Origin of the sequence: Noviherbaspirillum phoenicis (assembly GCF_047237965.1) — a bacterium.
Lineage (GTDB): Bacteria > Pseudomonadota > Gammaproteobacteria > Burkholderiales > Burkholderiaceae_D > Noviherbaspirillum_A.
In genome coordinates, this window is sequence record NZ_JBDFLX010000001.1 from 1 (window position 1) to 57671 (window position 57671).

At 64.0% G+C, this 57671-nt stretch carries 49 protein-coding genes and 1 other RNA gene (1 of these 50 running past the window's edge); 31 read left to right on the plus strand and 19 right to left on the minus strand.

What is annotated here, in order from left to right:
* The coding region (locus ABC383_RS00005) for a hypothetical protein (protein WP_413010800.1) at positions 1-1512 on the minus strand (1512 nt) is incomplete at its 3' end.
* Between the two features lie 195 nt (positions 1513-1707).
* On the opposite strand from ABC383_RS00005, the gene ABC383_RS00010 reads away from it, so the two are divergent.
* On the plus strand, positions 1708-2061 hold the full coding sequence (locus tag ABC383_RS00010; protein WP_217343943.1) for an aminoacyl-tRNA synthetase: 354 nt from the start codon (positions 1708-1710) through the stop codon (positions 2059-2061).
* Between the two features lie 27 nt (positions 2062-2088).
* On the opposite strand, the gene ABC383_RS00015 is transcribed toward ABC383_RS00010, so the two are convergent.
* The 5 genes from ABC383_RS00015 to ABC383_RS00035 all read right to left on the minus strand — a co-directional run bounded on the left by ABC383_RS00015 (position 2089) and on the right by ABC383_RS00035 (position 5286).
* On the minus strand, positions 2089-2613 hold the full coding sequence (locus ABC383_RS00015) for a glycine zipper 2TM domain-containing protein (protein WP_413010802.1): 525 nt from the start codon (positions 2611-2613) through the stop codon (positions 2089-2091).
* 139 nt (positions 2614-2752) lie between these two features.
* Positions 2753-3028, minus strand: a complete 276-nt coding sequence (locus tag ABC383_RS00020) for a DUF5985 family protein (protein ID WP_413010804.1) — start codon at positions 3026-3028, stop codon at positions 2753-2755.
* On the minus strand, positions 3021-3278 hold the full coding sequence (locus tag ABC383_RS00025; RefSeq protein WP_413010806.1) for a DUF5985 family protein: 258 nt from the start codon (positions 3276-3278) through the stop codon (positions 3021-3023). The genes ABC383_RS00020 and ABC383_RS00025 overlap by 8 nt, the downstream gene beginning before the upstream one ends.
* A complete protein-coding gene (locus ABC383_RS00030; protein WP_413010808.1) occupies positions 3275-3667 on the minus strand; it encodes a hypothetical protein in 393 nt (130 codons plus the stop codon). The genes ABC383_RS00025 and ABC383_RS00030 overlap by 4 nt, the downstream gene beginning before the upstream one ends.
* The gene (locus ABC383_RS00035; RefSeq protein WP_413010810.1) at positions 3664-5286 is read right to left on the minus strand and encodes a response regulator; all 1623 of its coding nucleotides are present in this window, start codon (positions 5284-5286) and stop codon (positions 3664-3666) included. Before ABC383_RS00035 ends, ABC383_RS00030 begins: the two co-directional genes overlap by 4 nt.
* A 266-nt stretch (positions 5287-5552) precedes the next feature.
* Here ABC383_RS00035 and ABC383_RS00040 point away from each other — a divergent pair, with 266 nt between their 5' ends.
* The 5 genes from ABC383_RS00040 (at position 5553) to ABC383_RS00060 (ending at position 16402) form a co-directional block, all read left to right on the plus strand.
* A complete protein-coding gene (locus ABC383_RS00040) occupies positions 5553-12371 on the plus strand; it encodes a HAMP domain-containing protein (protein WP_413010812.1) in 6819 nt (2272 codons plus the stop codon).
* Positions 12356-13219 (plus strand): CheR family methyltransferase, encoded by an 864-nt coding sequence (locus tag ABC383_RS00045; protein WP_413010814.1) that lies wholly within the window; start codon positions 12356-12358, stop codon positions 13217-13219. The genes ABC383_RS00040 and ABC383_RS00045 overlap by 16 nt, the downstream gene beginning before the upstream one ends.
* Before the next feature lie 585 nt (positions 13220-13804).
* A complete protein-coding gene (locus ABC383_RS00050; protein ID WP_413010816.1) occupies positions 13805-14185 on the plus strand; it encodes a hypothetical protein in 381 nt (126 codons plus the stop codon).
* The gene (locus ABC383_RS00055; protein ID WP_413010818.1) at positions 14128-14952 is read left to right on the plus strand and encodes an SIR2 family NAD-dependent protein deacylase; all 825 of its coding nucleotides are present in this window, start codon (positions 14128-14130) and stop codon (positions 14950-14952) included. The genes ABC383_RS00050 and ABC383_RS00055 overlap by 58 nt, the downstream gene beginning before the upstream one ends.
* 178 nt (positions 14953-15130) lie before the next feature.
* Entirely contained in the window at positions 15131-16402 is a 1272-nt protein-coding gene (locus ABC383_RS00060) for a hypothetical protein (RefSeq protein ID WP_413010820.1), read from the plus strand.
* A 21-nt stretch (positions 16403-16423) separates the two neighbouring features.
* Here ABC383_RS00060 and ABC383_RS00065 read toward each other — a convergent pair whose 3' ends face one another.
* Together ABC383_RS00065 and ABC383_RS00070 are read right to left on the minus strand one after the other, a co-directional pair.
* Positions 16424-16888 carry a SixA phosphatase family protein gene (locus ABC383_RS00065; RefSeq protein WP_413010822.1) on the minus strand — a complete coding sequence of 155 codons (465 nt, stop codon included), beginning with the start codon at positions 16886-16888 and terminating at the stop codon, positions 16424-16426.
* Positions 16889-16989: 101 nt separating this feature from the next.
* Positions 16990-17592: an FMN-dependent NADH-azoreductase gene (locus tag ABC383_RS00070; RefSeq protein WP_413010824.1), complete on the minus strand. Its 603-nt coding sequence runs from the start codon at positions 17590-17592 to the stop codon at positions 16990-16992.
* A gap of 124 nt (positions 17593-17716) precedes the next feature.
* On the opposite strand from ABC383_RS00070, the gene ABC383_RS00075 reads away from it, so the two are divergent.
* The 10 genes from ABC383_RS00075 (at position 17717) to kdpE (ending at position 31079) form a co-directional block, all read left to right on the plus strand.
* Positions 17717-18688 (plus strand): LysR family transcriptional regulator, encoded by a 972-nt coding sequence (locus ABC383_RS00075; RefSeq protein WP_413010826.1) that lies wholly within the window; start codon positions 17717-17719, stop codon positions 18686-18688.
* Between the two features lie 254 nt (positions 18689-18942).
* Positions 18943-19875: an L-threonate dehydrogenase gene (ltnD, locus tag ABC383_RS00080; protein WP_413010828.1), complete on the plus strand. Its 933-nt coding sequence runs from the start codon at positions 18943-18945 to the stop codon at positions 19873-19875.
* Positions 19872-21149, plus strand: coding sequence for a 3-oxo-tetronate kinase (gene otnK / locus ABC383_RS00085; RefSeq protein ID WP_413010830.1), 1278 nt, complete (start codon positions 19872-19874; stop codon positions 21147-21149). The genes ltnD and otnK overlap by 4 nt, the downstream gene beginning before the upstream one ends.
* A complete protein-coding gene (otnC, locus tag ABC383_RS00090; protein ID WP_413010832.1) occupies positions 21146-21808 on the plus strand; it encodes a 3-oxo-tetronate 4-phosphate decarboxylase in 663 nt (220 codons plus the stop codon). Before otnK ends, otnC begins: the two co-directional genes overlap by 4 nt.
* Before the next feature lie 32 nt (positions 21809-21840).
* The gene (otnI, locus tag ABC383_RS00095) at positions 21841-22620 is read left to right on the plus strand and encodes a 2-oxo-tetronate isomerase (protein WP_413010834.1); all 780 of its coding nucleotides are present in this window, start codon (positions 21841-21843) and stop codon (positions 22618-22620) included.
* 9 nt (positions 22621-22629) lie between these two features.
* On the plus strand, positions 22630-23604 hold the full coding sequence (denD, locus tag ABC383_RS00100) for a D-erythronate dehydrogenase (RefSeq protein ID WP_413010836.1): 975 nt from the start codon (positions 22630-22632) through the stop codon (positions 23602-23604).
* Between the two features lie 313 nt (positions 23605-23917).
* Positions 23918-26599: an ExeM/NucH family extracellular endonuclease gene (locus ABC383_RS00105; RefSeq protein WP_413010838.1), complete on the plus strand. Its 2682-nt coding sequence runs from the start codon at positions 23918-23920 to the stop codon at positions 26597-26599.
* A 227-nt stretch (positions 26600-26826) separates the two neighbouring features.
* A complete protein-coding gene (locus ABC383_RS00110; protein WP_413010840.1) occupies positions 26827-28728 on the plus strand; it encodes a potassium transporter Kup in 1902 nt (633 codons plus the stop codon).
* Positions 28729-28774: 46 nt separating this feature from the next.
* Entirely contained in the window at positions 28775-30388 is a 1614-nt protein-coding gene (locus ABC383_RS00115) for a DUF4118 domain-containing protein (protein WP_413010842.1), read from the plus strand.
* Complete coding sequence (gene kdpE / locus ABC383_RS00120) at positions 30381-31079, plus strand: two-component system response regulator KdpE (protein ID WP_413010844.1); 699 nt, start codon at positions 30381-30383, stop codon at positions 31077-31079. Before ABC383_RS00115 ends, kdpE begins: the two co-directional genes overlap by 8 nt.
* Positions 31080-31220: 141 nt before the next feature.
* Here the strand turns inward: kdpE and ABC383_RS00125 are convergent, their stop codons facing one another.
* The 5 genes from ABC383_RS00125 to ABC383_RS00145 are packed head-to-tail and all read right to left on the minus strand — an operon-like array spanning position 31221 to position 37212.
* Positions 31221-31457, minus strand: a complete 237-nt coding sequence (locus ABC383_RS00125; protein ID WP_413010846.1) for a formate dehydrogenase subunit delta — start codon at positions 31455-31457, stop codon at positions 31221-31223.
* 16 nt (positions 31458-31473) lie between these two features.
* Positions 31474-32295 (minus strand): formate dehydrogenase accessory sulfurtransferase FdhD, encoded by an 822-nt coding sequence (gene fdhD, locus ABC383_RS00130; RefSeq protein WP_413010848.1) that lies wholly within the window; start codon positions 32293-32295, stop codon positions 31474-31476.
* Complete coding sequence (fdhF, locus tag ABC383_RS00135; RefSeq protein WP_413010850.1) at positions 32292-35168, minus strand: formate dehydrogenase subunit alpha; 2877 nt, start codon at positions 35166-35168, stop codon at positions 32292-32294. The genes fdhD and fdhF overlap by 4 nt, the downstream gene beginning before the upstream one ends.
* 32 nt (positions 35169-35200) lie before the next feature.
* A complete protein-coding gene (locus tag ABC383_RS00140) occupies positions 35201-36757 on the minus strand; it encodes a formate dehydrogenase beta subunit (protein ID WP_413010852.1) in 1557 nt (518 codons plus the stop codon).
* The gene (locus tag ABC383_RS00145) at positions 36754-37212 is read right to left on the minus strand and encodes a formate dehydrogenase subunit gamma (protein WP_413016194.1); all 459 of its coding nucleotides are present in this window, start codon (positions 37210-37212) and stop codon (positions 36754-36756) included. The genes ABC383_RS00140 and ABC383_RS00145 overlap by 4 nt, the downstream gene beginning before the upstream one ends.
* 208 nt (positions 37213-37420) lie before the next feature.
* Between ABC383_RS00145 and ABC383_RS00150 the strand changes: the two genes are divergently transcribed.
* The gene (locus ABC383_RS00150; RefSeq protein ID WP_413010854.1) at positions 37421-38494 is read left to right on the plus strand and encodes a substrate-binding domain-containing protein; all 1074 of its coding nucleotides are present in this window, start codon (positions 37421-37423) and stop codon (positions 38492-38494) included.
* Positions 38495-38775: 281 nt separating this feature from the next.
* Here ABC383_RS00150 and ssrA read toward each other — a convergent pair.
* From ssrA to ompA, 4 genes are all read right to left on the minus strand, one after another.
* Positions 38776-39158, minus strand: a transfer-messenger RNA (tmRNA) gene (gene ssrA / locus ABC383_RS00155).
* A 50-nt stretch (positions 39159-39208) separates the two neighbouring features.
* Complete coding sequence (locus ABC383_RS00160) at positions 39209-39889, minus strand: HAD family hydrolase (RefSeq protein ID WP_413010856.1); 681 nt, start codon at positions 39887-39889, stop codon at positions 39209-39211.
* 8 nt (positions 39890-39897) lie between these two features.
* Positions 39898-40599 carry a bifunctional 2-polyprenyl-6-hydroxyphenol methylase/3-demethylubiquinol 3-O-methyltransferase UbiG gene (ubiG, locus tag ABC383_RS00165; protein ID WP_413010858.1) on the minus strand — a complete coding sequence of 234 codons (702 nt, stop codon included), beginning with the start codon at positions 40597-40599 and terminating at the stop codon, positions 39898-39900.
* 117 nt (positions 40600-40716) lie between these two features.
* Positions 40717-41364 (minus strand): outer membrane protein OmpA, encoded by a 648-nt coding sequence (ompA, locus tag ABC383_RS00170; protein WP_194712883.1) that lies wholly within the window; start codon positions 41362-41364, stop codon positions 40717-40719.
* Between the two features lie 543 nt (positions 41365-41907).
* Between ompA and gyrA the strand changes: the two genes are divergently transcribed.
* From gyrA to cysM, 13 genes are all read left to right on the plus strand, one after another.
* Positions 41908-44553: a DNA gyrase subunit A gene (gyrA, locus tag ABC383_RS00175; protein ID WP_413010860.1), complete on the plus strand. Its 2646-nt coding sequence runs from the start codon at positions 41908-41910 to the stop codon at positions 44551-44553.
* A gap of 26 nt (positions 44554-44579) precedes the next feature.
* The gene (pheA, locus tag ABC383_RS00180) at positions 44580-45656 is read left to right on the plus strand and encodes a prephenate dehydratase (protein WP_413010862.1); all 1077 of its coding nucleotides are present in this window, start codon (positions 44580-44582) and stop codon (positions 45654-45656) included.
* 77 nt (positions 45657-45733) lie between these two features.
* Positions 45734-46843: a histidinol-phosphate transaminase gene (gene hisC / locus ABC383_RS00185; protein ID WP_413010864.1), complete on the plus strand. Its 1110-nt coding sequence runs from the start codon at positions 45734-45736 to the stop codon at positions 46841-46843.
* A 23-nt stretch (positions 46844-46866) separates the two neighbouring features.
* A complete protein-coding gene (locus ABC383_RS00190) occupies positions 46867-47778 on the plus strand; it encodes a prephenate dehydrogenase (protein WP_413010866.1) in 912 nt (303 codons plus the stop codon).
* Positions 47778-49103, plus strand: a complete 1326-nt coding sequence (gene aroA, locus ABC383_RS00195) for a 3-phosphoshikimate 1-carboxyvinyltransferase (protein ID WP_413010868.1) — start codon at positions 47778-47780, stop codon at positions 49101-49103. Before ABC383_RS00190 ends, aroA begins: the two co-directional genes overlap by 1 nt.
* Complete coding sequence (gene cmk / locus ABC383_RS00200; RefSeq protein ID WP_413010870.1) at positions 49103-49786, plus strand: (d)CMP kinase; 684 nt, start codon at positions 49103-49105, stop codon at positions 49784-49786. Before aroA ends, cmk begins: the two co-directional genes overlap by 1 nt.
* A gap of 139 nt (positions 49787-49925) precedes the next feature.
* A complete protein-coding gene (gene rpsA, locus ABC383_RS00205; RefSeq protein ID WP_194712876.1) occupies positions 49926-51644 on the plus strand; it encodes a 30S ribosomal protein S1 in 1719 nt (572 codons plus the stop codon).
* A gap of 11 nt (positions 51645-51655) precedes the next feature.
* Complete coding sequence (locus tag ABC383_RS00210; RefSeq protein ID WP_194712875.1) at positions 51656-51961, plus strand: integration host factor subunit beta; 306 nt, start codon at positions 51656-51658, stop codon at positions 51959-51961.
* A 96-nt stretch (positions 51962-52057) separates the two neighbouring features.
* Positions 52058-52357: a LapA family protein gene (locus ABC383_RS00215; protein ID WP_413010872.1), complete on the plus strand. Its 300-nt coding sequence runs from the start codon at positions 52058-52060 to the stop codon at positions 52355-52357.
* A gap of 59 nt (positions 52358-52416) precedes the next feature.
* A complete protein-coding gene (gene lapB / locus ABC383_RS00220; RefSeq protein WP_413010874.1) occupies positions 52417-53592 on the plus strand; it encodes a lipopolysaccharide assembly protein LapB in 1176 nt (391 codons plus the stop codon).
* 13 nt (positions 53593-53605) lie between these two features.
* Positions 53606-54568: a D-glycero-beta-D-manno-heptose-7-phosphate kinase gene (gene rfaE1 / locus ABC383_RS00225; RefSeq protein ID WP_413010876.1), complete on the plus strand. Its 963-nt coding sequence runs from the start codon at positions 53606-53608 to the stop codon at positions 54566-54568.
* 102 nt (positions 54569-54670) lie between these two features.
* The gene (locus ABC383_RS00230) at positions 54671-55003 is read left to right on the plus strand and encodes a ComEA family DNA-binding protein (protein WP_413010878.1); all 333 of its coding nucleotides are present in this window, start codon (positions 54671-54673) and stop codon (positions 55001-55003) included.
* A gap of 142 nt (positions 55004-55145) precedes the next feature.
* On the plus strand, positions 55146-56048 hold the full coding sequence (cysM, locus tag ABC383_RS00235) for a cysteine synthase CysM (protein ID WP_413010880.1): 903 nt from the start codon (positions 55146-55148) through the stop codon (positions 56046-56048).
* A gap of 84 nt (positions 56049-56132) precedes the next feature.
* Here the strand turns inward: cysM and ABC383_RS00240 are convergent, their stop codons facing one another.
* Both ABC383_RS00240 and ABC383_RS00245 read right to left on the minus strand, forming a co-directional pair.
* Entirely contained in the window at positions 56133-56465 is a 333-nt protein-coding gene (locus ABC383_RS00240) for a hypothetical protein (protein WP_413010882.1), read from the minus strand.
* A gap of 366 nt (positions 56466-56831) precedes the next feature.
* Complete coding sequence (locus ABC383_RS00245; protein WP_413010884.1) at positions 56832-57440, minus strand: DUF1415 domain-containing protein; 609 nt, start codon at positions 57438-57440, stop codon at positions 56832-56834.
* Positions 57441-57491: 51 nt separating this feature from the next.
* On the opposite strand from ABC383_RS00245, the gene ABC383_RS00250 reads away from it, so the two are divergent.
* Positions 57492-57671, plus strand: partial view of a YaeQ family protein gene (locus ABC383_RS00250; protein WP_413010886.1) — the 5' portion only. It continues 363 nt past the right edge of the window; only the first 180 of its 543 coding nucleotides appear in the window; the start codon lies at positions 57492-57494; its stop codon lies beyond the right edge, outside the window.

A 57671-nucleotide genomic window follows, 5' to 3' on the forward strand; every position in this document is an offset into this window, starting at 1 on the left:
CAGAAAGCATCCGTACAGTTCCTCCTTGAGCGCGCCCGGGGACGGAAGCATCTCGCGCAGGGGGCTGTATTCCTGATAGGCGCCGTTGATGCCGGCAAGCAGCTTGCCGGCCGTATCGGGAGCGACATTCTGCAGGAGCTCCATCAGTTCGCTGCACCTGGCATCGAAGCGCTGAATGTAGGCAGCCTGTGCGGAGGGATCGACCGCCGGGGGTTTCACCGGCGGGTAAGAATGGGACTTGCAAAGCGGCGCCGGGTTAAGGCATAAGGCGAACAGGTCGTAGAGCGGCTTGAGTTCTGGTTGGGCCGGGCTCAGTTGCAGGGCTGCCTGCGCGGTGGCGACGATCAGGGCGAGTGTGACGCCATCCTCGCCCCGCCTGGCGCGGTCAAGGACGATGTCGCGCATCCAGTAAATCTGCGATGTCGATGGCAGATGCGCCATGGCCTGGTAGAGGCTCTGGAAGCGGTGGATGCTGTGCCTGGGGTCGCGTTCGAATACCTGTTTCAGCATGCTTTCGACAAGGTCACCGAAAACCTCCCGGTACTCCGCGTTGCGCTTCCAGTAAAACTCGCCGTACTCCGATGGAATCATCCGCAGCAGGCTGATCGCCATCTTGTCGCCCTCTGCCACATCATCGAGAAGAACGGGCATGATCAAGGCCTTTCCCAATAGCAGTACCTGCTTTTCGACCGGCATGTCCCGCATCGGCAGGGACTGCAGGCAGCCATGCAGGCCCCATAAAAGCGCGCCCTTGTTGTGCTTCATCTGTTGGTCATCGTCGGGAAAGCCATACCTGCCCGGATAAGCCTTTTCTCTTCCGCAGAGGGCGATGCCCCACAGGGTATGGCATAGGGCCTTGGTCCTGTAGCCAGGCTGCAGCCGCATGCACATGGAGAGGAAAGCCTGCACTCGTTCCGGAAACTCCGGGCCGATATGGCCGGAGATCTCGGGTTCCAGAATGATGGCTAATTTGTACTGCGCCAGGCATGGCTGCAATGCGCCGACCCGGCTGGCCATGTCCGCGAACTGCTGTTTCGTGCCGCAAAACAGGCTAGTGTGATGGGTCTGAACAAGACTGAGCAATGCTTCTGCCTGATTCTTGCTTTCCAGGTGCTGCAGGCTGGCCAGCATCGTGCCTATATGCGGCGTGATCGCCGTACCGGGAAAGTGGTGATTCAGCGTGGCGCTCACGAGCAGAAACAGTTCCAGCCGATGCGCCGGATTGACCTGGGGCAGTTCGTACAGCGTGCCCATGCAGTCGTGAAGCGCCGCCGCCCGCGAGCCCTGGATGGCGTTCCCCAGCGTGCGATAGAGCCTGAGCGCTAGCGGCGCCATATGCGGCGTCATTCGTTGCGCGAAGGCGCGGCTCACGCAGGCAAGGCTGGTGATGGCACGGCCTTCACGCAGGGAAATATGGGTCACCACGATCCGGCGGAAGATGTCTGGCGGCATCTCTTCCAGCGGACTCGGCGTGGCAGTCCGGATGGCTGATGAGGCAGGGGAGGTGTGCATGGGCGCTCTCTGGTCAAGGACAAGCGCCATTAGTCGCGGACCCGGCCGCCTGGTTCGATATTGCCGGGCGGAGGGCTCCCGCGGCATTGACGCAGGTCGCTTGGGTTCGCGGCGCGCGGGGTGGATGCGACCGGCCGCTCCTACAATGAGAGCAATACGCATGGACAGATCCGCAGGCCGATCAAGGAGACCACGATGCTGATGAGCGATGAGGAATACTTCCGCAGCTGCGTTGCCAGGGAGCGGCAACTGGCCCATCTGCTGGGCCACAAGGTGGAAGAGTTTTACGAGGATGCCGGCACGCTGTGGGACGGCACCACCGCCATGCCGAAATGGACCCGCGACTGGGCCGCCTGCGCGCCGCTGATCGCCGAATACGAGATCGATATCCGCTTCGACCGCGAGGCCGGCGCTTCACATGCGCATTGCGTGCATGCGGGGCCGGTGTCGGTGCATCCGGACGACTATCCGGACCGCCAGCATGCGCTGATGTACGCGGTGGTCAAGGCCGTGGTGCACATGCTGGAACACCGCAAGCCGCGGCACTGAACGCTTGTTGGCTTGCGGCGTCAGGGATCAGTAGCCGTAGCGCTTGGCCACTTCGTTGCCGACATAGCCGCCGCCGATCACGCCGGCGACGGTCGCCAGTTTCTTGCCGTTGCCGCCGCCCACCTGGTTGCCCAGCACGCCGCCGAGCACGGCGCCGGCCGCAATGCCGACCGGGCTGATCTGCGGCGCAGACTGCTGGTACGAAGGCTGCTGCGGCGGAGCTGGCTGATAGGCCGGCTGGTAGGTAGGCTGCTGATACGCCGGTTGCTGGTAGCTGCCGGCCTGGGCGTAGCGCTGGGTGCTGGCGTGCTGCACGGCCGGCTTGACCACGGTCTTTTTCGCCACCGGCTGCGGCGCAGGCCGGGTTTCCGGCTCGGGCGCCACGGCCTTTTCCACCACGGGCGCGGCGCTGGCAAGCTGCTTGGCCTCGCCGTGCGAGTCGGGCAGCAGGCCGGTCATCGCGGCCACGCCCACCAGGCTCACCAGCATGACCGACGCAGCGGCGCCGGCCATCAGGGGGTGGATCTTGTTGGTGGTCTGTACTGTCTGCATCATCGCTCCTGGTCTGCACCGAAGTTCGGTATGAGCACAGATTAACGTTGAGCGAACTCAGTTGCTAGGCAGCGACTGTTTCATCTGTGAAAACTTGTAACAGGACAGCGCACGCGCTGGGCCGGCGCCGGTCCCGGTCTCAGTCGCGGCGCCGGTTCTTGTCGATGATCGCGTACAGGATCAGGCCATAGGCCAGCAGGCGCACCAGATAGTAGGCCGGCGTGTCCTCGCGCCAGGCCGGCACGGCGCCCTGCAGCAGCCGGTTGACCGCCTCGATCCAGAACGACAGGCCGAACAGCAGGAAGAAGCGGTCGCGGGTGACGCGCCAGAAGCGCAGGAAGAAGCAGCCGATCACGAACGACAGCGCCGCGATGGCGCCGATGGTCATCAGGCTGGTGCTGGTGTATTCATTCATCCGTAATCAGTCCGTAGAGCAGCGGCAGCAGCGCGACCAGCCCGGAACCCAGGCGCAGCGGGAGCAGGTCGATACTGGGAAAGAACAGCTTGTCCATCATCAGCGCGACATTCGCCAGCGTCAGGCCCGTAAAGCACAGCGCGCTCCACATCAGCAGTCGATAGCGGCTGGCGCGGTAGCCGCGCCACAGCAGCACGGCCGACAGCAGCGAAGTCAGGCCGCACAAACCATAGATGATCGTCTGGATCATGGCTTTTTCTTTCCCCACTTGAAGGCATCGGCAAATTCCTGGATCCGGGAATGGCGCCGGCTGCCTGCGTGGATCATGTTGGTGACTTCAATCAGGTTCTGGCTGTAGTAACGCTCCAGGCTGCCCACCAGCGCATCGAGTTCATCGGTGGCGGGCTGGTAGCGCCAGGCCGGCGCGGCGGCGTCGGCCTGGGGGCAGATGTGCGCCGCCGCCAGGTCGGCCAGCAGGGCGGCCGCGCGCTCGGTGGGCAGGTACAGCCGCTGCGCCAGCCGGGCGGCGTCCCAGCGCCCGGCCTCGCGACGCATCAGCAGGATCGCTTCCAGGTGCGGAATCGACGGGATCGAAAAGATGAACCGCCGGAGGTCGTCTGTCAGTACTTCCTGCTTCATCCGTTCACAACAATGTTCATGCAGGAGGCAATCGCCTCGCGCAGCCGTTCCGGCGGCACCGGCTTGACCAGGTGCAGGTCGAAGCCCGCCTGCAGCGCGCGCTGCTGGTCTTCATGCAGGCCGTAGCCGGTGAGGGCAACCAGCCTGATGTGGCAGGTTGCCGGGTTGGCGCGCATGCGGCGCGCGACTTCATAGCCATCCATGCCGGGCAGGCCGATGTCGACCAGCGCAATGTCGGGCCGGTGCGCCAGCGCCAGTTCCAGGCCTTCGGCGCCGTCGGCCGCCTGCAGCACGCGGGTGCCGAAGGAGTCGAGCAGCATGGCCATCATTTCACGGCCATCGGCATTGTCTTCCACGATCAGGGCGCTGCATTCGGCCTGCGCCGCCTGTTTTGCGCCGGCTGGCGCCAGCATGTCCGAGGGCGCCTCCACCCTTGGCAGGCGCAGCGTGAAACGGCTGCCGCAGCCAGCGCCCTCGCTATGGGCTTCGATGTTGCCGTCATGCAGCCTGACCAGCTGGCTGACCAGCGCCAGGCCGATGCCCATGCCGCCCTGCGCCCGGTCGAGCGAGCTTTCGCCCTGGACGAATACGTCGAACACATGCGGCAGCAGGTCAGGGCCGATGCCCACGCCGGTATCGCGCACTTCCAGCATGGCCTGGTGCCGCTGTGCGCCGACCAAGACATCGATCCTGCCGCCCGGCGCCGTGTATTTCAGCGCGTTGTCGAGCAGGTTGGTGATGATCTGCTCCACCCGCGTCGGGTCGGCATCGATCCAGACCGGATCGGACTGTATGTTCACTTCGTAGCCGCGGGTGCGGCCGGTGGCTGCCAGGGTTTCCATGCAGGTATGCAGCATTGCGGCCAGTTCGAACTGCTTGCGCTCGAGCAGGATCTTGCCCGACATCACCCGGCCGAGGTCGAGCAGGTCGTCGACGATGTGGCTCAGGTGCTGGCACTGGCGGCCGATGATCTGCCGCGCCCGCTGCGCCGCCTCGATGCTCACGCCTTCCAGGCCGATCAGGGTGGCCGCGCTGCTGATGGCCGACAGCGGATTGCGCAACTCGTGGCCCAGCATCGCCAGGAACTCGTCCTTGGCCTTGTTCTGCATGACCGCAGCCTCGCGTTCGCGCTTTTCCAGTTCCAGGCGCTTGTTCACGGCGGACAGTTCATGGGTGCGCTTGCGCAGTTCCGCGGTCTGGCTCTGCAGTTCCAGCGTCTTCTTCGCCATCGCCACGAACACGCCCACCTTGGCCTGCAGCATTTGCGGGATCACCGGCGTAAACAGGTAGTCGACCGCGCCTTTTTCGTAGCCCTTGAGCCGGTGCATCTCGTCGGCCAGGTAAGCGGTAATGAAGATAATGGGCACGGCTGCCGAGCGCGGGCGGGAATGGATGGCCTCCGCGGTTTCGAAGCCATCCATGCCAGGCATGTTGACGTCGAGCAGGATGACGGCGAAATCGTGCTGCAGCACCTGGCGCAATGCTTCCTCGCCCGAACGCGCGGTATGCACCTCGCAGCCGTTATCCTCCGACCAGCGCGCCAGCAGGCTGTCCAGGGCGAACAGGCTGGCCGGGTCATCGTTGACGATCAGGATCTTGGGCTTATCGGGTTTTTGCACGGGTTTGCCCTGGTGAAATGAAAATGCCTGGATAGGGAGCGGCCCTGATAGACCGGAATGGCTGAGAGTGTCGGGGGTTCATTTTGCCCGTACTGCATGAACGCGGTTTATCCCAATGCAATGAATCCTGCCGATATTGTTTCTTCTTGTTAATTACCACCGGTATTCAAACGGTCATAACAGTAAGTTTTCTTTAGGCAACAAAACAGCTTGCAAGGCTATCAGCGCCAATGGAGAATGTCAAAGTTCATTGGAGACAAACCCACATGCATGCCATTACCGATTTCCCGCACGACCTCGACCGCAAGATGTTGCTGGCCGCCCTGACGGCCCTGAAGAAAGGCGATTTCTCGGTGCGTATGCCGACCGACCTGACGGGCCTGGATGGCAAGATTGCCGATACGCTGAATGACATTATCGAGAACAGCGGTCTGATGGCGCAGGAGATCGCCAGCGTCAGCCAGACAGTGGGCCGTGAGGGACGGCTGCTGCAGCGCGCAACTGCGGCCAATGTATCGGGCGGCTGGGGCACGATCGTCAATTCGGTCAACACCCTGATCGACGACCTGGTGCGGCCGACCACGGAAATGGCGCGCGTCATCGGCGCGGTGGCCAAGGGCGACCTGTCGCAGACCATGTCGCTGGATGTGGACGGCCGGCCGCTGGAAGGCCAGTTCCTGCGCGCGGCGGCCACCGCCAACACGATGGTTGACCAGTTGAGCTCGTTTGCTTCCGAAGTGACCCGCGTGGCGCGTGAGGTAGGCACCGAGGGCAAGCTGGGCGGCCAGGCCAACGTGCCCGGCGTGGCCGGCACCTGGAAGGACCTGACCGACTCGGTCAACTCCATGGCCGGCAACCTGACCTCGCAGGTGCGTAACATCGCCGACGTGACCACGGCGGTGGCCAACGGCGACCTGTCGAAGAAGATCACGGTGGACGTGCGCGGCGAGATCCTGCAGTTGAAGGACACCATCAACACCATGGTGGACCAGCTGCGCTCCTTCGCTTCCGAGGTGACCCGGGTGGCGCGCGAGGTGGGCACCGAGGGCAAGCTGGGCGGACAGGCCTATGTGCCGGGCGTGGGCGGCACCTGGAAGGACCTGACCGATAACGTGAACTTCATGGCGTCGAACCTGACGGGCCAGGTGAGGAACATCGCCGAGGTGACCACCGCCGTGGCCAACGGCGACCTGTCGAAGAAGATCGCGGCCGATGCGCGCGGCGAGATCCTGCAGCTGAAGGAAACCATCAACGTGATGGTGGACCAGCTCAGTTCCTTTGCATCGGAAGTGACCCGCGTGGCGCGTGAGGTCGGCACCGAGGGCAAGCTGGGCGGCCAGGCGCAGGTGAAGGGCGTGGCCGGCACCTGGAAGGACCTGACCGACTCGGTCAACTCGATGGCCGGCAACCTGACGGGCCAGGTGCGTAACATCGCCGACGTGACCACCGCGGTTGCGAATGGCGACCTGTCCAAGAAGATCACTGCGGACGCGAAAGGCGAGATCCTGGAACTGAAGGACACCATCAACGTGATGGTGGACCAGCTCAGCTCCTTTGCATCCGAGGTGACGCGCGTGGCCCGTGAAGTGGGCACCGAGGGCAAGCTCGGCGGCCAGGCCAACGTGCCCGGCGTGGCGGGCACCTGGAAAGACCTGACCGACTCGGTCAACTCGATGGCGGGCAACCTGACGGGCCAGGTGCGTAACATCGCCGACGTGACCACTGCCGTTGCCAACGGCGACCTGTCGAAGAAGATCACCGCCGACGCAAAAGGCGAGATCCTGGAACTGAAGAACACGATCAACGTGATGGTGGACCAGCTCAGTTCCTTTGCTTCCGAGGTGACCCGCGTGGCGCGTGAAGTGGGTACCGAGGGCAAGCTCGGCGGACAGGCACAGGTGAAGGGCGTGGGCGGCACCTGGAAGGACCTGACCGAGAACGTGAACTTCATGGCATCGAACCTGACGGGCCAGGTGCGTAATATCGCCGAGGTGACCACGGCTGTTGCGAACGGCGACCTGTCGAAGAAGATCACGGTGGACGTGAAGGGCGAGATTCTTGAACTGAAGGACACCATCAACGTGATGGTGGATCAGCTCAGCTCGTTTGCTTCCGAAGTGACCCGCGTGGCGCGCGAGGTCGGCACTGAAGGCGAACTCGGCGGGCAGGCCAATGTGCCGGGCGTGGCGGGCACCTGGAAAGACCTGACCGACTCGGTGAACTCGATGGCCGGCAACCTGACGGGCCAGGTGCGTAACATCGCCGACGTGACCACGGCGGTTGCGAACGGCGACCTGTCCAAGAAGATCACCGCCGACGCGAAAGGCGAGATCCTGGAGCTGAAGAACACCATCAACGTGATGGTGGACCAGCTGAGTTCGTTCGCATCGGAAGTGACCCGCGTGGCGCGCGAGGTCGGCACCGAAGGCAAGCTCGGCGGTCAGGCCAACGTGCCCGGCGTGGCAGGCACCTGGAAGGACCTGACCGACAACGTGAACTCCATGGCCGGCAACCTGACGGGCCAGGTGCGTAACATCGCCGACGTGACGACTGCGGTGGCGAATGGCGACCTGTCCAAGAAGATCACCGCCGATGCCAAGGGCGAGATCCTGGAGCTGAAGGACACCATCAACGTGATGGTGGACCAGCTGCGTTCCTTCGCCTCGGAGGTGACCCGCGTGGCGCGTGAAGTGGGCACCGAAGGCGAGCTCGGCGGCCAGGCGAATGTGCCGGGCGTGGCGGGAACGTGGAAGGACCTGACCGACTCGGTCAACTCGATGGCCGGTAACCTGACGGGACAGGTGAGGAACATCGCTGACGTGACGACCGCCGTGGCGAACGGCGACCTGTCCAAGAAGATCACCGCCGATGCCAAGGGCGAGATCCTGCAGCTGAAGAATACGATCAACGTGATGGTGGACCAGCTCAGCTCGTTCGCATCCGAAGTGACCCGTGTGGCCCGTGAAGTGGGCACCGAAGGCAAGCTGGGCGGACAGGCCCAGGTGAAGGGCGTGGGCGGCACCTGGAAGGACCTGACCGACAACGTGAACTTCATGGCATCGAACCTGACGGGCCAGGTGCGGAACATCGCCGAGGTGACCACGGCTGTTGCAAACGGCGACCTGTCGAAGAAGATCACCGCAGACGTGAAGGGCGAGATCCTTGAACTGAAGGACACCATCAACGTGATGGTGGACCAGTTGAGCTCGTTTGCTTCCGAGGTGACCCGCGTGGCGCGCGAGGTGGGCACCGAGGGCAAGCTCGGCGGCCAGGCCAACGTGCCCGGCGTGGCCGGCACCTGGAAGGACCTGACCGACTCGGTCAACTCCATGGCCGGCAACCTGACCTCGCAGGTGCGTAACATCGCCGACGTGACCACGGCGGTGGCCAACGGCGACCTGTCGAAGAAGATCACGGTGGACGTGCGCGGCGAGATCCTGCAGTTGAAGGACACCATCAACACCATGGTGGACCAGCTGCGTTCCTTCGCCTCCGAAGTGACCCGGGTGGCGCGCGAAGTGGGCACCGAGGGCAGGCTGGGCGGACAGGCCAATGTGCCGGGCGCCTCCGGTACCTGGAAGGACCTGACCGACAACGTGAACTTCATGGCGTCGAACCTGACGGGCCAGGTGAGGAACATCGCCGAGGTGACCACGGCGGTGGCCAACGGCGACCTGTCGAAGAAGATCACGGTGGACGTGAAGGGCGAGATCCTGGAGCTGAAGGACACCATCAACGTGATGGTGGACCAGCTCAGTTCCTTTGCATCGGAAGTGACCCGCGTGGCGCGTGAAGTGGGCACCGAGGGCAAGCTGGGCGGCCAGGCGCAGGTCAAGGGCGTGGGCGGCACCTGGAAGGACCTGACCGAGAACGTGAACTTCATGGCGGCCAACCTGACCGCCCAGGTGCGCGGCATCGCCGGCGTGGTGACCGCGGTGGCCAACGGCGACCTGAAGAAGAAACTGACGGTGGCGGCGCAGGGCGAGATCGCGGCGCTGGCCAACACCATCAATGAAATGACCGACACCCTGGCGGTGTTCGCCGACCAGGTGACGACGGTGGCCCGCGAGGTCGGCGTGGAAGGCAAGCTGGGCGGCCAGGCCAGCGTGCCGGGCGCTTCCGGCACCTGGAAGGACCTGACCGAGAACGTCAACCAGCTCGCGGCGAACCTCACCACCCAGGTGCGCGCGATTGCCGAGGTGGCCACCGCGGTGACCCGCGGCGACCTGTCGCGCTCGATCCAGGTGGAAGCGCGCGGCGAGGTGTCGGACCTGAAGGACAACATCAACGAGATGATCCGCAACCTGAAGGAGACCACGCAGAAGAATGCCGAGCAGGACTGGCTGAAAACCAACCTGGCCCAGTTCACCCGCCTGCTGCAGGGCCAGCGCGACCTGGAAGCCGTGACCCGGCTGATCCTGTCCGAACTGGCGCCGCTGGTGTCGGCCCACCATGGCGTGTTCTACATGATGGATGCGCAGACCGAGCCGCCGCGCCTGCAGATGATTGCCAGCTATGGCTACCGTTCCAGCCGCAAGCTGCCCACGTCCTTCGGGCCGGGCGAAGGCCTGGTGGGGCAGTGCGCCATCGAGAAGCGCCGCATCTGGCTCACCAACGTGCCGCGCGACTATATCCAGATCTCGTCCGGCCTGGGCGCGGCGCCGCCGAGCAATATCGTGGTGCTGCCCATCCTGTTCGAGCAGCAGGTGAAAGCGGTGGTGGAGATCGCCTCGCTGGACCGCTTCACCGACACCCATCTGTCCTTCCTCGACCAGCTGATGGAATCGATCGGCGTGGTGCTCAACACCATCGAGGCCAACAGCCGCACCGAGTCGCTGCTGACCCAGTCGCAGCGCCTGGCGCAGGAGCTGCAGCAGACCAATATGGAGCTGGCGGAGAAGGCGCGGCTGCTGTCGGAACAGAACATCGAGGTGGAACGCAAGAACCGCGAGGTGGAGCAGGCCAAGCTGGCGCTGGAGGAGAAGGCGACCCAGCTGGCGCTGTCATCGAAGTACAAGTCCGAGTTCCTGGCCAACATGTCGCACGAGCTGCGCACGCCGTTGAACAGCCTGCTGATCCTGGCGCAGCAGCTGCGCGACAACCCGAACGGCAACCTGTCGTTGAGCGAGGTCGAATATGCCCGCACCATCCACGGCTCGGGCACCGACCTGCTGACCCTGATCAACGACATTCTCGACCTGTCCAAGATCGAGTCCGGCACGGTGACGCTGGAGATGAGCGAATTCCGCTTCCCGCAGCTGGCCAATTTCGTCGAGCGTACCTTCCGCCACATGGCCGAGGCCAAGCAGATCAGCTTCGAGATCAAGCTCGACGAGCAGCTGCCATCCTCGCTGATGACCGATACCACGCGCCTGCAGCAGATCCTGAAGAACCTGCTGTCGAACGCGTTCAAGTTCACCGCGCGCGGCCAGGTCACGCTGCATATCGGCCTGGTGGCATCGGGCTGGAGCGCCGACCATGCATTGCTGCGCACCGCCGACGCGGTGCTGGCATTCGCCGTCACCGATACCGGCGTGGGCATCCCGGCTGACAAGCTGCAGCTGATCTTCGAAGCCTTCCAGCAGGCCGACGGCAGCACCGCCCGCAAGTACGGCGGCACCGGCCTGGGCCTGTCGATCAGCCGCGAACTGTCTCGCCTGCTGGGCGGCGAGATCCGCGTCACCAGCACGGTGGGCGCGGGCAGCACCTTCACGCTCTACCTGCCTTACCACCGCAAGGGCTATACCGAGTTCAGGCAACTGCCGGCCGAGCCTGCGGACGCCAGCAGCCAGGCCAGCACGCAGGCTGCGCGCATGGCGGCGCAGCTGCTCGAGGCGGTGCAGGCGGCGGACAATCCGGCGCTGTATCTCGGCCATGAATCGGGCGACGACAGGAACACCGTCGCGCCGGGCGACGCCGCCGTGCTGATCGTGGAGGACGACATCCACTACGCCAAGCAGCTGCTCGACCTTGCCCGAGAAAAGGGCTTCAAGGGCATCGTCACCTATCACGGCGACTCGGCGCTGACGCTGGCGCGCGACTACCTGCCCACCGCCATCATGCTCGACATCGACCTGCCCGACACCGATGGCTTCACCGTGCTGGAACGCTTAAAGCGCGACCCGTCCACCCGGCATATCCCGGTGCACATCCTGTCGCACATCAACGAGCGCGAGCGCGGCCTGCGCCAGGGCGCCATTTCCTACCTGGTCAAGCCGGTGCCGGCGGAGCGGCTGGACGAGGAATTCACCCGCATCCAGCAGTTCCTGGTGCGCAGCAAGCCCAGCCTGCTGGTGGTGGAAGACGACGCTGTGCAGCGCCAGCGCATCGTCGAGCTGATCGGCGATGCAGACCTCGACATCACCGCGGTGGACTCGGGCGAAAAGGCGCTGGCGGCGCTGAAGAATGCCCGCTTCGACTGCGCGGTGCTGGACCTGACGCTGCCCGACATCGACGGCTTCTCGCTGCTCGACGCGGTCAGCCAGGACGAGGACATGCGGCGCACGCCCATCGTGATCTACACCGCGCGCGACCTGAACCGCAAGGAAGTGGCGCGGCTGCGCCGGGTAGCCAAGACCATCGTGATCAAGGACGCCCGTTCGCCCGAGCGCCTGCTGGACGAGACCGCGCTGTTCCTGCATCGCTCGCCGGCCCGGCTGCCGGAGTTCCAGCGCAAGATGCTGGAAGAGGTGCATGCGGCGCAGAGCGGCCTGGCCGGGCGCAAGGTACTGATCGTCGACGACGACCTGCGCAACATCTTTGCGCTGACCACGGCGCTGGAGCGGCAGGACATGGCGGTGTCGTTCGCCGAGAACGGCCGTGACGGCATCGAGCTGCTGCGCCAGGACCCGTCGATCGAGATCGTGCTGATGGACATCATGATGCCGGAGATGGATGGCTACGACACCATGCGCGCGATCCGCAACATCCCGCAGTTCAAGTCGCTGCCCATCATCACCCTGACCGCCAAGGCGATGAAGGGCGACCGCGACAAGTGCATTGCCGCCGGCGCGTCCGACTACATCACCAAGCCGGTCGACGTCTCCCAGCTGCTGTCGCTGATGCGTGTATGGCTGTCCCGGTGAGCACCGTGCCGGCCGCGGTCAGCACGGTACAGGAGATCGAGACCGAACTGCTGCTCGAGGCGCTGTACCGGATGTACGGCACCGACCTGCGCGAGATGGAGCACGCGGCCTTGCGCCCGCGCCTGGTGGCCTTCATGCGCCGCCGCGGCCTGGCCTCGCTGTCGGCGGTGCAGGCCGAGGTGCTGCATGACCAGGCGCTCGGCGTCGAACTGCTGCGCTGCCTGTGCCTGCGTCCGGCCGCCCTGTTCGATGACCCGGCCCGGATTGCGCTGCTGCGCCAGACGCTGGGGCCGTGGCTCCGTTCCTGTCCGGTGGCGCGGGTCTGGGTGTCCGAATGCAGCGGCGCCGAGGATGTTTACACCCTGGCCATTTTGCTGCGGGAAGAGGGCTTCTACGACAAGACCCTGCTGTTCGCCACCGCCGCCAGCGAAGCCATGCTCGACGCCGCCCGCACCGGCCGCTTCCCGGCCAGCGAACTGGGCCGTTACCAGCAGAACTACCTGCGCAGCGGCGGCCGCCACACGCTTGCCGATTACCTGGTCAGCGGCGAGCCGGATGCGGAGGGCAACCTGTCCTTCCGTCCCGAGCTGGGCAGGAACATCATCTGGGCGCAGTACAACCTGGCCACCGACGCCACCTTCAACGAATTCCAGCTGATCATCTGCCGTGGCGCGCTGTCCGACCTGCAGCCAGTACTGCGGCAGCGCGCGCTGCGGCTGTTCCATGAAAGCCTGGCGGTGTTTGGCTACCTTAGCGTGCATCCGGCCGATGCGCTGAATCATTTGCCGAATGATGTGGATTTCAGGGCGATACATGCGGATTCGGGGTTGTATCGGCGGATAAGTTAGGGCGGGGTATAGGGGCTCTGTCGTTGCGGCTGCTTTTGACGTACGCGCAGCGACAGTTGCGGTTGCGGTTGCGGTTGCGGTTGCTTTTGAAGTTGCCGTTGCTTTTAAGTCCCGTTGAGCGCGCCGTGACGTCGGTGCGTGGAGCGGGAAAAGGTGCGGCGTCTGTTTGAGTCAAGCGAAGCTTGGCGAGTTTAGCCGCGCCCCGCTCCATGCATCGACGGCACGGGGACCCTCGCGCAGCGAGGGCGCGATCACCGGGTCGCCTTTTCTTGCCTACTTCTTTTGGCGAAGCAAAAGAAGTAGGTCGCCCGCCGGGGCGAACTCCCGGCTTGGTCATGACGATAGTGCTTTCGCGTTGTTTCACCCGGCGGAAAGACGTCACTGCGAAGCAGCAGTTGCTTTTGAAGTTGAAGTTTGAAGTCTGAAGTTTGCCGACAAACGTCAAAAGCGAAGACGACAGTGCTGCCCGGGCGTTGCCGGGTGACGCAATGCGGCTGCACTGCCGTGGAGACAAGCCGGGAGTCCGTCCCGGCAGCCGGGTTACTTTTTTGCTTCGCCAAAAAAGTAACCAAAAAAGGCGACCCGATGATCGCGCCCCGCTGCGCGGGGTCCCCGTGCCAGCGGTACCCGGAGCGGGGCGCGGCTAAACTCGCCAAGCTGCGCTTGACTCAGACAGACGCCGCACCTTTTCCCGCTCCGGGCACCGCTGACACGGCGCGCTCAACGGGATTTCACTGCAACTGCAACGGCAACGGCAACGGCAACGGCAACGGCAACGGCAACGGCAACGGCAACGGCAACGGCAACGGCAACTGCAACGGCAACGGCAACGGCAACTGCAACGGCAACTGCAACTGCAACGGCAACTGCAACTGCAACGGCAACTGCAACGGCAACCAGGAGCAAACATGGAGAAGGACATCGCAAGTGCGGCAGCGCTGCTGCGGAACGCGGACAGCATCGTGATCGCTGCCGGCGCTGGCATGGGCGTGGATTCCGGCCTGCCGGATTTTCGCGGTGACCAGGGTTTCTGGCAGGCCTATCCGCCGCTGGCCAAGGCTGGCATCCGCTTCGTCGAGATCGCCAACCCGGCGGCCTTCCGTGACGACCCGCGCCTGGCCTGGGGCTTTTATGGCCATCGGCTCGCGCTGTACCGGGCTACCGTGCCGCATGCGGGCTTCGGCCTGCTGCGGCAGATGGCGGCACGCATGCCGCACGGCGGCTTCGTGTTTACCAGTAATGTCGATGGCCAGTTCCAGAAGGCCGGATTTGCCGACGAACAGGTGGCCGAGTGCCATGGCGCCATCCATTTCCTGCAATGCAACCAGCCCTGCACCGACGCCGTCTGGCCGGCCGACGGCTTCGTGCCGCAAGTCGATAGGACGCAGTGCCGGCTGCTGTCGCCGCTGCCGCGCTGCCCGCATTGCGGCGAGGTGGCGCGGCCCAATATCCTGATGTTCAATGACGGCGCATGGCTGGAGCAGCGCAGCGAGCGGCAACTCGACAGGTTCGCGCGCTGGCTGCAGCGTGCGCGCAGGCCGGTGGTGGTTGAACTGGGCGCAGGCGTCGATGTGCCCTCGGTGCGGCGCCAGGCCGAGCAGATCGGCGCGCCGCTGGTGCGCATCAATCCGCGTGCGCCGCAGGGCGCGGATGTGGGTTTGGCGATCGGCGCCTTGCAGGGCCTGCGCCTGATCGAGGAAGCGTGGCGGCATGCGCCGGGGATGCCGCGCTAGCGGAAAAGTCTTGGCCGTTCCGGATGGACGGAATACCTGAACTCCGCGCCTGCCGACGTTCCACAGGCTCTCCTTGCATGTCCACTCAACCAGGCAGGCCCTGGACCCGCAGCGCAGGGAGCCTGCCTGGCTTGATCAAACTGCACTGCGACCAGCCTGCGACACCAGAAGCCCCACCATGAAACAGATTGCCCGCCTTGGCCGCATGGCTCTTCTCAGCCTTTTGTGCTTGCTCGTTCCGCTTAGCGGTGAAAGCGCGCTGGCACAGGAAAAAATTGTTGAACATGGCCCCTATGTCGGCAAGCTTGCCGGGCGCGAGGTGGTCGCGCATTTCAGGTCCGATGCGCAGGGCAAACCATTCGAAGCGGGCTTCTTTTACCGCGACACGGGCAAGGACATCGTGCTGTTTCACGATCCTGCACAGGGCCGGTTCATGGAATGTGTGCCGACCTGGCAGGAAGAGGAAACCGTTCAGGGTTGTAGCGAGCCGGGTGCTTACTGGACTGTGCAGCTGACGCGCAATGCCGCAGTGGTCGAATGGCAGTCCAGGCCCGATGATCCGCCGCAGCACACGGTATTGACCAGGTCCGACCCGGTTCCCGGCGCCGTCGACCTGGACGCGCAGATCGATGCGCTGCGCCTGGCAGGGCCAAGGCTGGCAGGGCACGAGCAGGGGCAGGGCGCGGTGCGCTGGCACATGGTGGCGGAACCCAGGTCCAAGGTAAGCATGCCTTTCCTCACCCGGGCGCCTTCGCTTGCGGCACTGCGCCGGATCAATGCAAGCCTGGAGAAGCTTTTCCAGCGACAAATCAAGGATGCGCTGTTCAATACCGCCCGGCGCAATGGCGAGGCCGACTATGACAACAAGGCATTCGTGACGGGTACGCAGTACTTTGCCGTCGTTCAGAGCGTCAGTTCGTATTCAGGCGGCGCACACGACAACTTCGCCTTTTTCGCCGCCACGTTTGACCTGAAAACCGGGCAGCCGGTCGACATCGGCAGGCGCTACCACATCCACCCCTTTGCACGCCAGGGAGAGAAAACAGCCGCGCTGAGCCTGATGGAACAGGCGCGGGCGCAGCGTCAGACCGCTTTCTTTTCAGATCAGAAGACGTCTTATTGGGATCAGGGGCTGGGATGCTGGGGAAAAGAAACTGGCTTCGTCGATGGCGGTAACAGGAACGACAAGTCCGACCCTGGCGGCATGACTGAAGCCTCGAAGAAAATGTCCAGCGAGTCAACGCGGTGGACGGTGTTTCCGACCGCGGATGGCCTGGCAATCGCCTATGCTGGCTTCGCAGAATTCATGCGTGCCTGTCGCGCGGATTACCGCGTCATCCCCTGGCCACAGGCCGCACTCGCGCGCCGGTTGCCGAAGGAGACCGGCAATCAGGCCGCCTCCAGGCCTCAAGTCCCGGCCGGGCAATCCGGCCCAAGCTGTCCGCGCTAACGCTAGCCGCGATAGCGCCGCCTACTGCCGACCATCCAGCATCCACGGCGCCATCACTGCCTTCACATAGACTTCCGTCTTCTCTTCTTCCTGGGTATCGCTGAACCACCAGACGCCGCCCTTGGCCATGTCCCACCAGGTCACCGACGTGCCGAGGATGATGGCGATCAGTTCGCCGAAAGCGGGCTGGTGGCCGACCAGCATCACGTTGTGGAGATTGGCCGGCCAGTCTGCTGCCTTGAGCAGGTCGGTGGCGGGCCTGTCCTTGGCAATGGCCTCGTCGATGTCGTGCGGCAGCGCCAGCGGCGCTACCGTCTCGCGGGCGCGCAGCGCGGGGCTGCAGAGGATGTGGAGATTGGCCGGCAGGCGTGGCTGCAGCCAGTGCGCCATGCCCTGGGCATGGCGCCGGCCGGCCTCGGTCAGTGGGCGTGCTTCATCCGGTGTGCCGGGCGCGGCTTCGGCATGGCGCCAGAGTATGAGTTCCATCGCAAGTGCTCCTGCAAGGCTGCTGTGCTTTCCATCATAGAAAGCGGCGCGGGCCGGCGGCAGGCCGGCCCGCGCAGGGCTTGCGATGCATCAGCAGGGAATCAGGCGGCGACCACTTCCTCGATCTGCTGCAGCGCCGAGGCAATGGCCTTCTGCTCGGCTTCCGGGCCCATGGCCATGCCTTCGGCATAGACGAATTCCACATCCCTCATGCCGAGGAAGCCCAGCACCATTTTCAGGTAAGGCACCTGGCTGTCGGCTTCGGTATCGCGGTAGAAGCCGCCACGGGTCAGCGCGACATACACTTTCTTGCCCTTCAGCAGGCCTTCCGGACCGTTGGCGGTGTACTGGAACGTCACCTTGGCGCGGGCAATCGCGTCGATCCAGTTCTTCAGCTGGGTCGGCACGCCAAAGTTGTACATCGGCACACCCAGCACCACCACATCCGCAGCCTGGATCTGCGCAATCAATGCATCGTCCAGCGCCACGCGGGCAGTCTGTTCCGGGGTGCGTTGTTCGGCAGGTGTGAACAGCGCGCCGAGGGCGGCCTCGTCCAGTGCCGGATGCGGCTGGGCGGCCAGGTCGCGCACGGTGATGCTGGCGTCCGGCTGGGCGGCCTTCAGGCGTTCGACGATGCTGCCGGCCAGGCGGCTGGACTGGGAACCCTCGCTGCGGGCGCTGGAGTTGATCTGCAGAATGTTCATGGTGTTTTCCTCTGTGAGAAAGCGGTATGGAGACATTCTAGTGACCCAAAAACCATCACGGAAGCCATGAATATGGGTTACATTGTGCCGTTGGTGGAACAATATCCGGGAAGTGAGTCACGCAATGCATATCGAACCGAACGACCTCCTGCTGTTTGCCCAGGTCGTGGCTGCAGGGAGCTTCAGCCGGGCCGCCGAGCGCGCCGGCCTGCCCAAGTCCACCGTGTCGCGCCGCATCGCGCTGCTCGAGGCGCAGCTCGGCGAACGGCTGCTGCTACGTACCACCCGCAAGCTCACGGTGACCGATTTCGGCGCCGACATGCTGGAACATGCGCGCTCGGTGCTGGCGGAAGTGGAAGCGGTGTCGGCGCTGGCCCAGCACCGGCAGGCCGAGCCGGGCGGCCGGCTGCGGGTGTCCATGCCCAACGACATCGCCAACGTGATGCTGGGGCCGATGCTGGCGCGCTTCATGGCCAGCTATCCCGCCATCACGCTGGAAGTGGACCTGACGCCGCGCCGGGTCGATCTGGTCGGGGAAAACTTCGATGTCGCCATCCGCATGGGCAGCCTGCCGGACGACGCCACGCTGGCGGCGCGCCAGCTGGCCGTGTTTTCCAACGGCCTGTATGCGTCGCCGGCCTATCTGCGCCAGCGCGGCACGCCGGCCCACCCGGATGAGCTGATGCGGCATGACACCCTGCGCCTGCTGTCGCGCAGCGGCGAGCCGGCGCCATGGCGCCTGACGCGTGGCGAGGCGGTGTGGCAGGCAGTGCCGCCCGGCCGGGCCACCATCAATTCGCCGGAAGTGCTGCTGCGCCTGGCCTGCGCCGATGCCGGCATCGCGATGCTGGTCGATCATTTCGCCGAGCCCTATCTGGCAAGCGGACAACTGGTGCAGGTGCTGCCGGACTGGAATGCGCCATCGCATACCGCCTGGGCGGTGTTTCCCGGCCGCCGGCTCATGCCCAGCCGCACTCGCGCATTCCTGGATGCGATGGCGGAAGAATTTGCCGGACCGAAGTGCCATGCCGCGCAGGAAAAGCTGGCGCGCGGCAAGCGGGAGCGGGCAGCCCTGCAGCAGGCGGCCGGACAGTAGTAGGTAGCCGGACGCTGCGTCGCGGGTCAACTTCATCATGGCGGCGATAGCCCCAGGCTGATCACCGAACTATCCCTTGACAGTCTGAAAACCGCTGCATACCATGTTGTCATACAACTTTGGCGCCGCTTCCGCGCCAGTTTCAAAACAGCAATAACAGTCGAGACAACCCACCCGCGCCAGCCACGGCCAGCCGCCGTTTCCCGCAGCCATGCCCGGCTGGCGCGAACACATCCTGAGGGAGCACCTGAAACATGGCAGATCAGATCAGCCGCGTCGGCCTTGTGGGCCTGGGCGCAATGGGCATGGGCATAGGCAAGTCGCTATTGCGTGCCGGCCTGGAAGTCCATGCCTGCGATGTCCGCCCGGAAGCGGTGCAGACGCTGGTCGACGCCGGCGCACAGGCCGCCGCCAGCCCGGCCGAGCTGGCCGCCAGGGTCGATGCGTTGATCATCGTGGTGGTCAATGCGCAGCAGACCGAAGCGGTGCTGTTTGGCGAACAGGGTGCGGCAGCGGCGCTGGCGCCCGGATCGGTGGTGATTGCCTGCGCCACCGTCGCCCCGGAATTTGCCGAGGCGCTGGGCGCGCGGCTGCTTGCCATGGGCCTGCGCTTCATCGATGCGCCGATTTCCGGCGGCGCCGCCAAGGCTGCGGCCGGCGAGATGTCGGTGATGGCGGCCGGCGCGCCGGATGCCTTCGCCAGCTGCGAGCGCATCTTCGATGCGATCGCCGGCAAGCTCTACCGCCTCGGCGAACAGCCGGGCCAGGGCTCCAAGGTGAAGATGATCAACCAGCTGCTGGCCGGCGTGCACATTGCCGCCGCCGCCGAGGCGATGGCCCTGGGCCTGCGCGCCGGCTGCGATCCGGATGCGCTGTATGAAGTCATTTCCAACAGCGCCGGCAGTTCCTGGATGTTCCAGAACCGGGTGCCGCATATCCTGGCGGGCGATTACACGCCGCTGTCGGCGGTCAACATCTTCGTCAAGGACCTGGGCATCGTGCTGGACTATGCGAAGAAAACCGTGTTCCCGCTGCCGCTGTCGTCCACCGCGCACCAGATGTTCATGCAGGCCTCGGCCGCCGGCCACGGCGGCGAGGACGACTCGGCGGTGATCAAGCTGTTCCCCGGCATTACGCTGCCGGCCGCCCGCAAGGCCGGGCAGGCGTCGGAAGGAGACAAGAAATGACGGTCCTGCTCGGCTGCATCGCCGACGATTTCACCGGCGCCACCGACCTGGCCGGCATGCTGGTCAAGGCCGGCATGCGCACGGTACAGCTGATCGGCGTGCCCGACGGCCCGCCGCCGCAGGATGTGGATGCGGTGGTGATCGCGCTCAAGTCGCGCACCGTGCCCGCCGCGGAAGCCATCGCCGATTCGCTGGCCGCGCTGCGCTGGCTGCAGCAGGCCGGCTGCAGCCAGTTCTACTTCAAGTACTGCTCCACTTTCGACTCCACGCCCGAAGGCAATATCGGCCCGGTGGCCGAGGCGCTGATGGCGGCCCTGGGCACCGACTTCACGATTGCCTGCCCGGCCTTTCCGGCCAATGGCCGCACCATCTACAAGGGCTATCTGTTCGTCGGCGACGAACTGCTGTCCGAGTCCGGCATGCGCAACCATCCGCTCACGCCAATGACCGACCCCAGCCTGGTGCGGGTGCTGCAGGCGCAGAGCAAGGGCAAGGTTGGCCTGGTCGAACATCGCACTGTTGCTCAAGGCGCGGAAGCCGTAGCCGCGCGCTTCGCCGCGCTGCGCGCCGACGGCTGCGCGCTGGCGATCACGGATGCGATTTCCAACGATGACCTGATGACCCTGGGCGCGGCCTGCGCCGATCTGCCGCTGGTCACCGGGGGCTCCGGCATTGCGCTGGGCCTGCCGGAAAACTTCCGCCGCCGCGGCCTGCTGGCCGACAACGACGTGGCCGACCAGTTGCCTGCCACCGGCGGCCTGCGCGCCGTGATCGCCGGCAGCTGCTCGGTGGCGACCCGCAAGCAGGTGGCGGCGATGCAGGAGAGCGCACCCTCGTTTGCGATCGACCCATTGGCGCTGGCGCGCGGCGAGGACGTGGCCGGCGCGGCGCTGGCCTGGGCCGAACCGCTGCTCAAGCAGGGGCCGGTGCTGGTCTATGCCACCTCCAGCCCGGAACAGGTGAAGGCGGTGCAGGCGCAGCTCGGCGTGGCCGAGGCCGGCGAACTGGTCGAGCGGGCGCTGGCCGCGATTGCCCGCGGCCTGGTGCGGCTGGGCGTGGGCCAGCTGATCGTGGCCGGCGGCGAAACCTCGGGCGCGGTGGTCAAGGCGCTCGGCGTGACCGGCCTGCGCATCGGCCCCGAGATCGACCCGGGCGTGCCCTGGACCGCGGCGCTGCAGGAGCAGGGCGACGGGCAGCCGCTGGCGCTGGCGCTCAAGTCCGGCAACTTCGGCAGCGTCGACTTCTTCACCAAGGCCTGGAGCCGGCTGCCATGAGCCCGGCCATCCATGCCCGGCCGGAAGAGTCGCGGCTGCGCGAGCAGATCGTGGAATTCGGCGCCTCGCTGTTCGCACGCGGCCTGACCGCCGGCAGCAGCGGCAACCTGAGCGTGCGCACCGACGACGGCTGGCTGCTCACGCCCACCAACGCCAGCCTCGGCCGGCTCGACCCGGCGCGGCTGTCCAAGCTGGACTGGGACGGCCGGCTGCAGGACGGCGACCCGGCGTCCAAGGAAGCCTTCCTGCATCGCGCGATGTACCAGGAGCGGCCGCAGGCGCGCGCCATCGTGCATCTGCATTCCACCCATTCGGCCGCGGTGTCCTGCATGTGCGGCCTGAACCATGACGACTGCATACCGCCGCTCACACCCTATTTCGTGATGAAGATCGGCCGCCTGCCATTGGTGCCCTACCATCGGCCGGGCGACCCGGCGCTGGCCGGCGCCATCCGCGGCCTGGCGCAGAAGCATTCGGCGGTGCTGCTGGCCAACCATGGGCCGGTAGTGTCCGGTTCCAGCCTGGAAGCGGCGGTGTACGCCGCCGAGGAACTGGAAGAGACCGCCAAGCTGTTCCTGCTGCTGCGCGACGTGCCGGTCAATCCGCTCAATGCGCAGCAGATAGACGAACTGAAGTCGGCCTTTTCGCTCGATATCTGAACCCAATCTGCAGACCCCTACCTGGAGACGCCATGCCCAAATTTGCCGCCAACCTGTCCATGATGTTCAACGAAGTGCCGTTTCCCCAGCGCTTCGCCGCCGCCGCCGCGGCGGGCTTCAAGGGCGTGGAATTCCTGTTCCCGTATGACCATACGCCGGCCGAAGTGGCCGGATGGCTGCGCGAGAACCAGCTGGAAAACGCGCTGTTCAACATGCCGCCCGGGGACTGGGCGGCCGGCGAGCGCGGCATTGCCGCGCTGCCGGGCAGGGAAGAGGAGTTCCGCGCCGGCGTGGCCCGCGCCATCGAGTATGCGCAGGCGCTCGGAACCAAGCGGCTGCACATGATGGCCGGCCTGGTGCCGGCCGGCGCCGATGCCGACAGCTACCGCGCCACCTATCTGTCCAACCTGCGCTTCGCCGCCCGTGAATGCGGCCTGCACGGCATCAGCGTGCTGCTCGAGCCCATCAACGGCCGCGACATGCCCGGCTACTTCCTGCAGACCCAGGCCCAGGCCCATGCGCTGCGCGAGGAATGCGGAGAGCCGAACGTGAAGGTGCAGATGGACTTCTATCATGCGCAGATCATGGAAGGCGACCTGGCGATGAAGTTCAAACGCTGGTTCAGCGACATAGGCCATGTGCAGATCGCCAGCGTGCCGGCCCGGAACGAGCCGGACGACGGCGAAGTGAATTATCCCTACCTGTTCCGCCTGCTCGACGAACAGGGCTACGACGGCTGGATAGGCTGCGAATATCGTCCGCGCGGACGCACCGAGGACGGCCTGGCCTGGCTGGCTGCCTACAACCAATAAGGACAACTGATGAAAGTACTCGTTACCGGCGGCGCCGGCTTCCTTGGCCAGAAACTGGCACGTGCGCTGCTGCAGCGCGGCACCCTGTCCGGACCGGACGGCAGCCAGCAGAAGATCGACCGGCTGGTGCTGGTCGACGTCGCGCCGGCCCATGATTTCGGCGACGCGCGGGTTGAAGCCGTCACCGGCGACATCACCGACCCGGCGCTGCTGTCGCGCCTGATCGATGCCGACACCACGTCGGTATTCCACCTGGCGGCGGTGGTCAGCGGCCAGGCCGAAGCCGACTTCGACCTTGGCATGCGCATCAACCTCGATGCCTCGCGCCTGCTGCTGGAAACCTGCCGCACTGTCGGCCACAAGCCGCGTGTGGTGTTCACCAGCTCGGTGGCGGTGTATGGCGGCCAGTTGCCGGACGTGGTGCGGGATGACACCGCGCTCAATCCGCAGTCGTCCTACGGCGCCCAGAAAGCCATCGGCGAACTGCTGCTCAACGACTTCAGCCGCAAGGGCTTTGTCGATGGCCGGGTGCTGCGCCTGCCCACCATCAGCGTGCGTCCGGGCAAGCCGAACAAGGCGGCCTCATCGTTTGCCAGCGGCATCATCCGCGAACCGCTGGCCGGGCAGGAAGCGATCTGCCCGGTGGCGCCATCGCTGCGGCTCTGGCTGCTGTCGCCGCGCCGCGCGATTGCGGCGCTGATCGCCGGCCATGAGCTGTCGGCCGAAAAGCTCGGCAACAGCCGCACCATCAACCTGCCGGGCCTGTCGGTCAGCGTGGCCGAGATGGTGGCCGCGCTGGAAAGGGTGGCGGGCAAGGACTTGGTTGCGCGCATCCGCTTCGCGCCCGATCCGGCGGTGGAGCGCATCGTGCAGAGCTGGCCCGGCGCCTGGGACGTCAGCCGCGCCCGCGCCCTCGGGCTGGAAGGCGACGCCGATTTCGAGAGCGTGATCCGCAGCCATATCGAGGACGAACTGGGCGGCTGATGTTCCCATCGGCCGGCGTCAGTCCGGCCGATGTTGTCTCGCACTTCCCTTGTCCCATCTACCTTCCCGGAAATAAAAATACCGCGCGGCGCAGCGCACCTGCCGCCGCGCCCAGTTACTCATCCCGCCTTCCACGCAGCACCAAGCCATGCGCGACGCGCATGCCATCCCGCTCCGTATCCTGCCGTGCACGCCATCGCGATCGCTTGCCGTGGCGGCGTCATGCCGGTGTCATGCGCGGCTTGTAGCCTCCCGGTCTTTGAACCCGTTGCGCAGTCGCCCCGGCGCTGCGCCATCCTTTGCGGAGCAGCGCATGTCCCATCCGATCCTGCAGTCGGCTTTCCTGTCCCTCGTCCTTGCATCGGTGCCGGCCGCGGCCGCGCCGGCCATCGTGATCAGCCAGATCTACGGCGGCGGCGGCAACAGCGGCGCGCCTTACCGTAACGACTACATCGAACTGTTCAACCGCGACGCAATGCCGGTCAGCCTGCGCGGCTGGAGCGTGCAATATGCATCGGCCGCCGGCAGCGCCTGGCAGGTGGCGCCCCTGCCGGACCTGACGCTGCAGCCCGGCCAGTACCTGCTGGTGCAGCAGGCCGCAGGCGCCGGCGCGGGCGCGGCGCTGCCTGCACTTGATGCCAGCGGCAACCTGGCCCTGGCGGCCAGCGCCGGCAAGGTGGCGCTGGTCAGCGGCACCGCCGCGATCGCCGCGGCCGGTGCGCCGTCGGTGGTGGACCTGGTCGGCTTCGGCACGGGCGCCAGCGCCTTTGAAGGCATCGCGCCGGCGCCCGCGCCATCGAACACTACCGCCATCCTGCGCGCGGCCGGCGGCTGCGGCGACAGCAACAACAATGCGGCCGACTTCGCCGCCGCCGCACCCACGCCGCGCAATGGCGTGACCGCTTTCCATGTCTGCCAGGCGGCGGCCGGCGCGCCCATCCTCGCCGCCTGTCCGGACGCCTACAGCGTTCCCGCCGGCAGCGGCGGCGCCACCGTGGTGTCGGCCAGTGACGCCGACGGCATCGTCAACGCCGCCTCGCTGCTGTCGGGCGCGGTCGACGGCATCACGCTGACGCCGCAAGGCCTGGCAGCGGCGCCGGGCGGCGCGGCATCCTTCCTGCTTAACGTGTCGTCCACAGTGCCTGCCGGCGAGCATCTCCTGACGCTGGGCTTTGGCAACAACCAGGCGCAGACTGCCAGCTGCCTGGTGAAGCTGACGGTGCAGGCCGCGCTGGCGACTTCCCGCACCATTCCGCAGATCCAGGGCACTGGCCCCGCCAGTCCGTATGCCGGCACCATGCAGACCACCGAAGGCGTGGTGACGCTGCTCGTTGCCAACGGCTTCTACCTGCAGGACCCGGAAGGCGACGGCGACCCCGCCACCTCGGACGGCATCTTCGTCTTCACCGGCGCGCCGCCGTCAGTGGCCGTGGGCGACCGCCTGCGCCTGGCCGCCACCGTCGCCGAGTTCAATGCCGGCGACGCCGGCCGTACCGTGACCCAGCTGACCGGCGTGCGCGGTATGCTGCTGCTGTCGAAAAACAACCGGGTGGCGCCTACGGCCCTGGCCCTGCCGATGAGCGCCGCCGACTTCGAGCGGCATGAAGGCATGCTGGTGCAGTTCAGCGCGCCGCTGACAGTCAGCCAGAATTATTTCCAGGGCCGCTATGGCCAGGTCACGCTGTCGGCAGGCCGCCTGGAAAAGCCAACCAATCGCTATCCGGCCGGCTCTGCCCAGGCGCTGGCCGCGGCCGCCGCCAATGCCGCCAGCATGATCGTGCTGGATGACGGCAGGACCAGCCAGAACCCGGTGCCGGTTCCCTATATCGGCGCCGACAGCACGCTGCGCGCCGGCGACACCGTGACCGGCCTGACCGGCGTGATCGACTTCGGCCTGATCACCGCCTCCAATCCGGGGCCGTCGGGCTACAAGCTGCAGCCCGGCGCCATGCCGGTGTTTTCCCGCGACAATCCGCGCACGGCGCCGCCGCGCCTGCCCATCGGCAACGTCAAGGCGGCCAGCTTCAACGTCCTCAATTTTTTCACCACCTTCGGCGATGGCACGACCGCATCGGGCCAGAGCGGGCAGGGCTGCAGCCTTGGCGCATCGGTGGCGAAATCGAACTGCCGCGGCGCCGACAACCTCGTCGAATTCCGGCGCCAGCGCGCCAAGATCGTCGCCGCCATGCTGGCCATCGACGCCGACGTGTTCGGCCTGATGGAAATCCAGAACAATGGCGACGTCGCCGTCGCCAGTCTGGTCGAGGCGCTCAACGCCGCTGCCGGCGCGCAGCGCTATGCGGTGGTGCCGCGTCCGGAGCAGACCGGCAGCGATGCGATCCGGGTGGCGATGATCTACCAGCCGTCGCGCCTGAGGCTGGCCGGGCCGGCGCTGTCCGACCCCGACCCGGTGCATAGCCGTCCGCCGATGGCGCAGACCTTCATCGCCGCCAATGGCGGCAGCTTTTCGCTGATCGTCAACCATTTCAAGTCCAAGGGCAGCTGCCCGGACGCCGGCAGCCCGGACGCCGACCGCGGCGACGGCCAGGGCTGCTGGAATGCCACCCGCCTGCAGCAGGCGCGCCGCCTGGCCGAGGCGTTCGTGCCGCAGGTGCGCGCGGCAGCGCAGGATCCCGACGTGCTGCTGATGGGCGACTTCAATGCCTACGGCGCCGAGGATCCGATCCGCCTGCTGGGCGACTATGGCTTCAAGAACCAGATCGAACGTTTCGTGCGGCGCGGCGCGATCCCGTATTCCTATGTGTTCGACGGTGAAGCCGGCTATCTCGACCATGCGCTGGCCAGCGCGCCATTGCAGTCCCAGGTGCTGGGTGCGGCGGAGTGGCACATCAACGCCGACGAGCCGTCCGTGATCGACTACAACACCGAGTTCAAGCCGCAGGACCTGTACAGCGCCACGCCTTATCGTTCGTCCGACCATGATCCGGTGGTGATCAGCCTCGGCTTGCGGGGCAAGCCGGAGAAAGAGCGCTGAGCGAGGCTCGCCGATCGCATGCCGCACGATCAGGGCCATGAGTCCGGGCGCAGCGATCGGCGAGGTGGGCGGCTGCCGTCTTTTTACAAAAATTTTATGGCTGGCCCGCTACCCTGCAAAGGTGTGAACGGGCCACCCCCATTTTTCGGGCTAGTGGTGTTTTTCCCTTGGATTCCAGCCCTATTTTCTCCATGAGTACAGTCCCCGCCAAGCAAACAGAATCCGCAATGCAATTCGATGCCGCCGTCGTTCCGGTTTCGTCCGCCACCCGCAGCCGGCTCGCTGCCCTCACGCTCGGGGCCATCGGCATCGTGTACGGCGACATCGGCACCAGTCCGCTGTACACCCTGAAGACAGTCTTTTCGCCCGAGCATGGACTGCAGCTCGATCACGCCAACCTGCTGGGCGTGATCTCGCTGATCTTCTGGGGGCTGATGATCATCGTCTCGCTCAAATACGTCACCCTGGTGCTGCGCGCCGACAACCAGGGCGAGGGCGGGATCATGGCGCTGATGGCGCTGGCCCTGTCCTCGGTAGGCAAGGCGTCGCGCTGGTATCACCCATTGCTGCTGGTCGGGCTGGTTGGTGCGGCGCTGTTCTATGGCGACGGGGTGATCACGCCGGCGATCTCGGTGCTGTCCGCCATCGAAGGCCTGGAAGTGGCCACGCCGGCCTTCAAACCCTATATCGTCCCTCTCACCCTGGCGGTGCTGCTTGCCCTCTACATGGTCCAGAGCCGTGGCACGGCCGGCATCGGCAAGTGGTTCGGGCCCATCACGCTGCTCTGGTTCGCAGTGCTGGCGGTGATGGGCGTGATCAATATCGTGCAGGCGCCGGCCATTCTCGCGGCGCTGAACCCCCTGCATGCCGCGGCCTTCCTGTTCCGGCACGGCTGGGTGGCGTTCGTGGCGCTGGGCGCGGTCGTGCTTGCCTTTACCGGCGCCGAAGCGCTCTACGCCGACATGGGGCATTTCGGCAAGCGGCCGATACGCATCGCCTGGGGCGCCATCGTGGCGCCGGCGCTGACCCTGAATTACTTCGGACAGGGCGCACTGCTGCTCCACCAGCCGGAAGCCCTCTCCAATCCGTTCTACCAGCAGCTCGGACCGTGGAGCGTGTATCCGCTCGTGCTGCTGTCCACCATGGCCACGGTGATCGCCTCGCAGGCCACGATATCCGGCACCTTCTCCATGACCCACCAGGCCATTTCGCTCGGCGTATTGCCGCGCATGCGGGTGGTGCACACGTCGGAGCACGAGGTCGGCCAGATCTATATCCCGCTGGTGAACTGGATGCAGATGGCCGCGGTCATGCTGGCGGTGGTCGGCTTCGGTTCGTCCGACCGGCTGGGCGCGGCCTATGGCATCGCGGTGACGGCAACCATGCTCGCCACCACCGTGCTGACCTTCTTCGTGATCCGCCATGGCTGGAAATACAATCTGCTGTTGTGCTGGATGGCCACCGGCTTTTTCCTGGTCATCGACATCACCCTGTTCGCCGCCAATACCCTGAAGTTCATGTCCGGCGGCTGGTTCCCGCTGCTGATGGGCGCGGTGATCATCACCGTGATGCTGACCTGGCAGACCGGACGCGAGATCGTGTTCAGGAGCCTGGAAGGCCATGCCGTCCCCATCGAGGACTTCCTGCATTCGCTGTTCCTGTCGCCGCCGCCGCGCGTGGAAGGCACGGCCGTGTTCTTCCGCCCGCTGGGCGAGGGCGTGCCGCATGCGATGCTGCACAACCTTGCGCACAACAAGGTGCTGCACCAGCGCATCGTCTTCCTGACCGTCATCCACGCGTCCGTTCCCACGGTGCGCGCCGCCGACCGGATCAAGGTCAGGCCGCTGGGCAACGCATGCTACGAAGTCGACGTCACCTACGGTTTCAAGGATGAGCGGGATATCCCGGGCGCGCTGGCACTGTGCAGGTCCCATGGACTGGACTTTTGCATGATGGAGACGTCCTTCTTCATCTCGCGCCAGACCGTGGTGCCGACCGCCGGCCTTGGCATGGCCCTGTGGCGCGAATTCCTGTTCGCCGCCATGTACCGCAATGCCCGCGATGCGGCCGATTATTTCCGGGTGCCGGCCAATCGGGTGATCGAACTGGGCACCAAGCTGGAAATCTGAGCGCGGCATTAAAATGCCGCATCCCACCGCCTCCCGTTGAGCGCCCATGCCAGCCTGCAAGCCCGAGATATCCGCCGCCGGTCTTTCCGGCATAAGGGACCGCAACACCATGCCCGCGCCGCTTCACGCGGCCGGGGTGCGTGCCTATCTCTGGTCCCTGGCCGCCTGTGCCGCCACGGCGCTCCTGGCCATGCCGATGTATGGCCGCCTGGAAGCCGCCAATATCGTCATGCTGTTCCTGCTCAACGTGGTGCTGGTGGCAGTCCGCCTGGGACGTGGCCCGGCCGTCCTCGCTTCCGTGCTGGGCGTGGCGCTGTTCGACTTCTTTTTCGTGCCGCCGCGCTTCACCTTCGCCATCGGCGACCTGCAATACCTGGTAGTGTTCGCCGTCATGCTGGCGGTCGGGCTGATCGCGGGCGAGATGACCGCCCGGCTGCGATTCCAGGCCACCGCCGCTGCGCACGGCGAAGCGCAGGCCAGGGCGCTGTATGAATTCGCGCGGGAATTGTCGGGGGTGCTGCAGTCCGGGCAGATCCTGGACATCACCCCTTCCTTCATCCGCAGGACATTCGACGCGCAGGCCGTGATGCTGCTGCCAGACGCGGTGGGACGGCTGCAGCCGCCGGCATACGGCGACGACGACGAGCCGCCGCCGGCCTGGCTCGATATCGCCGTGGCGCAATGGGCGTTTGACCATGCCATGCCGGCGGGCATGGGCCATGGCCCCTTTCCCGGCAGCCGGCTGTTCTACCTGCCGCTTCTGGCCCCGATGCGGGCGCGCGGGATACTGGCGATGTCGCTGGAGGCAGGCCGCTGGCCCCTGCCGCCGGAGCAGCGACGGCAGCTCGACACCTTTGCCATGCTGGCCGCCATTGCGCTGGAACGGGTGCACTACATCGAGGTGGCGCAGCGGGTGGAGGTCCGCATGGAGTCGGAGCGGCTGCGCAACTCCCTGCTGTCGGCCCTGTCGCATGACCTGCGCACGCCGCTGACGTCGCTGGTCGGGCTCTCCGAGTCGCTGGCCCTGTCCCGGCCTGCGCTGCCGCCGGCGCAGAAAGGCATGGCGGAGGCGCTGCACCAGCAGGCGCTGCGCATGAGCACGCTGGTGGCCAACCTGCTCGACATGGCGCGCATCACCAGCGGCGAAATCCGCCTGAACCGGGAATGGCAGCCCATCGATGACGTGATCGGCTGCGCGCTGCGCGCCAGCGAGCCGCTCCTGGGCGCGCATCGCGTGGCGACCCGCCTGGCGCCGGACCTGCCCATCGTGCAGATCGACGCGGTGCTGGTCGAGCGGGTGCTGTGCAACCTGATCGAGAACGCCGTGAAATACACCGCCGCCGGCGCCGCCATCACCATCGCGGCCGAGGCGCACGGGGACAGCATGCGGCTGACCGTTTCCGACAACGGCCCCGGCATACCGCCAGGCCGCGAGGAAGCCATCTTCGACAAGTTCTCCCGCGGCGAGCGGGAGTCCGCGATTCCCGGCGTCGGGCTGGGACTGGCGATCTGCCGTGCCATCGTCGAGGCCCATGGCGGCAGCATCCATGCCGGCCGCGCCGGTGAGGGCGGTGCTGCATTCATCATCGCTCTCCCGCTGGGTGTGCCGCCGCCCTTGCCGGAGGCGGAAGCCGAGGCGGCGGGAGACGATCATGAGTGAAGTGCAGCCTGTCGCCCTGCTGGTGGAGGACGAGCCGCAGGTACGGCATTTCGTGCGTACTGCGCTGGAAGCGGAAGGCTGGCGGGTGTTCGAGTCCGACACCATGAAGCGCGGCCTGATCGATGCCGGCAGCCGCCGCCCCGACCTGGTCATCCTCGACCTGGGCCTGCCGGACGGCGACGGCATCGGCTTCATTTCCAGCATCCGGCAATGGTCGCCGGTGCCCATCATCATCCTGTCGGCGCGCAACAGCGAGCAGGACAAGATCCGCGGGCTGGATGCCGGCGCCGACGATTACCTCGCCAAGCCGTTCGGCCTGGGCGAGCTGCTGGCGCGGGTGCGCGCGGCGCTGCGCCGCCAGCACCGGCCGGAAGGGGAGGCGGGAAGCATGATCGAATTCGGCGATGTCCGCGTGGACCCGCAGGCGCGCCTGGTCTGCAAGGGGGCGGACACGGTGCATCTGACGCCGACTGAATATCGGCTGCTGATGGTGCTGGTCAACCATGCCGGGCGCGTGGTCACCAATGCCCAGCTGCTGCGGGAAGTGTGGGGGCCGGCGCATGCGGAAAACGGGCATTACGTGCGCATCTACATGGGCCACTTGCGCCAGAAGCTGGAGAACGATCCGACCCGGCCGCGGCATATCGTGACCGAGCCGGCAGTGGGGTATCGGCTGCTGCTGCCCGTCTGAAGCAAGGTTGGCAACCGGTCAGGTGGCTGGCGGCCTCCCGCAGGCATCGCCGAGCTGGCCAGCGGCTTCCCGGCCCTCTGCGCCAAGGCCTGGGTAAAACGCGCAGCCTGCCTGCCATCCCCCCATGCCGGAAGCCGGAAGCTAACGGATGAGATCGGCATGCCGGCTGATCGCATCCCTGACGATCTGGCGCAGGGGCGCCGCGCCTTGTTCTTCTCCTTGCTCGCCCGCCTGCTCCAGCAACTGGCGCCGCATCGAAGGCGCCCAGAAGCGCTTCAGGTGCATGGCGATATCCAGGGTGGCCTGGTCGCGGTCGGGCATGGAGTCGAAGAAGTCGCCGATCTGGTTCGACATCGCTATCAGGGTATGGGTCTTCATTGATGCTCCGCTGCTGTCAGGGTTGGGTAATCCGGTGCCCATGGGCATACACCACATGCCCCTGGCGCCGCACGAAGCCGGCCAGGCTGATGCCGGCTGTCTCGGCCAGCCGCACCGCCAGGGCCGTAGGCGCCGACACCGCGGCCAGCATGCCGATGCCCAGCGTGGCCGCCTTCTGCACCATCTCGTAGCTGGCGCGGCTGGTGACCAGGACTGCGCCGCGGGAGAAATCGGCGCGCCGGCTGGCCAGGGCGCCCAGCAGCTTGTCCAGCGCATTGTGCCGGCCCACGTCTTCACGCACATGCTCGATGGCGGCGCCAGGCCCCAGCCATGCCGCCGCATGGGTCGCGCCAGTGCGGTGCTGCAGCCTTTGCATGCTTTCCATCTGCCGGAAGGCGGCTTCCAGTTCAGCGGCGCTGAAGCAGGCGCTGCTGGACACCATTGGAGGGATGCGCACCGCATGCTGCAGCGATTCGGTGCCGCACAGCCCGCAACCCGTGCGGCCGGTCAGGTTGCGGCGCCGGTCCTTCAGCGCAGCGAGGCGGGCCGCGGCGATGCGCAGCGCGACACGGATGCCGTCCGGCCCAGGCATGACGTCGCAGTCATAGAGTTCGCTCCTGTCCGCGATGATGCCCTCGCTGAGGGAGAAGCCGAGCGCGAAATCCTCCAGGTCGGTGGGCGAGGCCAGCATCACGGCATGCGCGATGCCGTTGTATTCCAGCGCCACCGGCACCTCTTCCGCCACGTCGTCGTACTGGCTATGCCCCGAGGCGCCGTTCCAGCGATGCACGGCGACCGTTGCCAGCGCGGCGTACTCCCCTGCCATCGGCGCGTTCATGCATGGCTCCCGGATGACTGCGTTTCTCCCTCCGCCGCCCCGGCGCCATGCAGCAGGCGCTGCTGCTCATTGGTGAAGCTGCGGTACTGCCGCTGCCATTCGGACGGCTGCGTCACCGGCATGACCTGGACCGCGGTGACCTTGTATTCCGGGCAGTTGGTGGCCCAGTCCGAATTGTCGGTCGTAATCACATTCGCGCCCGATTCGGGGAAGTGGAAGGTCGTGTACACCACGCCCGGCTGCACCTTCTGCGTGATCGATGCGCGCAACACCGTCTGCCCGGCGCGCGATTCGACGCCGACCCAGTCGTCCTGCCGGATGCCGCGTTCCTCGGCATCGTGCGGATGGATTTCGAGCCTGTCCTCGCTGTGCCACCGCACGTTGTCGGTCCGGCGCGTCTGCGCGCCGACGTTGTACTGCGACAGGATGCGGCCGGTGGTCAGGATCAGCGGAAACTTGCGCGTGACCTTTTCCTTCGTCGCGTAGAACTGCGTGTTGATGAACCGGCCCTTGCCGCGCACGAAGCTGCCGATATGCATGGTCGGCGTGCCGTTGGGCGCTTCCTCGTTGCACGGCCACTGTATGCTGCCCAGTTCATTCAGCCTGCGGTAACTGACGCCGCGAAAGCTCGGCGTCAGCGCCGCGATCTCGTCCATGATCTCGGACGGATGCCGGTAATGCATCGGATAGCCGAGCGCATTGGCCAGCGCTACCGTGACTTCCCAGTCCGACTTGCCCGCCTTGGGCGGCATCACCTTGCGCACCCGGGAGATGCGGCGTTCCGCGTTGGTGAAGGTGCCATCCTTTTCCAGGAAGGAGGAGCCGGGCAGGAACACGTGGGCGTACTTCGCCGTCTCGTTGAGGAACAGGTCCTGCACCACGATGCATTCCATGGCCGCAAGCGCGGCGGTGACATGCTGGGTATCGGGGTCGGACTGGACGATATCCTCGCCTTCGCAATACAGGCCCATGAAGCTGCCGTCGAGCGCCGCGTCGAACATGTTCGGAATGCGCAGGCCGGGCTCCGGATCCAGCGTGCAGTTCCAGGCCTGCTCGAATTCGGCGCGCACCGTGCTGTCGGACACATGCCGGTAGCCCGGCAGCTCGTGCGGAAAGGAGCCCATGTCGCAGGAGCCCTGCACATTGTTCTGGCCGCGCAGCGGATTGACGCCCACGCCTTCGCGCCCGACATTGCCGGTGGCCATGGCGAGATTGGCGATGCCGATCACCGTGGTCGAACCCTGGGCATGCTCGGTGACGCCCAGGCCGTAGTAGATGGCGCTGTTGCCGCCGCTGGCGTACAGGCGGGCCGCGCCGCGCAAGTCCTGCGCAGGCACGCCGGTCAGGTCTTCCACCGCTTCCGGCGCATGCTCGGGCCGCAGCGCGAATTCTTGCCAGTCGCGGAACGACTGCGCCTCGCAGCGTTCGGCAATGAAGGCGGCGTCGAACAGGCCTTCGGCAAGGATCACGTGCGCGATGGCGTTGACGACGGCGACATTGGTGCCGGGCCGCAGCTTCAGGTGGTAGTCGGCCTCTACATGCGGCGACTTCACCATCTCGGTGGTGCGCGGGTCGATCACGATCAGCCTCGCGCCCTGGCGCAGCCGGCGCTTCATCTGCGACGCGAACACCGGATGCGCCGCGGCCGGGTTGGCGCCGATGATCATGATGACGTCGGCCTTCATCACGGAATCGAAGCTCTGGGTGCCGGCCGATTCGCCCAGCGTCTGCTTCAGGCCATAGCCGGTCGGCGAATGGCAGACGCGGGCGCAGGTATCGACATTGTTGTTGCCGAATGCCGCGCGCACCAGCTTCTGCACCAGGTAGGTTTCCTCGTTGGTGCAGCGCGAGGAAGTGATGCCGCCGATGGCGTCCTTGCCATACCTGGCTTGTATGCGGCGGAATTCGGAGGCGGCGTAGCCGATCGCTTCCTCCCACGAGACTTCCTGCCACGGATTGGCGATGTTCTTGCGGATCATGGGCGTGGTGATGCGGTCCTGGTGCGTCGCGTAGCCCCAGGCGAAGCGGCCCTTGACGCATGCATGACCATGGTTGGCATGGCCGTCCGGGTTCGGCACCATGCGCACCACCTCGTTGCCCTTCATCTCGGCCCGGAACGAGCAGCCGACGCCGCAATAGGCGCAGGTGGTGACCTTGCTGTGTTCCGCCTGGCCCATCATGATCACGGTCTTCTCGGTCAGTGTCGCGGTCGGGCAGGCGTCGACGCAGGCGCCGCAGGAAACGCATTCCGATTCCATGAAGGACTGATTCTGGCCCGCCGAGACGCGCGAGTCGAAACCGCGCCCGTCTATCGTCAGCGCGAACGTGCCCTGGGTTTCCTCACAGGCGCGCACGCAGCGGTTGCACACGATGCACTTGGACGGGTCGTAGCTGAAATAGGGATTCGATTCATCCTTCTCCAGCGCGAGGTGATTCCTGCCTTCGCCGCCATAGCGCACCTCGCGCAGGCCGACCACGCCGGCCATGTCCTGCAGCTCGCAGTTGCCATTGGTCGGGCAGGTCAGGCAATCCAGCGGATGGTCGGAGATATACAGCTCCATCATGCCCTTGCGTATGTCGGCGAGCCTGGGCGACTGGGTCTTTACCTTCATGCCCGGTTCGCATGGCGTGGTGCAGGATGCCGGATAGCCGCGCCGGCCTTCGACTTCCACCAGGCACAGCCGGCAGGAACCAAAAGGCTCCAGGCTGTCGGTCGCGCACAGCTTGGGCACGGACAGGCCGGCCTCGATGGCGGCGCGCATCACCGAGGTGCCGGCCGGCACGCTGACTTCCTGGCCATCGATTTCCAGCGTGACGACAGCGTCGCCGTCGCGCCTGGGGGTTCCGCAATCCGGTTGCCGGGGCAGGTTCATGGGAGTTCCTTTTCTGGTTCGTAGGGTGGGATTCAGGCTGCCTGCTCGCCGATTTTTGCGCCGCCGAAATCCTCAGGGAAATGGTCCAGGGCCGACAGGACAGGGTAGGGCGTCATGCCGCCCATGGCGCACAACGATCCGTGCAGCATGGTGTCGCACAGGTCGCGCAGAAGGTGGATCTGCTGCGGGCGGTTCTGGTTGCGGATGATCCTGTCGACCACCTCGACGCCGCGGGTGGAGCCGATGCGGCAGGGCGTGCATTTGCCGCATGACTCGGCGGCGCAGAATTGCATCGCGTAGCGCGCCTGATGCGACATGTCCACCGTGTCGTCGAACACAACGATGCCGCCGTGTCCCAGCACGCCGCCGATGGCGGCAAGGGCTTCGTAATCGACCGGCGTATCGAGCAGCGAGACGGGAAGATAAGCGCCCACCGGGCCGCCGACCTGCACCGCGCGGACAGGCCGGCCGCTGCGGGTGCCGCCGCCGAAATCCTCGATCAATTCCCTGAGGGTGACGCCGAAGGCCTTTTCCACCAGGCCGCCGCGCAGGATGTTGCCTGCCAGTTGCAGCGGCAGCGTGCCGCGCGATCGGCCCATGCCGTAGTCGCGGTAGCAGGCGGCGCCGCGCGAGAGGATCAGCGGCACGGCGGCCAGCGACATCACGTTGTTGATCACGGTGGGCTTGCCGAACAAACCCTGCAGCGCCGGCAGCGGCGGCTTCGGGCGCACCATGCCGCGCTTGCCTTCCAGGCTTTCCAGCAGCGCGGTTTCCTCGCCGCAGACATAGGAGCCGGCGCCCATGCGTACCTCGATATGGAAGCGGCGGCCCGATCCGAGCACGTCGTCGCCAAGGTAGGCGGCATCGGCTGCCAGCCGCACCGCCTTGTTCAACGTGGCGACGGCATGCGGATATTCCGAGCGGACGTAGATGTAGCCGTGGCTGGCGCCGACCGCCAGGCCGGCGATGACCATGCCCTCGATCAGCATGAAGGGATCGCCTTCCATCACCATGCGGTCGGAAAAGGTGCCGGAATCGCCTTCGTCCGCATTGCAGACGACGTACTTCTGCCGGACCTCGGCCTGCTGCACCGTCTTCCACTTGATCCCGGTCGGAAAGCCCGCGCCGCCGCGGCCGCGCAGGCCGGACTCGGTGACCTGCTGCACGATATCAGCGGGCGCCATGCGAAGCGCCTTGCGCAGGCCGGCGAACCCGTCATGCTGGAGATAGTCGGCCAGGGACAGCGGATCGGTGATGCCGACCCGTGCAAAGGTCAGGCGTTCCTGCTTTTTCAGGAAAGGGATGTTGTCGGTCAGGCCGAGGTAGAGCGGATGGGTGGGATCGCCGTCGAAATGCGCATCCAGGATGCCGGCGACATCCTGCGGCGTCGCGGGGCCGTAGGCAAAACGCCCCGCCGGCGTGGTGATTTCCACCAGCGGCTCAAGCCAGAACATGCCGCGCGAGCCATTGCGCACTAGCTTGGCATCAATGCCGCGCAGCCTGGCATGGCGGGTGACGGCAGCGGCGACCGCGTCTGCGCCCAAGGCCAGAGCGGTGGAATCGCAGGGAACATGGATCGTCGTGCTCATTGCTGCGCCTCCTGCAGGGCGATGAGTGCATCGAAGCGCGCTGCATCGACCCTGCCGTATAGCGCGTCGTCCATCATCACGGCCGGCCCGACGGCGCACTGGCCCAGGCAGTAGACCGGCTCCAGCGTGACAGCGCCGTCGCTGCTGGTCTGGTGCAGGCTGCAGCCCAGCGACCTTTGCGCATGCTCCAGCAACTGGTCCGCGCCCACCGCCTGGCAAGCTTCGGCCCGGCATACCTGCACCAGACGCCTGCCGGGCGCGGACAGGCGGAAATGGCGGTAGAAGGTGATCACGCCATGCACCTCGGCGCGTGAAAGGTTGAGCGCATCGGCAATGGCGGACACGGCGGCGGGCGGAATGTGCCGCAGCGCGTGCTGCACATCGTGCAGGATCGGCAGCAGGGCACCGGGACGGCCGGCGTGGGCGGTCAGCGCAGCGTTGACCGCCTGCTGCATATGGTCGGAAAGATCGTTCAAGATGTAGTCTCCTATTTCCATTGCCGCTCGGAAGTTGATAATGGGTCGGCGTAGCATATTTGCGCGACGGCGGCTGGTTTGTTGGTATCCTATGCGCCGGGCTCATCCAGCGCAATATGAAGCGAATACGCATTTTTACGCTGGAATTCTGAGAATTAAAGTGGCATAAAATTGCATATTTAATGACATGAAACTACGTATCCGCCCCAGTTTTTTCGTCGAGCAGGACGGCGCCAGGCCGTATCCGCTGGAACGCGCCCTTTCCTTGCTGCGTGAAATAGAAAACACCGGCAACCTGCGCGCCGCTTGCGCCGCCGTAGCGGTGTCCTACCGCGGCGCGTGGGATTTGCTGGCTGAACTGGAGCGCATCCTGGGTGGCGCGGTGGTGGAAATGGCACGAGGGAAGGGCTCGACGCTGACCGAACTGGGAAGGCGGCTGGTATGGGCTGAAAAGCTGACCCATGCGCGCTTCGATCCGCTGCTGAACTCGATGGCGATGGAGATCGATTCCGAACTGCAGAGCGCCATCAGCCGGGTACGGAGCCACCTGAAAATCTACGCCAGCCATGGCTTTGCCGTGGCTGCCCTGAATGCGCACCTGGAGCAGATTGCCGCGCCGGTCGAACTGAGCTACCGGGGCAGCGTCGAAGCCCTGCGCGCGCTGCACCGCGGCGCCTGCGACATTGCCGGCTTCCATGTTCCCGTCGGTGACTTCGAGGCCGCGGTCTTCAACCAGTTCAGGGACCTGTTCAAGCCCTCGCAAGTGATCATCAACGTGGCGACCCGGCGTCAGGGCTTGATGGTCCAAAAGGGAAATCCGAAGAACATCTGGACCGTGCGCGACCTTCTCGGTCCCGGCATCGTGATCGTCAACCGCCAGCAGGGATCGGGTACACGAGTGATACTCGACCTTTTGCTGAGGCAGGAAGGCGAGACCGGGCAGGGAATCGCTGGATTCGAAAGCGTCGAATTGACCCATGCGGCGGTCGCGGCCTATGTGGCAAGCGGCAAGGCGGATGTGGGTCTCGGCGTGGAAACCGCGGCACGGCAGTTTGACTTGGACTTCGTGCCGCTGCTGACCGAGCGGTATTTCTTCGTGTGCGAGAAGGCGACCTTGACCGATCCACGCTTTCTGGAAGTGCTTGCCTTCCTGAAGACCATGCAGTTCAAGGCGGAGGTCAGCAAGTTGCCCGGCTACGATGCAAGCACGACCGGCGTGGTCATGGACCTGAAGGATGCGTTTCCGGGCATGGTGTTCTGACCAGTGAACAATCGGGAAGCGCGGTGGCGTCTTCCTGCGCCATCACATTGCCCGGCAAGCGCCATGACCGAATGCAACGGGCTATCGCATTAACGATCTCGGGACGCTGGTCCCGCTTGTCATGGCGGGAATCTACCGGCCCGCGCCCTTGCAGGCGCATCGACATTCGGCAGAAAGCGAGCATGCTCGCCGCAACCCTTGGGCGCCTCACGCCCCGCGGGTGCGACGCCATGGTCTGAAGCATCAATAAAAAAGCCACCTTGCGGTGGCGTTTTTATTGATGGTGGAGGCGGCGGGAATCGAACCCGCGTCCAAAGGCACTCTACAGACAGTTCTACATACTTAGCCTTGCCATTTGATTTAACCCAGACGCCGCGGACGGGCACGCTACGGCTGGACGAGTCACCTAAATTTAACTTCATGCCAAGTAACCCGACATGTCGCGATTCCCTGTATATGACTCTGCCGTTGTTGCCAACCCACCCCAGGGACGAGATGGTGCAGAGCTAGCGGGTTTTTAAGCCGCTAGGGGTATTACGCTGCCATTGCTGGTGCGTAAACTTCGTCGTTTGCAGTTAAGCAATTCCGGTTGGATTTACGAGGTGACCAGCCCTCGGTATGCCCTGCGCTGCTTTGCAACCCCTGTCGAAACCAGGTCGCCCCCATAAGCAGAACGAGATTGTACCGCAGAAGATGTGGCTGCCTTCCGGTCTTTCAAGAGGGAATGTGCGAAATCAATCGAAGCAGTTCCAGCGGCTCCTGTGCGATGGCATGCGCGTTCCATTGGGTCGGCCCGTCGCTGCCGCAATAACCCCAGGCGGCGGCGATGGTGAGCATGCCGGCCGCGCGTCCGGCCTGGATGTCGCGCATGTCGTCGCCCACATACCAGCAATATTCAGGTGCCTTGCCCAGGCGCTGCGCCGCTTCCAGCAGCGGCGCCGGATGCGGCTTGGCATGCGGCGTAGTGTCGCCCGATACCACGCAGGCCGCATGTCCCAAGCCGAGCAGCGGAACCAGCGGATCGGTGAAGCGCATGGCCTTGTTCGTGACGATGCCCCAGGCAATCCCGGAACTGTCCAGCTGGGCGAGCAACTCCGGTACGCCATCAAACAAGCGGCTATGCACTGCGATCGCCGCTTCGTAATTGTTCAGGAACGCGATCCGCAAGGCCTCGTATTCGGCAGCTTCGGGCGTCAGGCCCAGTCCTGCCCTTATCAGGCCGCGCGCACCGGCCGATGCGTAGGGACGCAGGCTCTCATAGGGCGCAGCCTCCATGCCCCGCTCAAGCCGCAGCCTGTTCAGCGCCTGCGCCAGGTCGGGCGCGGTGTCGGCAAGCGTGCCGTCCAGATCGAAAAGTATGGCTTGAGGCTGCCGCGTCAGGTCGGAAGAAAGCATCTGCTGCCCTACGATTTGGCCGGGCGCGTTGCCGCAACCATGTAATTGACGCTGGTATCCTGGTTCAGGGAGTACACCTTGGTCAGCGGATTGTAGGTCATGCCCTTCAGGCCTTTCAGGTCCAGCATCGCGTTGCGGATGTACTGCGCCAGTTCAGCCGGCTTGATGAACTTGGCATAGTCATGGGTTCCTTTCGGCAGAAGGCGCAGGATGTATTCCGCGCCCAGCACCGCGAACAGGTAGGACTTCGGATTGCGGTTAATGGTCGAGAAAAATACATGGCCGCCGGGTTTGACCAGGGTAGCGCAGGCATGGACGACCGCCGCCGGATCCGGCACGTGTTCCAGCATTTCCATGCAGGTAACCACATCGTAGGCGCCCGGCTCGCGGGCAGCCATGGCTTCGGCGGAAATCAGTTCATACCGGACCTGCACGCCGCTTTCCAGGCTGTGCAGGTCGGCAACCTTCAATGCCTTTTCCGAGAGGTCGATCCCGGTGACGTTGGCGCCCTTGCGCGCCATGGATTCGGCAAGGATGCCGCCACCGCAACCGATGTCGAGCACGTTCCTGCCAGCCAACGGGGCAATGTTGTTGATCCATTCCAGGCGCAATGGATTGATTTCGTGGAGAGGACGGAATTCGGACGTCGGATCCCACCAGCGATGGGCGAGGTCACTGAATTTCTGGAGTTCTAAAGGGTCGGCATTCATGGCGGGAATGATAGCGGGAAAGCAGGGACCTTGCAGTCCGACTGCGGCAAGGAAGAGGCGCAAACTAGCCAGGCATAAAAAAACCCCGCCGAAGCGGGGTTGTCAGAACAGATGCGATTACTTGTTGCGGGTACCAACCACTTCGATTTCAACGCGACGGTTCTTGGCGCGGCCAGCAGCGGTCTTGTTGTCTGCAACTGGTTGCTTCTCGCCCTTGCCTTCGGTGTAGACGCGGTTTGCTTCAATGCCCTTGGAAACCAGGTAGGCCTTGACAGCTTCAGCGCGACGGACCGACAGACGCTGGTTGTAAGCATCGGTGCCGATGGAGTCGGTGTGACCAACAGCGATGATGACTTCCAGGTTCATGCCTTTCAGCTTGGAGGTCAGGTCGTCCAGCTTGGCCTTGCCGTCCGGCTTCAGAACGGACTTGTCAAAGTCGAAGAAGGTGTCGGCAGCGAAGGTGACTTTCTCGGAGGTAGGAGCAGGCGCGGGGGCTGGTGCCGGAGCAGGTGCCGGGGCAACAGGTGCCGGGGCAGGTGCCTGAGCTTGAACCAGAGGGCCATCGCAACCTGGAACTGCGTCAGCAGGAGTCCATTGGCCAGTGCGCCAGCACAGACCGAACGGATCGCGTACGATCACGCCACGGGAGTCCTGCACATATGCGCTGTTCGGGGTCTTGGCCTTGATATCGGTAACCACTTGCGCGGATGCAGAAAAAGCCACGACTGCGGACGCAGCGAAGACGAGTTTTCCTAATTTATTCATGTTTCTCCTCTCGGGTGAGATATCCGCAGATGAACTGCGCAACAAATCGACACATCAAAATAGTTGGTGAACGGATAATACCATGCGGTTTAGGCCATTACATATAGAGAATTGACCATATGCAATGATCTTAACTAACCTACATTTTGCCACAGGCTGATGGCCCAAACGGGGCTTGTCAAATAGCCTAAACCACGATTTTGATACTTTGTAGTTTTTATGCAACGTCTTTGGGGCAGGCCAGGGAATGGCTGCTTTCTTCCGACGTCCAACTTCCCAGTATTCTGCCCTGTCTGACTTTTGCGGTATTGCAAAATAGCAAACTGTTGTCATTTGTAGACTTTTCGGGTGGTGTTAGGCAAGGCGATGGAATTGTATATTTTATATTATTACCTACAGGCAACCTTATTCCGCGAGTAAGGTCTTTCCCCTGCTGCAACGCCTGCCAGTTGCAACGCCATGATAAAATGATGAGTTTTGAGGCTGGGTTATTCCCTCACGCTTGCCTCGCTTCCAACCTGAATCAGTTGAGCTGAACATCCCATGGATTTATTCGCAAAAGAAACTATTCCCATTTCTTTGGAAGAAGAAATGCGCAAGAGCTATATCGAATACGCGATGAGCGTAATCGTTGGACGCGCGCTTCCGGATGTGCGGGACGGTTTGAAGCCGGTGCACAGGCGGGTGCTCTTTTCCATGCATGAAATGAATAATGTGTGGAACCGGCCTTACGTGAAATGCGCGCGCGTCGTTGGCGAGACCATGGGTAAATACCATCCGCATGGCGATGCGTCGATTTATGACACGCTGGTCCGAATGGCCCAGCCATTCTCCCTGCGCTACATGCTGGTGGATGGGCAGGGTAACTTTGGCTCGGTCGATGGCGACGGCGCTGCGGCGATGCGTTATACCGAGTGCCGGCTGGACAAGATCGCCGGCGAGATGCTGGCCGACATCGACAAGGAAACCGTCGACTTCGTGCCCAACTACGACGGCAAGGAAAAAGAGCCGTCGGTATTGCCAACCCGTATTCCCAATCTGCTGATCAACGGCTCGTCCGGTATCGCAGTGGGCATGGCCACCAATATTCCACCGCATAACATCACGGAAGTCATCGACGGTGCGCTGCATGTGCTGCACAACCCCGACGCCACGGTGGATGAACTGATCGAGCGTATCCCGGCGCCCGATTTCCCCACCGGTGGCATCATTTATGGCATCTCTGGCGTGCGCGACGGCTATCGTACCGGCCGCGGCCGCGTTGTGATGCGCGCGAAGACGCATTTCGAGGAATTCGGCAAGGAACATCGCACCGCGATCATCGTCGACGAGCTGCCTTATCAGGTAAACAAGAAGTCGCTGCTGGAAAGAATCGCCGAGCTGGTGCGCGACAAGAAGCTGGAAGGTATCTCCGACATCCGCGACGAGTCGGACAAATCCGGCATGCGCGTGGTGATCGAGCTCAAGCGCGGCGAAGTCGCCGAGGTGGTGCTCAACAATCTGTACAAGCAGACCCAGCTGCAGGACACCTTCGGCATGAACATGGTCGCGCTGGTGGACGGTCAGCCCAAGCTGCTGAACCTGAAGCAGCTGCTGGAATCCTTCCTCTCGCACCGCCGCGAAGTGGTGACGCGGCGCACCGTGTTCGAATTGCGCAAGGCGCGCGAGCGCGGCCACCTGCTCGAAGGCCTGGCCGTTGCGCTGGCCAATATCGACGACTTCATCGCCATCATCAAGGCGGCGCCGACGCCGCCGGTGGCCAAGGGCGAGCTGATGGCGCGGGCCTGGGACTCGTCCATGGTCCGTGAAATGCTGGCCCGCACCGGCGAGAGCAATGTTGGCGGCATCGACGCCTTCCGTCCGGCCAACCTGCCGCGCCACTACGGCATCCAGCCCGATGGCATGTACAAGCTGTCGGACGACCAGGCGCAGGAAATCCTGCAGATGCGCTTGCAGCGCCTGACCGGCCTGGAGCAGGACAAGATCGTCAACGAGTACCGCGAAGTGATGGAAACCATCGCCGACCTACTGGATATCCTGGCGCGGCCGGAGCGGGTGACTTCGATCATTACCGACGAGATGACCGCCGCCCGCAACGAATACGGCGGCGGCAAGGACCCGCGTCGCTCGACCATCGAAAACAATGCCACCGACCTCGGCACCGAAGACTTGATCACGCCGCAGGACATGGTGGTGACGCTGTCGCACACCGGTTACATGAAGTCGCAGCCAGTCTCTGAATACCGCGCCCAGAAGCGCGGCGGTCGCGGCAAGCAGGCGATGGCGACCAAGGATGACGACTGGATCGACCAGATCTTCATCGCCAACACCCACGACTATATATTGTGCTTCTCCAACCGCGGGCGGCTGTACTGGCTCAAGGTGTGGGAAGTGCCGCAGGGTTCGCGCAATTCGCGCGGCCGGCCTATCGTCAACATGTTCCCGCTGCAGGATGGCGAGAAAATTACCGTCGTGCTGCCGCTGTCGGGCGAGAACCGCACCTTCCCCGAAGATCATTACATCTTCATGGCGACCAGCCTGGGCACGGTCAAGAAGACGCCGCTGTCCGACTTCAGCAACCCGCGCAAGGCCGGCATCATTGCCGTCGACCTTGATGAGGGCGACTTCCTGATCGGCGCGGCGCTGACCGATGGCGAGCATGACGTGATGCTGTTCTCCGACTCCGGCAAGGCGGTGCGCTTCGACGAGAACGATGTGCGTCCGATGGGCCGCACCGCACGCGGCGTGCGTGGCATGAGCCTGGAAGAAGGGCAGCAGGTCATCGCCCTGCTGGTGGCGGAAAACGAGCAGCAATCGGTGCTGACGGCGACCGAGAACGGCTATGGCAAGCGCACGCCGATCACGGAATACACCCGTCATGGCCGCGGCACCAAGGGCATGATCGCGATCCAGACCAGCGAGCGCAATGGCAAGGTGGTGGCGGCGACGCTGGTCGATGTCAGCGACGAGATCCTGCTCATCACCACCGGCGGCGTGCTGATCCGTACCCGGGTTGCCGAAATCCGTGAGATGGGCCGCGCCACCCAGGGCGTGACCCTGATTGCGGTGGAAGACGGCACCCATCTGTCGGGCTTGCAGCGTATCGTGGAATCGGATGTGGCCGAGGCGGATGAAGACAATCCCGACGCCCCCGACGCCCCCGATGCTCCGGTGGCGGAACAGGAATAAACCAGGCGGTCGCAAGGAACCAGGACATGAGTGATGACAAGCTGACCCCGCTGCGCGAACGCATCGACGCAATCGACAGACAGATTCTTGAGCTGTTGAATCAGCGTGCCGGCGTGGCCCAGGAAGTCGGGCATGTGAAGGCGGAAACGAATGCGCCGGTGTTCCGGCCGGAACGGGAACTGCAGGTGCTGCGCAATGCGGCGCAGCGCAACCCCGGCCCGCTGGCAGATGGCGATGTGCAGACCATCTTCCGCGAGATCATGTCGGCCTGCCGGGCGTTGGAGAAGCGGGTAACGGTGGCTTATCTTGGTCCGGTCGGCACCTTCAGCGAGCAGGCCGTGTATCAGCAGTTCGGCCATGCGGTGGAAGGCATGCCGTGCGCGTCAATCGATGAAGTGTTTCGCGCGGCGGAGGCCGGCACCGCCGACTTCGGTGTGGTGCCCGTAGAGAATTCCACCGAGGGCGCGATCAATCGCACGCTCGACCTGCTGCTGCAGACGCCGCTGACCATCAGCGGCGAGGTCTCGCTGCCGGTGCATCACAGCCTGATGACGAAGAGCGGCGCGATGGAAGGCGTGAGCCAGATCTGCGCGCATCCGCAGGCGCTGGCGCAGTGCCAGGCCTGGCTGAACCAGCACTATCCATCCATCCAGCGCAACCCGGTATCGTCCAATGGCGAAGCGGCGCGCATGGCTGCCGAGAACCCGGCGGTGGCGGCAATTGCCGGCGAGATCGCCGGCGAAAAGCATGGCCTTCAGGTGGTCAATGCGCATATCCAGGACGATCCGCACAACCGTACCCGTTTTGCCGTGATCGGCCGGCTGCGCACGGCGCCAAGCGGGCATGACCATACCTCGCTGGTGCTGTCGGTGGCCAACAAGGCGGGCGCGGTCTACAACCTGCTGGCCCCGCTGGCCAAGCATGGCGTGTCCATGACGCGCTTTGAATCCCGGCCTGCCCGCATGGGAACCTGGGAATATTATTTCTACGTCGATGTCGAGGGCCATCGCGACGACGAGCGCATGGCAAAAGCCCTGGCCGAACTGAAGGAAAACGCCGCCTTCTTCAAGGTGCTGGGTTCCTATCCCTGCAGTCTGTCCTAGCGCGCCGGCGGCGCTTGTTCGCCGCCTGACGCCTGCTTCCCGCTGCTGTCAAGTCAACCACTGAATTACAGATCATCATGCCTACAGAATTTGGACCCGAATATGTACGCCGCCTGGCGCCTTATCAGGCCGGCAAGCCGATTTCCGAAGTAGCCCGTGAATTCGGCCTGGACGAGGCGGGCATCGTCAAGCTGGCCTCCAATGAAAACCCGCTGGGCATGCCGGAATCGGCGCGCCAGGCCATGCTGGCGGCGGTAGCTGACATCGGCCGCTATCCCGACGCCAACGGCTTCGAGCTGAAGAAGGCCATCAGCGCGAAATACCAGGTGCCCGAAGACTGGATCACGCTGGGCAATGGCAGCAACGACATCCTTGAGCTGGCCGCGCATGCCTTCGTGCAGCCGCAGCAGTCCATCGTCTATTCCGAGTATTCGTTCGCCGTCTATGCGCTGGCAACCCAGGGCGTGGGCGCGCGCGCCATCGTGGTGCCGTCGGTGAACTACGGCCATGATCTGGGCGCCATGGCGCGCGCCATCGAGGCGGACACGCGGCTGGTCTTCATTGCCAATCCCAACAATCCGACCGGCACCTTCGTTCCCGCTGCCGAGATCGAGAAATTCCTGGTCGCGGTGCCGCCCGAAGTCGTGGTGGTGCTGGACGAGGCCTACAACGAATACCTGGCGCCACAGCTGCAGTACGAGTCGGTTGAATGGGTGAGGCGTTTCCCCAACCTGCTGGTGTCGCGCACCATGTCCAAGGCTTACGGCCTGGCCGGACTGCGCGTTGGCTTTGCGATCGCCCAGCCGCAGCTGACCGATCTGCTGAACCGGATACGCCAGCCGTTCAACGTCAACAGCCTGGCGCAGGCGGCGGCAATCGCGGCCCTGAACGACAAGGAATTCCTGCACAAGAGCGCGCAGATGAATGCGGCCGGCTATGTCCAGCTGACCGAGGCGTTCGATGACATGGGCATCGAGTATGTGCCGTCCTACGGCAACTTCGTGCTGATGAAGGCAGGCAATGACGACGCCGCCGGCAGCCGCGTCAATCTGGCCCTGCTGAAGCAGGGCGTGATCGTGCGGCCGGTCAACAACTACGGCCTGCCACAGTGGCTGCGGATTTCCATCGGCCTGCCGCAGGAGAATGCGGCGTTCCTCAATGCGCTGAAGAAGGCGTTGGCCGCGTGACCGGTTCGCAGCGGGAGCACGGCATGACGACGCCACTGTTTCGCAAGATCGCCATTTTTGGCGTTGGCCTGATCGGCGGCTCCTTCGCGCTGGCCCTGAAAAAGGCCGGCGCCGTCGGGCAGATCGTCGGCGCCGGACGTACCCGGCACTCTCTGGAACGGGCGCGCGAACTGGGCATCATCGATGCCTACACCACCTCGCCGGCCGAAGCGGTCGATGGCGCCGACCTGGTGCTGATCGCAGCGCCCGTGGCGCAGACCGGCGCGATTCTGGCCTCCATCCAGCCCCATCTGGGTGCTGGTACGGTGGTCACCGACGCCGGCAGTACCAAGACCGACGTGGTGGCGGCGGCGCGCGCCGCGCTGGGCAGCAAGATTGCCTGTTTCGTGCCCGGCCATCCGATCGCGGGACGCGAACAGAACGGCCCGGATGCCGCGCTTGCCGACCTGTATGTCGGCAAGAAGGTGGTGCTGGCCGCCCTGCCGGAAAACGCCGACGGAGATGTCGAGCGGGTAGCCCAGGCCTGGCGGCAGTGCGGCGCGGTGATCCATGCCCTGACCGCGGAGGAGCATGACCGCGTCTTTGCCGCCGTCAGCCATCTGCCGCATCTGCTGGCCTATGCGCTGGTGGATGACATCGCCAGAAAGCCGCATGCCGACCTGCTGTTCCAGTATGCCGCCAGCGGCTTCCGGGATTTCACCCGCATCGCCGGCTCCTCGCCGGAAATGTGGCGCGACATTACGCTGGCCAACCAGGATGCGATGCTGGTCGAGCTCGATGCCTACCTGGCACAGCTCCAGCGGCTGCGCGCCATGCTGGCTGCCGCCGACGGCGTTGCGCTGGAGTCGGTGTATGCCAACGCACAGAAAGCGCGGCACGACTGGATCAGCACCATCGAAGCGGCGGAAAAGCAAACAAGACAAGGCGGTGACTGATGAAGCGCTATCCACATACACTCGACCTGCAGCCGGCCATCCATGCCGCCGGCACGGTCAGGCTGCCGGGCTCGAAAAGCATTTCCAACCGCACGCTGCTGCTGGCCGCGCTGGCCGAAGGCACGACCGATATCCGCGAATTGCTGGCGTCCGACGATACCCACGTGATGCTGATGGCCCTGCAAAAGCTGGGCGTGCGCTGGGAGCAGGCGGGCGAGAGCCAGGACTACACGGTGCAGGGCGTGGCCGGCGCATTCCCGACCCACCAGGCCGACCTGTTCATGGGCAATGCCGGCACCGCGATCCGGCCGCTGACGGCGGCGCTGGCCGTCACCGGTGGCGACTACACGCTGCATGGGGTGGCGCGCATGCATGAAAGGCCGATCGGCGACCTGGTCGACGCGCTCAACGCGGTCGGCGCGCGGATCGCCTATACCGGCGAGGTCGGCTATCCGCCGCTGCATATCCAGCGCGGCATGATCCATACCCACCGGATGGCGGTGCGCGGCAATGTGTCGAGCCAGTTCCTGACGGCGTTGCTGATGGCCGCGCCGCTGATGGCGCGCGAGCAGCCGGTCACGATCAACGTGGTCGGCGAACTGATCTCCAAGCCCTATATCGAAATCACGCTGAACCTGATGCGCCGCTTCGGCGTCGAGGTCGAGCGCGATGGCTGGCAGTCTTTCACGGTGCCGGCCGGCGCGCACTATGCCAGCCCGGGGAGCATCCATGTCGAGGGCGACGCCTCCTCTGCCTCCTACTTCCTGGCCGCCGGCGCGATCGCAGGCGGCCCGGTCAGGGTGGAAGGCGTGGGGCGCGACAGCATCCAGGGCGACCTGCGCTTCGTCGAGGCGCTTGAGCGGATGGGCGCCTCGATCAGCATGGGCGAGAACTGGGTGGAGGCGCGTTCCAACGGCGCGCTCAAGGCGATCGACGCCGACTTCAACCACATACCGGATGCGGCAATGACCATCGCGGTGGCTGCGCTGTACGCCGACGGCCCGTCGACGCTGCGCAATATCGGCAGCTGGCGGGTCAAGGAAACCGACCGCCTGACGGCCATGGCCACCGAACTGCGCAAGCTGGGGGCCGAGGTGGAAGAGGGCGCCGACTACCTGCGCGTGACGCCGCCGGCCACCATCCTGCCGGCGGCCATCGATACCTACGACGACCACCGCATGGCCATGTGCTTTTCACTGGCTTCGCTGACCGGCCAGGCACGGCGCGGCAGCCGCATCCGCATCAATGATCCGAAATGCGTGGCCAAGACCTTCCCCGATTATTTCGACGCCTTCGCATCGATCACCAAGGACGAACTGTTCTAATGGCTGGCCATCCCATTCCCGTTATCGCCATCGATGGCCCGACTGCCTCCGGCAAGGGCACCGTGGCGCACCGCGTCGCCGACCGTCTGGGCTTTCACTACCTGGATTCCGGCGCGCTGTACCGGCTGACGGCGCTGTGCGCGCTGCGCCAGGATACGTCGCTCAAAGACGAGCATGCGCTGGCCAAGCTGGCCGAACACCTGCCGTGCTCCTTTGTGGGCGAACATATCTATCTCGGCAAGGAAGACGTCAGCCAGGCCATCCGCAAGGAAGAAGTCGGCAACACCGCTTCCCGCATCGCCGTGCTGCCCACGGTCCGGCATGCGCTGGCCGGCCTGCAGCTGGGCTTTCGCAAGCCGCCCGGACTGGTAGCCGACGGGCGCGACATGGGCACGGTGATCTTTCCGAATGCACAACTCAAGGTTTTCCTCACTGCAAGTGTGGAAGCTCGTGCGCAGAGGCGTTATAAGCAATTGATTGAAAAAGGTTTTGCTGCTAACATGGCCGACCTTCTTCAAGATTTGACTGAACGCGACGCGCGCGACGCCAACCGTTCGATAGCACCCCTCAAACCTGCCGAAGGGGCATACCTGCTGGATACTTCCGACATGAGCGCCGATGAGGCCGTCAGTCAGGTTCTTAACTGGTACGCGGCTGTAAAGAAAAGGCATGAAGCCGGTTGAAAATCGCACATTCCGGCGGCATTTAGGAAGTTCTGGCAGTACCTGGTGCCGCGCATGACCCAAGCCCTGCGCGGTGTTGAAAAACCTTAACCCAGATGTCTCGCATGTCGCGTTGCACTGGCTAACCCCAATCTAACCTATGTCTACAGTATTAATGTCCCCTGCGTCCGGAACTCCTGGAGCAGACAGCTTCGCAGCTCTGTTCGAGGAATCGCTGTCGCGTCAAGACATGCGCTCGGGTGAAGTGATTTCCGCTGAAGTCGTGCGCCTCGACCACAATTTCGTGATCGTCAACGCCGGCCTGAAATCCGAAGCGTTCATCCCCATCGAAGAATTCAAGAATGACAACGGCGAGTTGGAAGTCAATGTTGGTGACTTCATCTCCGTTGCCATCGAGTCCCTGGAAAACGGTTTCGGCGACACCATCCTGTCGCGTGACAAGGCCAAGCGCCTGGCATCCTGGCTGTCGCTGGAAAAAGCGATGGAATCCGGCGAAATCGTCACCGGCACCGTCAACGGCAAGGTCAAGGGCGGCCTGACCGTTCTGACCAACGGCATCCGCGCCTTCCTGCCGGGTTCGCTGGTCGACACCCGTCCGGTCAAGGACACCACGCCTTTCGAAGGCAAGACCCTGGAATTCAAGGTCATCAAGCTGGACCGCAAGCGCAACAACGTCGTGCTGTCGCGCCGCGCCGTCATCGAGGCATCGATGGGCGAAGAGCGCCAGAAGCTGATGGAAACCCTGAAGGAAGGCACCGTCGTCACCGGTATCGTCAAGAACATCACCGACTACGGCGCGTTCGTTGACCTGGGTGGCATCGACGGCCTGCTGCACATCACCGACCTGGCATGGCGTCGTGTGCGTCATCCGTCGGAAGTGCTGTCGGTTGGCCAGGAAATCACCGCCAAGGTCCTCAAGTACGATCAGGAAAAGAACCGCGTTTCGCTGGGCGTCAAGCAGCTGGGCGACGATCCTTGGACCGGTCTGTCCCGTCGTTACCCGCAGGGCACCCGTCTGTTCGGCAAGGTCACCAACCTGACCGACTACGGCGCGTTCGTGGAAGTCGAGCAGGGCATCGAAGGCCTGGTGCACGTTTCCGAAATGGACTGGACCAACAAGAACGTGGCACCGAACAAGGTTGTCCAGCTGGGCGACGAAGTCGAAGTCATGGTTCTGGAAATCGACGAAGAGCGTCGTCGTATCAGCCTGGGCATGAAGCAGTGCAAGCCGAACCCATGGGACGACTTCGCGATGACCCACAAGAAGGGCGACCGCGTCTCCGGCGCGATCAAGTCGATCACCGACTTCGGCGTGTTCATCGGCCTGCCTGGCAACATCGACGGCCTGGTGCACCTGTCCGACCTGTCCTGGACCGAAAGCGGCGAGGAAGCCGTGCGTCGCTTCAAGAAGGGCGACGAACTGGAAGCCGTGGTTCTGGCCATCGACGTCGAGCGCGAGCGTGTTTCGCTGGGCGTGAAGCAGCTGGAAGGCGACCCGTTCAACAACTTCGCTGCCATGAACGACAAGGGTTCGCTGGTCACCGGCACCGTGAAATCGGTGGAGCCGAAAGGCGCCGTGATCCAGCTGTCCGAGGAAGTTGAAGGCTATCTGCGTGCATCCGAAATCTCCCGCGACCGCGTGGAAGATGCCGGTACCCACCTGAAAGTCGGCGACAAGGTCGAAGCCCTGGTCATCAACATCGATCGCAAGGCTCGCAGCATCCAGCTGTCGATCAAGGCGAAAGACAATGCCGAGACCCAGGAAGCCATGCAGAAGATGGCTGTCGATTCCAACGCGGCTTCGGGCACCACCAGCCTGGGCGCGCTGCTGAAAGCGAAGCTCGACAACAAGCAATAAGGTCGTAATCGATGACTAAGTCGGAACTGATTGCCCGTCTGGCCGAACGTTATCCGCAGCTGGTTGCCAAGGATGCGGACTACGTGGTCAAGACGCTGCTGGATGCGATGGCCGATGCGCTTGCCACCGGGCAGCGCATTGAAATCCGGGGGTTCGGCAGCTTTGCGCTGAATATCCGGCCGCCGCGCACCGGCCGCAATCCGAAGTCAGGCGACAAGGTGATGGTGCCCGAGAAACGGGTGCCGCACTTCAAGCCAGGCAAGGAGTTGCGGGAGCGGGTTGACGCCATGGTTGGGCAGCCGATCAAGGAAGACTGAGTCATTTGCGGCACAAGAAAACGGCATTCTCGGATGCCGTTTTTTTTCGCGTACAATTTCGGCTGTTTTTAGCCCGGAAGACGAGGAATACCGGACATGAAGTTTTTATCCCGCATCGTTGGCATTGTCCTGTTCATTCTGTTTTTCGGCTTCGCACTGAAAAACACCCAGGAAGTCGCGCTGCGTTTTTTTCTTGGCTACGAGGTCCATGCGCCGCTGGTGCTGATGCTACTGGCCTTCTTTGGCGGCGGCGCGGTGCTGGGCGTGCTGGCAATGGTGCCGACGCTGCTGCGTTACCGGCGTAGTCAGCCCCGCCACCAGAGTGCCGCTCCCGGCGCACCGGCAGTCCACGAGCCTCAAGCCGCTGCTCAACCAGCGCGTCCCGACGCCTATTGAGCGACTTTCAACGAGAGCCGGCCGCCGAGCCGCCTCCGAATAACAACAGATGAATCCGCATGGAATTTGAAACCTGGTGGCTGCTTGGCATCCCGATCTTCTTTGCCTTGGGCTGGATCGCCGCCCGCGTCGATATCCGCGAACTGGTGTCTGAATCGCGAACATTACCGACGGGATATTTCAGGGGCCTGAACTTTCTTCTCAATGATCAGCCGGACAAGGCCATCGACGCTTTCATCGAGATCATGAAGCTGGATCCCGAGAGCATCGAACTGCATTACGCACTGGGCAACCTGTTCCGCCGCCGGGGGGAAACCGAGCGCGCCATCCGGGTCCACCAGAACCTGCTGGCCCGGCCGGATCTGCCGCTGGAACACCAGGCGCAAGCCCAGTATGAACTGGGGCAGGATTACCTGAAGGCGGGCTTGCTGGACCGCGCGGAAGAGGCGTTCAACAAGCTCGTGGCCACCAACTATTCGGTGCAGGCCCGCCGTGCGCTGCTGGAAATCTATCAGCGTGAAAAGGAGTGGACCCGCGCCATTGAGGCAGCCCGCGGCCTGCAGGAATCCGGCGCCGGCAGCCGGCAAAAGGAAATTGCGCAGTTCTATTGCGAACTCGCGCAGGACGAACTGGTGCACACCCATCCCGATGCGGCACTGCTGATGCTGGAAAATGCCGTTGCCGCGGATCGCAAGAATGTGCGCGCCACCATGCTGATAGGGGATGTGCATCTGGCGCGCGGCGACACCGAGGCGGCGTTGCTGGCATGGCGGCGGGTGGAGCAGCAAAGCGTGCCGCATGTGGCCCTGGTTGCGCAACGCTTAATGGACGGTTATCGCTCATTGGGTCGGCCACAGGAAGGTGTCAGCCTGTTGAAGTTTTATCTGACCGAAGCATCGTCGATCGATTTGCTGGAAGTGGTCTACAAGGCGGTTCTGGAACTGAACGGCGTGGATGCGGCCAATCAGCTGGTGCGCGACGAACTGAAGCGTACCCCGACCTTGCTGGGGCTGGACAAGATGCTGGAGGCGCGGATGATGAGCGCCCCGGCCGAATACCAATCGGATCTGGCACTGGTGCGCAATCTCGTCCATGGCTATGCCCAGAAACTGGCGCGATACCAGTGCAGCCATTGCGGTTTCAAGGCGCGCCAGTTCTACTGGCAGTGCCCGGGTTGCAGCCAATGGGAAACCTATCCGCCGCGCCGCACCGAAGAATTGAATGTAATGAACTGAAGCCGACAATTCCATGAACCCTTCATCGCTCACGCCGTCCGAATATATACCGGCCCCGGCCGCCCTCCATTCCGCCCGCCTGCTCATTGCCGGCGACATCATGCTGGACCGTTACTGGTTCGGTGAAGTCAGCCGCATTTCGCCCGAGGCGCCGGTTCCGGTCGTGCGCGTGCAGCGACGGGAAGAGCGCCTGGGCGGGGCAGCCAATGTGGCGCGCAATGCAAGTGCGCTTGGCGCGCAGACCGGCCTGATGGGCGTGGTCGGTGACGACGAGGCCGCTGCGATTGTCGAACGCATGCTGAAAGAAACAGGCACGGCGAGCTACCTGAACCACGACCCGGCGATCTCTACCATCATCAAGCTGCGTGTCATCGGGCGGCAGCAGCAGTTGCTGCGCATCGACTTCGAAGAGGCGCCGAGCGACATCGTTCTGCGCGACAAGCTCAGCAAGTTCAACGCGCTCTTGCCCGAGTACGACATCGTGGTGCTGTCCGACTATGCCAAAGGCGCCCTGGTCAATGTGGCGGCCATGATCAAGGCGGCGCGCAGCCAGGGAAAGAAGGTGCTGGTCGACCCCAAGGGAGATGATTTCTCGCCGTATGCCGGCGCTTCGCTGCTCACGCCCAACCGGGCCGAACTGCAGCATATCGTGGGCAGCTGGAAGACCGAGGAGCAACTGACCGTCAAGGCGCAGAACCTGCGGGAAGAGCTTGCCCTGGAAGCCCTGCTGGTAACCCGTTCGGAAGAGGGCATGACGCTCTACACCGCCGCCAGCGTCAGGCATTTCCCCGCCATGGCGCGCGAAGTGTATGACGTGTCCGGCGCGGGCGACACCGTCATTGCCACGCTGGCCAGCATGCTCGGTGCTCAGGTGCCGCTGGAAGATGCGGTGGAGATCGCTAACCGGGCAGGCGGTATCGTGGTGGGCAAGCTGGGTACGGCGACTGTCACCCGGGAAGAATTGTTCGGGTTCTGACTGCGGCACTGTCAACCGCAAGCAGCTTGAGCCGTTAAGGCGGGCAGACATGGATCATGTCCGAATCACATTGGTCGTATGAAGTGCTTTCGGAGTATCGTTATGTTCAAAAAAATCCTGCTGTCTCTCGTTTTCTGCCTGTCAGCCATGAGCGCCGCTTTCGCGGCCGACGTGGACATCAACAAGGCCGATCAAGCCGCGCTGGATGGTGTTAAAGGGATCGGTCCATCGCTCTCCAAGGCTATTGTGGAGGAGCGCAAGAAGGGTGATTTCAAGGACTGGTCCGACGTTGAAAAGCGGGTCAAGGGCGTGAAGGAGAAAAAGGCTGTAAAACTCTCCGAAGCCGGGCTGCGCGTCAACGGGCAGGCAATTGGGAAAAGTACGGCAGCGCCGGCCGGCAAGACGGTCAAGAAGGAAGAGGCCAAGAAATCCTGATCGAAGCAGTGAATGATGTACCAGCCCCGCGCATGCGGGGTTTTTTTATGGGTAGGCATCCTTTCCGGCTCGCACAGGCTTTCTGCGGTCGGTGGCGTCTCCGATTAAAATGGTGTTTTATTTAACGTGGATGCACACCACCATGCACTATCCCACCATCGAAGACACCGTAGGCAATACCCCCCTGGTCCAGTTGAAGCGCATACCAGGAGAAGAGGCTGCCCGGCGCAACAATGTCATTCTGGGCAAGCTGGAAGGCAATAACCCCGCAGGCTCCGTGAAGGACAGGCCAGCACTCGCGATGATCAAGGGCGCCGAGGAGCGCGGCGAGATCAAGCCTGGCGACACGCTGATTGAAGCGACCAGCGGCAACACCGGCATTGCGCTGGCAATGGCCGCCTCGATGCGCGGGTACAAGATGGTGCTCCTGATGCCCGAGAATCTCAGTCTTGAGCGTCGCCAGAGCATGGCGGCATATGGGGCGCAGATCATCCTGACGCCCAAGACCGGCGGCATGGAATACGCTCGCGACCTTGCAGAGCAGATGCAAAAGGAAGGGCAGGGCATCATTCTCGACCAGTTCGCGAATCCGGATAATCCGCGCTCGCACTATGAAACGACTGGCCCGGAAATCTGGCGCGACACTAAGGGAGAGATCACCCATTTTGTCAGTGCCATGGGCACCACCGGCACCATCATGGGCGTATCGCACTATCTGAAGGAAATGAACCCGGAGGTTCGCATCATCGGCGCCCAGCCCGAGGAAGGTTCCCAGATTCCCGGAATCCGGAAATGGCCGGAAGCCTATCTGCCGAAAATCTTCGACCGTTCAAGGGTTGATCAGGTGGAAAACGTCAGCCAGGCGGCAGCGGAGCACATGGCGCGCCGCATGGCGATTGAAGAAGGAATTTTCTGCGGAATTTCGGCTGCCGGCGCTTGCGAGGTAGCCTTGCGCCTTTCCCAGACAGTTGAAAACGCCACGATCGTGTTCATCGTCTGCGACCGAGGCGATCGTTACCTCTCTACCGGCGTGTTTCCTGCCTGAGGCTGGAAGCTTGAGCCTGTTATGGACTTCAGGCGGAAGCGTGGAAGCCGGGATCCGTAACAGGCTCTGATTTTCAACGCAGCGTCAGTCGTCCGACGCGGTATCGGAAGCGGCGTTCTTGGGCTTGAACTGTTTGTCGCTGATGCGGAATTTCTCGCGGCGATCGCCCATCAGAATGCGCAGTTCACGGATGGTGAGATCGCTGACTTCATGCATGCGGATCAGGAGCGATGCGCCTACCGGCAGGCGGCGATGCCGGATCTTGCTGATCACGGGCGGTGCAACTTCGAGAGCCCGGGAAAGGGCGGCGTCATTTTTCAGGTTCAGCCTTTCAATCAGCGAGTCCAGCAGGTTGTTCGGATCGTAACCGGCGGGCTCATTGAGCAGGTTGGCTGGTTGTTCATGAGGATTATTCATGGTCGGTATGACTTCCATGGTACTAGGTCAAGGACGGGAAAGGCGTTAGTGACGCGGAATGTCTTTCTGGTCCACAAGGCGCCAGTATTTAATAAACTGACAATTCGTTAGTGCAATATGCCGACGGATAATTTCGTGCAAACGCCAAGTTTCTCAAAAAAATAGAAAAAAAGAAATAATTTTCCTTAAAGAAACCAACTGCTGGCTTACTGATGAGTCAGGATGGGTTCTGGCCGGGATTTTATCCAAGGCTTTAATCCTTGTCACGAAAAGCGGCTAAGTATTTTGCAATTGCTGAGGCAATTGCAAGGTATTGATAAATATGAGAAATATCTCACCTATCATCGAACAAACACGCGCGTTTTTTTAGGTTTGTTCGTTTTTGTTGAATAAGGCATCCCAACCGCTGCGGCCGAGCTTCTCCAGCGTGGCGATGTTTCTCTTGTAAATATCATCCGGATCCGGATAGGCCGCGACAGCGCGCGTGATGCTGTCTTCACGCAGCAAATGCAGGATCGGATAGGGCGAGCGGTTGGTAAAGTTGGCGATGTCGTCCCTGTGGGCATCGGCAAACTGGTAATCGGGGTGGAAACTGGCGATCTGGATTTCTCCCTCCATCCCCAGGCTGGACAGGATCAGTTCGGCAATGCCAAGAAATTCATTGTATTCGGTGAAATCCTGCAGTATCCACGGATGGATCAGCAAGGTGGTGTCGGTGACAGCCGGGTCGCAGTCATGCAGGTGCTGCAGTGCCTGCGTCAGGTCACGAACCAGTTGCTCCGGTTCCGTCGCTTCGCTGACGGCGTAGCGGATCTGGCCCCGGTTGTGAACTGCCTTGGCAAAGGGACAGAGGTTGAGCCCGATCACGGCGCGTTCCAGCCAGGTTGAAACCGCATTGATTACGTCCTGATGCGAGCCGGAATGAGTGGTCGTCATGTTTTTTTCATGCAAGAACAGCCGTGCGTGCTTTCGCATCGCGCTGATCGGCTATTCTTGCGCTCCTTGGAAAATGTTTGGACCTGAATTATGGCCTTGAAGTCAACGATTTATAAAGCCGACCTGCAGATTGCAGACATGGATCGGCATTACTACCAGGATCACAGCCTGACATTGGCGCGGCATCCATCCGAAACCGATGAACGCCTGATGGTCAGGCTGCTTGCCTTTGTGAGGCACGCCAGCGAATCGCTGATGTTTGCAAAGGGA

Excerpts from the sequence above, each read along its gene's own strand:
- ABC383_RS00010 (WP_217343943.1), top strand. The coding sequence starts at position 1,708 with ATGCTGATGAGCGATGAGGAATACTTCCGCAGCTGCGTTGCCAGGGAG.
- ABC383_RS00015 (WP_413010802.1), bottom strand. The coding sequence starts at position 2,613 with ATGCAGACAGTACAGACCACCAACAAGATCCACCCCCTGATGGCCGGC.
- ABC383_RS00020 (WP_413010804.1), bottom strand. The coding sequence starts at position 3,028 with ATGAATGAATACACCAGCACCAGCCTGATGACCATCGGCGCCATCGCG.
- ABC383_RS00025 (WP_413010806.1), bottom strand. The coding sequence starts at position 3,278 with ATGATCCAGACGATCATCTATGGTTTGTGCGGCCTGACTTCGCTGCTG.
- ABC383_RS00030 (WP_413010808.1), bottom strand. The coding sequence starts at position 3,667 with ATGAAGCAGGAAGTACTGACAGACGACCTCCGGCGGTTCATCTTTTCG.
- ABC383_RS00040 (WP_413010812.1), top strand. The coding sequence starts at position 5,553 with ATGCATGCCATTACCGATTTCCCGCACGACCTCGACCGCAAGATGTTG.
- ABC383_RS00045 (WP_413010814.1), top strand. The coding sequence starts at position 12,356 with ATGGCTGTCCCGGTGAGCACCGTGCCGGCCGCGGTCAGCACGGTACAG.
- ABC383_RS00050 (WP_413010816.1), top strand. The coding sequence starts at position 13,805 with ATGATCGCGCCCCGCTGCGCGGGGTCCCCGTGCCAGCGGTACCCGGAG.
- ABC383_RS00055 (WP_413010818.1), top strand. The coding sequence starts at position 14,128 with ATGGAGAAGGACATCGCAAGTGCGGCAGCGCTGCTGCGGAACGCGGAC.
- ABC383_RS00060 (WP_413010820.1), top strand. The coding sequence starts at position 15,131 with ATGAAACAGATTGCCCGCCTTGGCCGCATGGCTCTTCTCAGCCTTTTG.
- ABC383_RS00065 (WP_413010822.1), bottom strand. The coding sequence starts at position 16,888 with ATGGAACTCATACTCTGGCGCCATGCCGAAGCCGCGCCCGGCACACCG.
- ABC383_RS00070 (WP_413010824.1), bottom strand. The coding sequence starts at position 17,592 with ATGAACATTCTGCAGATCAACTCCAGCGCCCGCAGCGAGGGTTCCCAG.
- ABC383_RS00075 (WP_413010826.1), top strand. The coding sequence starts at position 17,717 with ATGCATATCGAACCGAACGACCTCCTGCTGTTTGCCCAGGTCGTGGCT.
- ltnD (WP_413010828.1), top strand. The coding sequence starts at position 18,943 with ATGGCAGATCAGATCAGCCGCGTCGGCCTTGTGGGCCTGGGCGCAATG.
- otnK (WP_413010830.1), top strand. The coding sequence starts at position 19,872 with ATGACGGTCCTGCTCGGCTGCATCGCCGACGATTTCACCGGCGCCACC.
- otnC (WP_413010832.1), top strand. The coding sequence starts at position 21,146 with ATGAGCCCGGCCATCCATGCCCGGCCGGAAGAGTCGCGGCTGCGCGAG.
- otnI (WP_413010834.1), top strand. The coding sequence starts at position 21,841 with ATGCCCAAATTTGCCGCCAACCTGTCCATGATGTTCAACGAAGTGCCG.
- denD (WP_413010836.1), top strand. The coding sequence starts at position 22,630 with ATGAAAGTACTCGTTACCGGCGGCGCCGGCTTCCTTGGCCAGAAACTG.
- ABC383_RS00105 (WP_413010838.1), top strand. The coding sequence starts at position 23,918 with ATGTCCCATCCGATCCTGCAGTCGGCTTTCCTGTCCCTCGTCCTTGCA.
- ABC383_RS00110 (WP_413010840.1), top strand. The coding sequence starts at position 26,827 with ATGCAATTCGATGCCGCCGTCGTTCCGGTTTCGTCCGCCACCCGCAGC.
- ABC383_RS00115 (WP_413010842.1), top strand. The coding sequence starts at position 28,775 with ATGCCAGCCTGCAAGCCCGAGATATCCGCCGCCGGTCTTTCCGGCATA.
- kdpE (WP_413010844.1), top strand. The coding sequence starts at position 30,381 with ATGAGTGAAGTGCAGCCTGTCGCCCTGCTGGTGGAGGACGAGCCGCAG.
- ABC383_RS00125 (WP_413010846.1), bottom strand. The coding sequence starts at position 31,457 with ATGAAGACCCATACCCTGATAGCGATGTCGAACCAGATCGGCGACTTC.
- fdhD (WP_413010848.1), bottom strand. The coding sequence starts at position 32,295 with ATGAACGCGCCGATGGCAGGGGAGTACGCCGCGCTGGCAACGGTCGCC.
- fdhF (WP_413010850.1), bottom strand. The coding sequence starts at position 35,168 with ATGAACCTGCCCCGGCAACCGGATTGCGGAACCCCCAGGCGCGACGGC.
- ABC383_RS00140 (WP_413010852.1), bottom strand. The coding sequence starts at position 36,757 with ATGAGCACGACGATCCATGTTCCCTGCGATTCCACCGCTCTGGCCTTG.
- ABC383_RS00145 (WP_413016194.1), bottom strand. The coding sequence starts at position 37,212 with ATGCAGCAGGCGGTCAACGCTGCGCTGACCGCCCACGCCGGCCGTCCC.
- ABC383_RS00150 (WP_413010854.1), top strand. The coding sequence starts at position 37,421 with ATGAAACTACGTATCCGCCCCAGTTTTTTCGTCGAGCAGGACGGCGCC.
- ABC383_RS00160 (WP_413010856.1), bottom strand. The coding sequence starts at position 39,889 with ATGCTTTCTTCCGACCTGACGCGGCAGCCTCAAGCCATACTTTTCGAT.
- ubiG (WP_413010858.1), bottom strand. The coding sequence starts at position 40,599 with ATGAATGCCGACCCTTTAGAACTCCAGAAATTCAGTGACCTCGCCCAT.
- ompA (WP_194712883.1), bottom strand. The coding sequence starts at position 41,364 with ATGAATAAATTAGGAAAACTCGTCTTCGCTGCGTCCGCAGTCGTGGCT.
- gyrA (WP_413010860.1), top strand. The coding sequence starts at position 41,908 with ATGGATTTATTCGCAAAAGAAACTATTCCCATTTCTTTGGAAGAAGAA.
- pheA (WP_413010862.1), top strand. The coding sequence starts at position 44,580 with ATGAGTGATGACAAGCTGACCCCGCTGCGCGAACGCATCGACGCAATC.
- hisC (WP_413010864.1), top strand. The coding sequence starts at position 45,734 with ATGCCTACAGAATTTGGACCCGAATATGTACGCCGCCTGGCGCCTTAT.
- ABC383_RS00190 (WP_413010866.1), top strand. The coding sequence starts at position 46,867 with ATGACGACGCCACTGTTTCGCAAGATCGCCATTTTTGGCGTTGGCCTG.
- aroA (WP_413010868.1), top strand. The coding sequence starts at position 47,778 with ATGAAGCGCTATCCACATACACTCGACCTGCAGCCGGCCATCCATGCC.
- cmk (WP_413010870.1), top strand. The coding sequence starts at position 49,103 with ATGGCTGGCCATCCCATTCCCGTTATCGCCATCGATGGCCCGACTGCC.
- rpsA (WP_194712876.1), top strand. The coding sequence starts at position 49,926 with ATGTCTACAGTATTAATGTCCCCTGCGTCCGGAACTCCTGGAGCAGAC.
- ABC383_RS00210 (WP_194712875.1), top strand. The coding sequence starts at position 51,656 with ATGACTAAGTCGGAACTGATTGCCCGTCTGGCCGAACGTTATCCGCAG.
- ABC383_RS00215 (WP_413010872.1), top strand. The coding sequence starts at position 52,058 with ATGAAGTTTTTATCCCGCATCGTTGGCATTGTCCTGTTCATTCTGTTT.
- lapB (WP_413010874.1), top strand. The coding sequence starts at position 52,417 with ATGGAATTTGAAACCTGGTGGCTGCTTGGCATCCCGATCTTCTTTGCC.
- rfaE1 (WP_413010876.1), top strand. The coding sequence starts at position 53,606 with ATGAACCCTTCATCGCTCACGCCGTCCGAATATATACCGGCCCCGGCC.
- ABC383_RS00230 (WP_413010878.1), top strand. The coding sequence starts at position 54,671 with ATGTTCAAAAAAATCCTGCTGTCTCTCGTTTTCTGCCTGTCAGCCATG.
- cysM (WP_413010880.1), top strand. The coding sequence starts at position 55,146 with ATGCACTATCCCACCATCGAAGACACCGTAGGCAATACCCCCCTGGTC.
- ABC383_RS00240 (WP_413010882.1), bottom strand. The coding sequence starts at position 56,465 with ATGAATAATCCTCATGAACAACCAGCCAACCTGCTCAATGAGCCCGCC.
- ABC383_RS00245 (WP_413010884.1), bottom strand. The coding sequence starts at position 57,440 with ATGCGAAAGCACGCACGGCTGTTCTTGCATGAAAAAAACATGACGACC.